Origin of the sequence: Methylobacterium phyllosphaerae (assembly GCF_001936175.1) — a bacterium.
Classification (GTDB): domain Bacteria; phylum Pseudomonadota; class Alphaproteobacteria; order Rhizobiales; family Beijerinckiaceae; genus Methylobacterium; species Methylobacterium fujisawaense.
In genome coordinates, this window is sequence record NZ_CP015368.1 from 1 (window position 1) to 57671 (window position 57671).

The following is a 57671-nucleotide window of genomic DNA, read 5'->3' on the forward strand; positions in this document are numbered from 1 at the left end:
ACCTGCAGGGCGCCTACGGCTCCGGTGCCCAGATGTACACCGGCTACTGCGCCTTCAGCGGCTGCTACTCGCAGAACCCGGCCACCATCCAGGGCCAGAAGTTCGCGCAGTACATGAACGACGCGACGATCAACCCATTCTCGGGCCGACTTGAGCAGTCGACGAGCTTCACCGCGACGGCCTCGTACCTCCACTACTGGTCGCCGGAGTGGCGCTCGGCCTTCTTCGGGTCGTACGGTGAGATGAGCTACGGCAGCGGCGCTCGTCTGGCCCAGGGCGCGGCCTTCGCGCTGGCGAACAACACCGGTGGCAACTCGTTCGGCGTGAACGGCGTCGGCGTGCCGGGCACCCGGTTCTTCCAGCTGAGCGAGGCGCTGCGCGACACCTACCAGTTCGTGGCGGGCGGCAGCATCATCTGGTCGCCGGTCAAGGACCTCGATATCGGTGTCGAGGGCTTCTACACCCAGATCGGCGTCAAGAACAGCCGCGTGATCGACCGCGACAAGAGCCCGACGGCCTACGCGAACGTCGCCGGCATCAACAACGGCACCTTCGTGCCGCGGACCACGACGGCGGACAGCGTCTCCACCTTCCGCTTCCGCGTCCAGCGCGACTTCTAAGCCACTCCACCGGCGCCGGGGCCTCGGCCTCGGCACCGGTCCCCGTGCTTCAGGAACCTCAAGGCTCGGCTTCGGCCGGGCCTTTTTCGTTGTGCGCGGGAATGTGTCGATGCTGGATGAATGATGGGCAGAGGCGCCGCTGAATAATTGCCGGTCCCGCGCGCCTCCGCTGAGGCGGACCCGCAGAACCGGGCAGCCGAGCGTTGGACTTGCTTCGCAAAAGATACTGCTGGCGAATTGGGTGAATCGGTTTGAGATGATGGGCGTTTCCGGATCATGGCGCAGAGCGCGCCTTGTCCGGGATATCGAGATGTCTCTCCATCCCACACCCGATTGCGGCGTCCCGCACGAGACCGCGGCCGTCGCCCGTGCCGCATTCCCACACGGTCATGCCTATCTCAGGCTGAGGGATGCTCTCGGTCCGATCTACACGGATATCCCGTTCGCTGGCTTGTTCGCACGCGTCGGACAGCCCGCGGCCTGCCCCTGGCGGCTGGCGCTGATCACGCTGCTGCAGTTCTCTGAGAACCTGTCTGACCGCTGTGCGGCCGATGCCGTACGGGCTCGCATCGACTGGAAGTACCTGCTCGGCCTCGACCTGACCGATCCCGGTTTCGACGCCTCGGTCCTGAGTGAGTTCCGCTCCCGCCTCGTGGCCGGCGAAGCCGAGGCCCTGCTGTTCGACACCCTGCTCACCCTCTGCCGCGAGCGCGGCCTCTTGGCCAAGCGTGGCCGCCAGCGCACCGACGCAACCCATGTCCTCGGTGCGGTCCGCAGCCTCAACCGCCTCGGCTGCGCCATCGAGACCTTGCGGGCCGCCCTGAACGCCCTGGCTGTTGTCGCGCCGGACTGGCTACGGGCTCATACGGATCCGAACTGGATCGAGCGCTACGGCCGTTCCATCGACGACTTCCATATCCCGCAGGGCGAGACGGCGCGCCGCGCCTGCGCGGAGGCGATCGGTGACGACGGGCACCGGCTGCTTGCAGCCGTCGACGCCAAGGCTGCACCGGGCTGGCTGCGCAACGTCCCCGCCATGGTGGTCCTTCGCCGCGTCTGGCTGCAGAACTTCCACGTCACCGAACCACCGACCGGAGGCTCGGAGGGAGACGGGCGGATCCGCTGGCGGACGGAGGCCGAGGGCATCCCAGCGGCCCTGGTGATGGTCGCATCGCCCTACGATCCGGACGTGCACTACGCCAAGAAGCGCGCGACCACATGGATCGGCTACAAGGTCCACCTGACCGAGACCTGCGACGACGCCCAGCCGCCGCTGATCGTCCACGTCGCGACGACACCGGCCCCGATCGTGGATCGGGCGGTGCTCGACCCGTTGCACGCGGCGCTGGCGACGAAGGACTTGCTGCCGGCCCGCCATCTCGTCGACGCCGCCTATATCGACGCCGACGGTCTCGTGGCCGCCGCGCGTGATCACGACGTCGTCCTGACCGGACCGGTGTCGAAGGACAACCAGTGGCAAGCGCGTACCGAGGGCGCCTTCACCATCGAAGCCTTCCACCTCGACTGGGATCGGAAGATCGCGACCTGCCCGGCGGGACATGACAGCCGGAGTTGGCATCCCAATTACAACCTCGGTCGCACGGTCATACGGATTCGGTTCGCTGCACAGCACTGCCGAGCCTGCAGCCTGAAGCCTCGCTGCACCCCGCTCGCAGCGCCGTCTACTGACCCCGCGCTCGCGTGAGGAACACAATGCGCTCGTCGCGGCGCGGGCACGAGAGACCTCGTCGGCCTTCGCAGTTGACCGGCGACGGCGCGCTGGCATCGAAGGCACGCTCTCACGCGGCGTACGGACGATGGGCCTGCGTCGCAGTCGCTATCTCGGTCTAGCCAGGACGCATCTGCAGCACCTGCTGACGGCGACGGCGATCAATCTCGGCCGCCTTGCCGCCTGGATCGGCGACACGCCCGCTGGCCGAACCCGACGCTCTGCATTCGCTCGCCTCATGGCTCAGCCCGCGGGCGCGTAGGAATTCGCCAGCAGTATCTAAACCGGAGCAAGTCCACTGCCCCTTAGCCCCGGTGTACTGGACGCTCAGCTTGCGTCCGCAGCGCCGGCAGCGCAGCAGACCGGAGAGCAGGGCCGAGCCGAGCTTGGGCGCACCACGGGAACTCGTCGGGACGTTCTCGCTCACCATCGCCCGGATCGCCTCCGCCCGCTCCCACGTGACGTAACCCTCATGCGCGCCGGGCTTCAACGCCAGCCACTCCGAGCGCGGCGTGCGCCGGGCCCGCGCCTTGGCGCCGGCCGCGTCGTAGCTGGCCGTGACGCGGCTGCGGCCGTAGGCGTAGGCGCCGCCATAGGCAGGATTGGCGATGAACTCGCGCAGCGTCGAGTAACGGGGGCGGCGCCAGACCACCGGGCCGGCGTTGACGCGGGTCGGCAGATCGAGCCCGTGCTCCAGGAACCAGAGCAGGGCCTGGCGCACGCTGCCCAACTCGGCCACCTTGTCGATGGCCAACCGGATCGCGGCCTGCACACGCCGATCGGGATCCATCTCGAGCCGGTCGCCGGCCTTGAGGAAGCCGACAGGTGCCGCGACCACGAGCTCGCCGCGGCGCGCCTTCTCGTAGCGCGCGGACAGCGAGCGCTGGCGCAGGAGGTCGAGCTCGTACTCGTTGAGGCTGCCCTTGAGCCCGAGGAGCAGGCGGTCGTTGCCCAGGCGCGGCGCGTAGATCGCCTCCTGGTCGACGAGCAGGGTATTGATGACGCGGCACATCTCCACGAGCTGCTGCCAGTCCCGGCTGTTGCGGGCGAAGCGGGAGACCTCGCGGGCGGCGACCGCGCCGACCTTGCCCAGGCAGACCTCGGCGACCATACGTTCGAAGCCGGCGCGCAGCGTGCCGCCGGCGGCCGAGCAGCCGAGATCCTCGTCGATGATCTCGACCTCGGCAAAGCCGAGCCCGACGAGGCGCTCGCGCATGGCGTATTGCAGGGCCTGGCTCTCGCGGTTGTGCTGGACCTGATGGGCCGAGGACTGGCGGACGTAGAGCACGGCTTTGCGGGCTCGGTGCTGCGGGCCGATCTTCTCAGCGCTCATCGGCGCCTCCGGCTCGGACGTCCTGCTGCGAGGATCTGTTGGTATGGGCGACGAGCAGTCGGGCCAGCAGGCGGGTGAGGGTCTGCTGCGTCGCCGTCGGCAGGCTGCTCCAGGCTGGCGGTGTCAGAGTCGACGGCCCTTGCGTCAGGCCGAGGTCGAGCTGCGGGTCCGACCGGCGCGGTCGGCGCGGAGGCTGTGGCATGGCAATCTCCCGAGGACTCGGGCGATGCTAGCGTTGCTCGGCGCGGGACAGGGCCTCTGCCCGCCGCGGCGAGCAGGACGCGCAAGCTCATCAGCGCGGACAAGGCCACGACCGGCTGCGCCGCCGCCCGCATTGCCCCGCACGCGACGGGATCGAGCATCCAGACCGGGATCTCCTGTAGGCGTGCGGCTGGCGCGTCCACGAGTGTGCAGCGCGCGGCCGTACCTGCTGCGCGCCCGATCACCTCGTGAAGGCGAACCGCACGCCCGGCCCATGGATGCCACCCGTAGACGACGACACCGTCGTCGCCAGCGTCGGTACTATGGGTCTTGTGCTGAGGGGTTGTACAACGAGAGCCGTCCTCACACCGCCCTGGGGTGGCGAACGCCCCAGGAATTCGCCCTGGCGGCGGCCCTGCAGGCCGCCGAATGAGACCCGGAGGCTCACCTTTCGGCCGGACCAAGATCCGGGGGACCCTCAAGGGTCAGGGGGACGTCAATTGTGTCCGTGTCGCAAATTGTTCGCCAAGTCAGGTGGGATGAAGCGATCGGTCCATAGGGCCCAACGCGGAGGCGATCCGTTTCAGATTGTCCACGGCCAAGCCCAGCCGCTCTGGCGCCGTATCACGCCCGGCGAGCCGGGACGCCAGGCGCGTGAGGTCGGCCGCGCGTTCGGCCGCGACGCGCAGGGCGATGGCCGGCGCGGGCGGCAGGGTGGTGTGGCGGGTCAGTCCGAAGGCGGCGCCTGCGCGAGTGTCGTCGCCGCGACCCGAGGGGAGGAGGGCGAGCGTCTCGCCGAGGGGCTTTAGCACGGTCGTCATCGCGTCGATCGCCACGCCGCAGAACAGGCCGGCCATTGGTCCCGACGGACCGCTGGTGAAGGCGTGCTGTAGCAGGCGCAGCATCAGGACATAGACGTCGTCGAACAGGTCGCCGACCTCCCGCGCCAACGGATCGATGAGCACGTTGACCGGCCCACCCCCCGCCCAATCGCCGCGGATGCGCGGCACGGGGTTGTCGAGGACCGGGCGAGTGGGGCGGAATGCCGGGTCGGCGGCGCGTTGGGCCTCGAAGGCGGCCCGGGTCCGCAGAAAGGTGGCGTAGTGCGAGTCGCCGCGATCGCAGGCCGTCCCCTCGCCCTGCTCGGTGATGAGCGCGATCGCGGCGAGCGCCGATCGCGCGTCCCGGACCGGCAGTAGATCGGGGAAATGGGCGATCTCCGGCGTCATCTCCCCCTGGCTGCCTGAGAAGAAGAGGCTCTCCTCCGGCAGCACCCGGATCTGTTCGGCGATCAGGCCGTAGAGCTCGCCCACGGAGCGAAACCGCGCCGGCTCGTCGTCGTTCGTCCGTGCCGGCGCGGCGGTCCGCTCGGCCAGCAGATCGAGCGGCGTCTCGTACGAGATGAAGCGGTCGAGGGCGCGAGAGCCGAATCCTTCGAGGGCCAGCGGCTGATCGAACCCATAATAGGTGCGCCGCTGCGGAAAGTTCGGACGCCCGTAATGCGGTGAACCGCCGACGGCTGCGAGAATGTTCCAGACCTGCGCGAGGTGGAGCATCTCTTCGGCGGCGACCATGTAGATCTCGGAGGCCCACAACCGCACAGCCTGAAGCTGCCGCCAATCCAGACCACCTTCGCTGAGGTCCTGCTTCAGCGAGAATGCGGCGTAGAGGTAGGAGCAGGCGAGTCCGTGCTCGAGTTCGCAGGCCTCGGTGAGCAGACTGAGCAGGCGGGAGCGGCTCGCAAGCGCGGCTGGATCAGCGGACATGTCAGGGCCCCGTGCGGAGAAGGGTCGACACGGTCCGAGCCGCGCGTAGCGCCAAGGCCGCGACCGTCAGCGTCGGGTTGGCGGTCCCCCCGGTCGGGAAGGCGCCCGCGCCCACGATGAAGAGGTTGTCGTGGTCATGGGCTCTGCAGTCGCGGTCGACCACGGAGTTGGATGGATCCTGTCCCATGCGCGTCGTGCCCATGATGTGGCCGGCGCCCGAATAGGTCTCCTCTTTCTGCATCTTGCGCTCGCCGTCCGGGGCCCCGAGCCGGTCGAACACCGCCGACACCACCGCCAGGGCCTTCGCGAAGGCCTGCCTGTTGTAGTCGTCGAGCGTCATGGCGAGCTCCGCGCGGGGCACGTCGAACTCATCGGCAGGACCGTCGGCGAGGGTGACGCGATTGCCCGGCCGGGGCAGCATCTCCGTCGAGTAACTGATCCGGAACTGTCGGGAGAGCCTGTCGCGCAGGGCAGTGCGCAGGTCGGTCCCGATCAGGCCGGCATCGACGAGCCTGCCGAGGGCGGCGTAGGGCGTCTCGCTCCGGCCCATGCCGTCGTTCCCGATCGACAGGCGGAACGCGGCATGGCGGGCCCGGAAGGCGCCGTCCCGGAAACAATCGATGCCGACCGTGGTGGGCGGCCCGCGGAACGGGTGGAGCGGTTCGGCGACGATGGTCGCGCCCTGGCCCTGGAGGTGGTCCATCAGGTTGCGACCGACCTGGTCGCTGCCGTTGGCGACGCCGGCCGGCGCGGCGTCCGGATCCCGCGAGGCGAGCAGCAGCCGCGGCGTCTCGACGGCATGCGCGGCGACGACGTAGAGGTCGGCGGCGACCGATCCCTTCCGCCTCGCGCCGGCCTCGTCCCATCGGGTATAGCGCAGGGCCCGCACGCGCCCCGTCGTCCGGTCGAGGTCGATGCGGGTGACCACGGCCCGGTCCCACAGGACGGCGCCCGCGGCGACCGCCTTCCGCACATGGACCGACCCGTCGTACTTCGCGCCGATGGGGCAGATCGGGACGCAGGAGGAATTGCCGGCGCAGGCCGGGCGCCCGTCGTAGGGCCGCGAGTTGCGCGCCTGCGGCGTCGAGATGAGTTCGACCGGGATGCCGTGCACCTGCAGCCCGACCACGGCGCGCTCGACCACGAGGTCGCCGTAGGAGGGCCAGATCCGGGTCATCGGAAAGGGCCGGCTGCGGCGGGCGCCGTGCAGGCCGTCGAGCGCGCGGTGGTCGCCGGCGACACCAAGCGCGTGCTCGGCCTCGCCGTACCACGGTTCGAGATCGTCGTAGCCGAGCGGCCAGTCGACACCGACCCCGTACCGGCTGTGCAGCCGGAGATCCGCCGGGACCAGCCGCGGCATGTTTCCCAGCATGTGCCAGGTCGATCCTCCGACCCGCCGCAGATAGGTGCTCTTGAACTTGGAAGGGCCGGTTTGCGCGTAATCGTCCTCGCTGTCCGGGCTCTTCACCGGGGACGGCGGCTGGTTGTCGCGATAGGACGAGCGTGGCGTCTTGACGGCCGCAAGGGCGTAGTCGCCGACGAGGTCGACGCGGGCGCGGCCCGCAGGACCAGCCTCCACGAGGAGCACCCGGTGTCCGGCGCGCGCGAGTTCATGGGCCAGCAGCGCCCCCGCCACCCCGGCGCCGACGATCGCCACCGAAAAGTGCACGTCGGCCTCAGGCATCCGGCGCATACCGCCAGTGGCCGGTATAGCCGCCCGACAGGCCCGGCGGGTGGGCGCCGACGACCCGCCACAGCAGGCCGCCGAAATATGCCGCTTCCGTCGGAAACGGGGCCTCGTCCTTTCCTTCCGGAGGGAGACGTCCCGCATACCAGAGATAGGCGAGCCGCCGTGCCGCCGCCGCGGCGGCGCAATCGCCCGCGAGCGCCGCCTTCAGCGCGACTTCGGGCTCTTCTGCGGTCACGGCCACGGCTGCCAGGGACTGCAGCGCTGCGAGCTCGCGGGCCGCCGCCGCCGTGCCCCTCATCAGCGCGCGGTAGGTCTCGGCCAATGCCGCATCCAGGTCGTCCACCCCCGTCACCAGGCGCGATATCGTCAGGAACTCGGACAAGGGTCTTGCTCCTAAGCTTCTTCGGAGAGTGGCACGACCGTTCATCGCTGGAAAGACTTCACAATCGCAGAGCGAGCGTGCGATACTCGGCAAGGCGGCAACCTGTCCCGACTCAGAGTGGCGGAGACACACATGCCCTTCACCCTGATCAAAGGCACGTTCTGCGTCGTTGGTCTGTCGCCGGATGGCGACTCCATCCGGTTCGTGCCCGACGACGATGCGCTGGTGCGCGCGCTGCCCGGCGGCAGCAGCAACGGCAAGCCCTCGCGCCAGCTGAGGCTCGAGGGGATCGACGCGCTGGAGACGCACTACAATGCCCGGCATCAGCCGGGTCGATGGGCGTTTGCCGCGACGGAGGCCATCCTCGCCTTCGCAGGAGTGGGGAACGTCCAGTGGGACTCGCGCCACGCCACCGTCGTGGCGGCCGACGACGGGACACGGGGATGGATTCTGGCCCGGCACAAGGAGAAGTACAATCGCCCGGTCGCCTTCCTGTTCGCCGGCGAGGCACCCGACGACGACGGGGCCTCGGTGATGCTCGGCGAGGAACTCCTGCGTCGGAGCTTCAACCTGCAGGCCCTCCACGAGGGGTTGGCCTATCCAACGTTCTACGCGAGCCTGTTCGCCGATCTCAGAACGGCGATGACGGCGGCCACGGTGGACGCGCGCACGGCAAAGCGCGGGCTCTGGCAGGACGATCGCACCACGGCGGGCTTCGAGGCCGCCTCCCTCGCGGTTCTCATGGACGAGGTGCCGATCCTGCCAAAGCTGTTCCGGCGCCTGAGCGACTACATGGCCGCAAGCGGAACCGCGATCGGGTTCAAGGAGGCGCTGGCCGAGGGGCAGGATATCGTCTGGGACCTGCGGACCCAGCAGCGGACCCATCTCGACACCTTCGTCGAGCAGGCATCCGGCAGCGTTGAGATCCGGCTGACGCGTGATCCGGAGGACCTGGTCTTCGACGAGATGCCGCTCCAGCCGCCGGGGTTCTTCGCCGCGCTCGTCGGAGCGCCGATGCCATCGGGTGCTTGAGGCGCGCCTCATCGATCGCCGCGCGGGCAAGGCACCAGGCATTGCTCAAGCTCGACGAAACGCGGCCGGCCGTCTCGGTGCGTCGTAGATAGGCGGTCAAGCCCATCGCCGGCTATTGCAGCCGCTCTTGAAGCACCGGACAAAACCGCCGTTCAGCGAGTTGAGAGCAGATGGACGCTCTCGTATCGCGCACGCTCATCCCGGCCGTCGGTCCCAGGCGGTGCTCGGCTGGTTCTGAGCCACTCTCAGTGACGGGGTCGGTCCGAGGTCGCTCACCGGGACGATCCGGCGAAACCGACGTGGCATCGACTGAGCCCTCGACCGGGCCCTCGTTTGCGGCAGAGCGCAGAAGAAGGCTTTAGCAAGAGGACAGATCGGCTCACGGGGTTGCGACCCTGTGCTGGCTTTGATTATCTCTGCCGAGTCTTCATGCGCCCCTCAGCGCTGGCTGCCAAATCGTCTTCTATGGTCTGAAATTCTTGCCTCAATTCGGTTAAAATTGAGAACGATACTTTGGAATATTTAGTCGTAGAACTGTTTTTGATGGCGAAGAGAATCCGCCGCTGCAGCCATCTAAGAAACAAAATCATGCCGGGAATAATGCCGATTGAGTAGACACTGAAACATATGAAAGCGGACGATGGGACCCGCGCTTGAGGATAGATTGCAGAGACAGTTAGGCAGACAAAGCTGATCAACGAAACAGCAAAAAGAGAGGCTAAGACAAAGACATTCAGGTAGCGCGTAAGAGGTGCCGCCATAGCCGTCTTCCAGAAATTCTCAGCTGTCGCTAGTTGATGCTGAGAGATGCTCTCGTTCTCAGAATGTAGCTCGGCGACCGCTCGGATGAATTCGGATTTCTTGACAACGTATTCATTCCAGATTGCAATTGATATTGCCCCAAATCCTAATGTGAACTGAAATGTTGATGCTCCATTAATGAGTTCCATAGATTGCCCGCCCACTGCATCGTGCCGCGTCCGAAGATCATATCTTAGGTCGTATGCGATTCTGATTTGTAAACGGATATAGCTAATGTAAACAATGCGACTGCCTCTTGCGGCGCCCAGGAGCGGCACAGTGCTCGAACTGCAAGGAGGGCAGTGCAACAGGCGCTTCAGCTTGAAAGAGCTCGGTGTTTCTCGATCATGAACTCGTTCGATCCAGGGACCAAGGTGCTTGAAGTGTTCCGCGGCGTCGTGCCGCCGCGGCATTTCGTGTCAAGAACCTAAATCTGTCGATCTATTCTGGCTTCGTCGCTGAAATTGCATGATGATCACTGTATAGGAAGGCTGGAAGCTGTTCTACTGTCAGTCCAGTGTAGCTGTATCCTTTTGAACGCATGCCTCCCTCGATATTTGGGTAGTTCTTGTATTGGATATCATTTTCAGCGGGTTTGAAGAGATTTATAAGCATTGCTTCGACTTCTCTGGTCATGGCTTCGTCGCCCAAGGCGACAAGTGGTTCATTCATAAACCTATAAAGGGCTTCTTCGTCGCGCATATCAATCTTATGTACGATGGGTTCGGCGCCGTCCGGAATCGTCAAGCCCAGGCTATTCAGTTCAGGCACATCGGTCAGCCCGACAACACTCAGCAGGATCAATGAAATCTCGAATGGCGCCATCGCTTCGGGTGATGCGCCAACAGGCCCCTGCAAGGTCAGAATGCGTTGCATCTTGTCATGGCCCGTCAATCGGTCCCACACCTTTTGTGAGAACGCTTTGCCAATATAATGTATTTTGAAATCAAGAAAAGCGTACGGGTCACCATCCTCGTCCACTTCGACAGGCAGATCGTTGACGATCATCTCATAAAGAATTTTTTGGGGACTCCACCAAACAACGAATGAGCCATCTAATTTATAAATCTTTATGGCTCCAACGTCGCGGAATGGTTGCTCGGTGCCCGGGGTCTTGGACAAGAAACTTACTTCGATATCGACTGTCTCATCAGCCGTGCAAATGCCAGCCGATACAAGATTGATCCGGCAAGCGAGCGGCTGATGCTCGGCATCTGAGATCTTGAAATAGATATAGCCGTCTTTCAATATGACTTCATCAAAATACGTCAATGGCCTCTGTGCAATCATGTATATCGTGCAATTATCTAGGCGCTCCAAGACCGCACGCTCTGATTTAAGGAACTCGAATTCAAACGCAGACACGATCGGATATTTGGTAGAAACTTGGATATTGGCAACTTTGGTGCCGTCTATAAAATGATCTTCTGGCATCAATCGATGTCCTCCTCTCGATCCATCCGGAGGTCCGCATGTTTGGCCACGCGGCATACCGGCAATGTGAACCTGGTTCCCCGAACAAGGAAACGGACGGGATCGCATCGCCACATATGTGTCGACAAGCCAGGCGTTGCAACCTTAGGTCTACGTAACGAGAGTCCGTGGCAACCACCCCGGACGTTCGAAATCCTCTTGCTTACGAACCGGCCAGCGGGCGTGCCCAGCGTCGAAGAATCGGCATTGCCAAGGCCGTGATCCAGGCCCTCGAACATGAACTGGAGCGCGAGCGCTCCTCAAAACCCCTTGCCCAGCGGCTCGCAGCCCTCGCGGATCGAGTGCTGGCAGGCCGGACCCAAATGCTGGCCCAGCTTCGAGGCGGATGGTGACGCTATGAGGACACGCTGATGTTCGTCGACACGGTCGCCTTCGTGGCGATCACCTGCAAGGAACCCGAGGCTGATATCCTCGTCCACGTGCATCGCGCGGGCGAAGCGCCGGTGCACCTCGCAGATCATTCGCCTGACGACTTACCTGATCCTGGGCCGCCGCCTGGATCGCGATCCGGGCGATGTTCGGGCGGATCTCGACGAGTTCCTGACCGAGACCAGGATCACCGTCGTGTCGATCAGCCGGCAGCACCGGCCGCGTGGCCGTGGAGGCGTTTCAGCGATACGGGAAGGGCTGCGGACACCCGGCACAACTCAACCTCGCGGACAGCCGTTCTGATGCCTGTGCCCGCGCCTACCGGGATCCCATGCTCTTCAAGGTTCGAGACGTCCCGACCTGATGACCGTGCTACAGCAATGTTCCATAATGGTTTGAAGTCCTTACGGACGTAGCTTAGAGCCGCGGTGCCCATGAACACTTGGCAACAGGCAAATCCAAGGTTTGACTTCCGGTGCATCGGCGCGCCGGCGCTGATCTTCGTGATCTTGGGAGCGCAGGCCGCTCTGGCCTGTGACACGCCGGCAGCAAGGCGGATCGTCGCGTCGGCCGCACGTGGTCCGATCGTCGACTCATGGCATGTCGAGCAAGCTTTGGATTGTGTTGGCCACCGCATGAGGCCCGTTGTGACCGCTGCGGCCGCCTACGAACTGTCGGTCTTGTACGCTCAGAGAGGCCGTGGGGATGCATCCTCGTTCCGGCGCGCCGCGACCTGGGCGCGGCGGTCAGCCGCCTATCTGCGGTCGAAGGCCGACCGCGCTCTGCGCACATCGATGACCCTCGAGGCGCTCCGCCTCGACTTCTACGCCGCGTCCTCGGCGACCGACCTGCGCACGACCGCCGCGGCGACCGAGGCCTTCGTCCGATCCTGTCCGCTCCCGCCCGGTCGACCACAACCCTGCGACGGCGGTCTGAAGCTTCTCGGTGAGATCGCTCGGGAGAGTTTGGCGCAGGGGCAGCCGGACAGCCGCACGCAGGCCATCGGCGCGTTCCGTCGCTTCCTCGCTAGTGCCAGCGGGCGCCAGTCGGGAGATGATCGTGCGAGCGCCCTGCTCGACCTCGGCACTCTGCTGGCGCAGCAGGGCGAGAGCCTCGACGCGGCTGGGGTGGACGAGGCCATCGTAGCCCTGCGCGAAGCGGGCGCTCTGCTGGCCAAAGGGACGCAGCGCCACCGATCCGCCCTGGCCCAGGTCAATCTGGGAGCCCTGCTCGCCGACCACAGGCCGACGGCCGCCGGTCTCGACGAGGCCGAGAGGCTCCTCAGACCTTGGGCCGATCCTGCGAACGCTGTGCTCGACCCGTCCGTGGTCCTGGCCGCGCAACGCAACCTTGGCGGCGTTCTGTTTCGCAAGCAATCCGGCAATCGGGAGGCCGATCTGACGGAGGCGATCGATCTCCAGCAGCGTGCCCTGGCGTCAGCGCAATCCGATGATCCCGTCACTCGGATCCGCAGCGCCACAGGCCTCGCGATCGTGCTTGAAGCCTCAAGCCTCCATGAAGCGGAACGCTTGGGTGAAGCGACCCGTCTGATCGAGGACGCGCTTCAGATCAAGGCGCCGGGCCTGCGACGTGAGCAGTCCAAAGCTCTGTCCGTGCTCGTCCAGGTCAAACTGCATCAGCGCCGGATCGGCGGCGATGTGGATCCGGCCGAGATCGAGCGGTTGCTGGCGAAAGCCCGAGCTTCCGCCAGTCCCGATATCCGAGAGACGGCCCGCATGGCCGCCCTTGCAGCCGACGTCGCACGGGCACTTGGAACGGAGGGGACGCTGGGGGGGCGTGACGCTGCCATCCGCGACTTGAGCACGGCTCTCGCGCGACTCGGCGCCGACCGCGATCCGACGCTCTGGGCGACCTTGCAGAACAATCTCGGCAACCTCTGCAACGATCGGCGCCGACCCGACCTCATGCCCTGCGCCGAAGAGGCCTACCAGCGCGCGCTCTCCTTCCGCACCCTCGCAGACGTGCCGCGAGAGCATGCCGAGACACTGGTCAACCTTGCGAACCTGCGCTTCGCTCAGCGGGATTGGCGTCGCGCTGGGGAACTCTACGGCCAACTGGCCCAGATCAGCAGCGCCGGCTTCCTCCCGGCTCTCGATCGCGACATCCTTCTCAACGATGCCGCCCGCTCCGACCGGTGGTTCGAGCGGGCTTCCTTCGCCTTGGCGCAACTCGGGCGCACCGGCGAGGCTATCGCTGTAGCCGATGCCGGCCGCGTGCGCTGGCTGCGGCAGCGCCTCGGGCTCGATCATCCGCGGTTGGGCCTCGGCGCTGCCGGCCTCGATGCGCTGCCGGAGGGCGCGCTCCTCCTGATGCCGATCGTGACCAGCGCCGGGACGGTTGTTCTCGCGGCGATGCGTCGCGACCGGGTCGTCGAGACGCGGCACTTGATGCTGCCGCGTTTGGATGGCGACGCCGTGGCCGCGTTTCTCAAGACCGAGTGGCTCGCGCCATATGCGGCGGCATTCCCGAACGGGAGCGCCTCCGACGGCGGATCGCTTGCCTGGAACCAGCGGATCCTGCAGGCCCAGGCGTGGATCGGCGTCAGCTTGATCGGCCCGGTGCTGCGATGGCTCGACGAAGAGTGGAAGAGAGCGCCAGGAGAAGTCATCTTGAGCGTTCAAGGCGAACTCGCCCTGCTCCCATTGCACGCTGCCGCTCTTCCGACCGGCGGCAGCCTGATCGAGCGGGTGCGCGTATCCTACGTTCCGGCCATCAGCCTGCTCGAGGCCCGACAGCCCTCCACCGCGTCGCCCGCCCTCATCACCCTGCACGATCCGGCCCAGGAGCAGGGCCTTCCCTACAGTTCTGCGGAAACAGCCTTCGCCGTTCGCGCAGGCGGTGTGGCACCGCCCGGCCCGCTCGATGAAGAGGCATTCTTCCGAGCCTTTGCCCGGGCCGACACTCTGCATTTCGTCGGGCATGCCCGGTTCGATCCGGACGAGCCGCAGGACTCGACGCTCAAGCTTGCCGAGAACCGGCGGATCCGGGTCCGGGATATCGTGACCCGCCAGCTCGGCCGTGCCCCTCGCCTCGTTGTCCTGTCCGCGTGCGAGACGGGGCGTCTCGAGACCGCGACCATGGCCAATGAATATGTCGGCCTGCCCGCGGCGATGATGAGCGTCGGCGCCAAGGGGGTTGTCAGCTCGTTGTGGCCGGTCAGCGATGGGCCGACACTGTTCCTGATGGCGCGCATGCTGTTCGAAATTCAAGCCGAGGGGCAGCATCCGGCTGAGGCTCTGCGCCGAGCACAAATCTGGTTGGTCGATCGCACTGGAGCGGAACTCGGCCGGTTCCTGCGGGAACTGAAGCCCGAGCCTGGGTCCCCGGTCGCCCTTCTCGCCTACCGGCTCAGTGTGTATTTCCGGACCGCGCATCCCTACGCTGACCCCGCTTTCTGGGCGGGATTTGTCTATGTTGGACGCTGGTGATGGAGATATCCGTGGGCATAGTCGAGCTTCCGCTCCGCGCGGGCATCCTGGCGGCCCTTTTGGGAAGTGGCATGTTGGGAGGCGTTCTGCCTCAGTCCGCCCGCGCCCAAACACCCAGCGGCCTCAGCCTTCCAAAAGCTCAAGTGCAGTGCATCGTGAACCAACTCGACGCCTTTCTCGACGAGCCGGACGATCCCGTGATCGTCTATCTCGATCTGTGCCTGTCTACCCCTGATCAGAACGCCAGCGCCGTAGCTGGGCCGACCCGTGTAGACATCCCGTCGGTCCCCGCGCCCAAAAAGGAGGATCATGCCAGACCGCTGCCGAGCGTCGCCGTTTCCAAGGCGGTCTTACGTTGCCTCAAGGCGACATCTGCTACACCAGGTTTTCCGGCTACCGACCCAGTGCTGCTGACGGACACTTGCCCATGATCGGAGATCGATCCGTGACCGCGCTGCTCGACACACTCGAGGCCGTCTCTAAGATCCTTCTGATCATCGGGACATTGGTGGGTGGAGGATGGGCAGTCTACGAATACCTGGAAAAGAAGCAGGATGTCCGGATCGCGGAATCGATCGGCTACGTCAAACGCTTCTCCTCCGAGCCACTGATCGGGGCGCAAAACCGGATCGGGCAAGCGTGGTATGCGGCGCGCTCGCAGCTTCAGATTCTAGCCGCAACGCCTGTGGCCTCATCCGAGGAATTCGCGAAGCGCAAGCGTCAACTCGTCATGAGCGTTGTCGAGGCCTCTCCCGTTTCGCTCGGAAGCGGGAAACAACGGGGCATTGTCTCTGATGCAGATTTGATTGTTGGGTTCTTCGACGAGTTGCATATCTGCATGACATCAAATCTGTGCGATAAGAAAATTGCTCAGGGTTTCTTTCGACCATACGTAGAAAGATTTTATTGCTTGCATGAACCCTTCCTTGTGTGGAAATCAAAGAACTACTCTGCCGGATACGCTGACTCAATGCGTAAGGATTTTGCCCCTCCATCTGGCTGCTCATCATAGCTCTTTGCTGTAGTGCCGTCGCGCATGAGCATCGACACGTTCGATGTATGGGTCGTTCGTCAAGGAGCGGATGCACTCTGGCTCAGCCGCGCATGCATGACCGACGGTGCAGCCGACCTTCCCGTGAGAACGACCAAGCCCGTATCGAACAGATGAGCGGCGTGGCCGCCGCCGGTCGGATCGGCTGCTTGCGGTCATCGCTGGAGCGGGCTCGCGTGAAGGCTGGCCACACCAGCCATCGCCTTACCGCAGCAGCTCGATCGTGACGCCGACGGCGGCGCCGTCTAGCTGTGCCCAGGCTCGATCGGTCGTGAACGCTGTGGCCTCGAGCTGACCCGCCACGGCCAGGCAGGCGCGATCACCGAGCGACAGACCGGCTCCACGTGTGAACGACCGTAGCCGCGCAGTCTCGCGCGCATGACGCATCTCGAAGGGCAGGACCGTGAGTTGCAGCCCCTCGAAGATCGCATCGACAATATCTTCCGGCATCCCGAGGTCGATCAGCTTGGTCATCACCTCCGTGGCGTTGACCGCCGAGATCCGCGCGCCCGGCAAGTGACCCGCCACGCGATCGGCCCCCGGCTCGCCGAAGATGACGGCGAGCACCGCCGAGGCATCGAGAACGGGATCAGTCATGTCCGCCGTCCAAGTCCTCCTCGTCCTCGCGAGACGCTGCAGCCCGACGCTCCGCGAGGAACTCATCGACAATCGATGCCCGCCCTTTGGCAAATGGGGCGGCTAGGGCTCGTATCCGCTTGAGGGCATGATCGACCGTCGTGATCCGGATGCCATCCTCATCCTGTGTGAGGATCACACGTCCTGCGCCTATCAAGCCCAGTCCGCGGCGCATATCGGCGGGCAGGTTCATCCTCCCATTCTCGGCAACCTGTACCGTTCGGCGTATGGGTTCGGCCATGGCAATCAGTACTAAATTCAATATGGGGAGAGAACGGCATTCTCCCCGCGAGCCACACATTCGCAGCATCGCGCGTTCCTGTCACGACCGTTTCAGCCATTCAGATTGCCTTCGATAATACCAACTATCGCGGGAAATTTGTGGATCGTTAGGATTTGAACGGCTAGGCTCCCGCCATGGAGCTTGACGCCGCCGATCCCGCCCATGGGCCGACTCGCGACACGTTCGCCGCCCCGGTCCCGTTCGCCGACGTGCTGCCGCCCGGCCTCGACCTCCTCATCGAGCGGCTCGAGCAGCACGCGCGCGCCGCACGGGGCGCGTTCGCCGACAACACGATCCGGGCGCTCGCCGCCGACAGCCGCATCTTCGCCGCCTGGTGCCGCGAGGCGGGGAGGGCGATGCTGCCGGCGTCGCCGGAGACAGTCGCGGCCTTCATCGACGTGCAGGGAGACGTGAAGGCGCGCGCCACCGTCGAGCGCTACCGTTCCTCGATCGCGGCGCTGCACCGCGCGGCCGGTCTGCCAAACCCCTGCGCCGACGAGATCGTCCGGCTGGCGGTGAAGCGGATGAACCGGGCCAAGGGCCGGCGCCAGAAGCAGGCCGAGCCGCTCAACCGCACCAGCATCGAGCGCATGTTGGAGGTGAAGACGCCCGGGCGGCTGCACCGGCGTGTCACGGAGGCGAAACACGAGGTGCCGCTGATCGCGCTGCGCAACGCAGCGCTGGTCGCGGTCGCCTACGACACCCTGCTGCGTCGCTCCGAACTCGTCTCTTTATATATAGGGGATCTGCACAGGGGCGCGGACGGCTCCGGCACCGTGCTGGTGCGGCGCTCAAAAGCCGACCAGGAAGGGGAGGGGGCGATCAAGTACCTCGCCCCCGACACCATGGCGCACATCGAGGCCTGGCTCTCGGCCGCGCACCTCGAGAGTGGGCCGCTGTTCCGGCCGCTGACGAAGGGCGGGCAGGTCGGGCCGGCCGCGCTCGGGGGAGGGGAGGTGGCGCGGGTGTTTCGCGATCTGGCCACGGCGGCTGGGCTCAAGCTGGTGCGTCTGCCCTCTGGGCACTCGACCCGAGTCGGGGCGACGCAGGACATGTTCGCGGCCGGGTTCGAACTGCTCGAGGTGATGCAGGCCGGCTCGTGGAAGACACCGGCGATGCCGGCTCGCTATGGCGAGCGCCTTCGCGCACAGCGAGGTGCCGCCCGGAAGCTGGCGACGCTGCAGAATAGAGCTTAGTATTATGTTCAAAATTGGAACTATCGATCAATCTTAAAATCTACTCGTCTTCGTCAAACTTTGCCGGTAGATTCAAATAATGAGGTGTTATTGACTTTGTTATCAATAATATATTCTATCAATAGAATTTATATTTGAGAGGGTGGTTCTCGCATGTTGCCACAATGTGGCACTTGCGGCTACGTTGCCGATTGTACGCCGCACGCTCCTAGTATATAGGCTTGGTTGATCTTGCTGAGGTGAGAAGAAGGCACGCATATCACGTTGAAGTTTCGCGGCGAGCTCGTGATCTGGGAAGCGGTCGATGGCCGTCGTCCAAATTGCCAAGGCTTCAATCTTCTCCCCCCTGTTCCAGTAAGTGCCGCCGAGATTAAACATCGCCAAGTCGTAATCGGGATCCAGCGCGAGCGCCTTCTCATAGGCGTCAATGGCCTGCGCGGAATGGCCAAGGTCGCCGTATGCCACGCCGAGCTGAAACCAGCTCATGGCGTCAGGCTGGACGCGTACGGCCTGTTCGCGCAGGATTGGCAAGCTCTCTTCAAACCGACCAAGAGAGTTGAGGGCGGTCCCAAGACAGTAGCCGTAGTTGTCAAACAGCGTTGAACTTTGGTTCTTCCGCAGGTTCGGTGCTGAGGACTGGTTGGATGTTCTGGCTGGAGGGGAGCAGGCGCCTCAGGCGGCGTGCAGGACGCGCTGCCGAAGCAGATCGAAGCCGGCGCGGCCGTACATGGAGCGCTTGATCAGCTTGAGGCGGTTGACCTGTCCCTCGACCGGCCCGTTGCTCCACGGCTCTGCGATGGCCGCCTGCACGGCGGCTTCGTCCTGCCGCAGCCCGGCGACCAAGCCGCCGAGCCCGCTCGCGTCGGCCGCATCCAGCCACGGCTTCAACGCGGCGGGATCACCCGCGCGCAGGATCATGCCGAAGCCGCGCACCTGCTCGGCCGTGGCCTGCAACCTGGGTGCGAGACCGCAGAGCACTTCGACGAAACGGCGGTCATCGAGCGAGAGCTTGGCCGGATCGCACGTCAGCCACCGCGCGATGCGGCGGGTCGAGGGGATTTGGGCCGAGGGCGGTCGCACCGGCCGGTCGTGTCCCGCGTCTGACCGTCGCCGCTTCGCCCAGCACTGGACGATCTCGTAGCCGCCCTCGAAGCCGACGGCGCGAAGCTCGCGATGCAGGGCTGCCGCATTGTGCTGACCGTCCCGCCAGCGCGCCTCGACGAGGGGCAGATGAGGATCGAGCTGGGTCGGGGCAGGAGGCCGGCGGTAGGGCACGAAGGCGCCGGCGCGCACCCAGCGCCGCACACCGTTGCGAGAGGCACCGAGCGTGCGCGCGATCGCCTTCATCGAGAGGCCTTCGCCGTGCAGGCGCAAGGCTGCCTCGCAGCGCTGTCGCCGCCGACCGCTGCCCTGCCCGGCGTTCTCTTCTGAAGGTGGGTCTGCGGGATCAGCCGCAGCGACGATGGGGGCCGGGATTTGGGACACGACTCGGCGGGCGGCCTCCCTGATCTCGGGCTGATGCCGCTCCACGACCCCGCGTAGCGCGTCGGAGGCGTTGACGAGAAGATGCCAACGATCTGCAACCTGGATTGCCTGTGGCGCGCCGAGCCGCGCAGCCTCGGCGTAAGGCCCGGCTCGGTCCCGGCTGACGACGGCGATGTCCGGATGTGCGGCGAGCCAATCCCGCACCGGCGCACAGGAGCGGCCGGGCAGGAGATCGAGGACGCGGCCGCGCTCCAGATCGCAGACGATCGTGCCGTAACGCCGGCCGCGCCGCCACGCCCAGTCGTCGATCCCGACCACACGCGGCGGCGGGGATGACCCGATCCCGCGGCGGCGGACCAGCCGCAGGACAGTGTCGCCGCTGACCGGCATGGCCAGCCGCCGCGACAGGCGGGCGCCGGCTTCGCCGCCCAGTGCAACGCCAATGTCGGTCTGCGCCGCGGCCAAGCGATCACTGCGTTGGGCCTTCGCGCGGGCCAGGCCCGGGACCGGCTCGGCGAAGATGCGGCGCGGACACCGGCCGCAGCGGAAGCGGCGCACCTTCACCCTCCACGTGACGGAGCGGTCCTGCCAGGGCAGGTCCTTCAGGGTTCGCCAGTACGCGCTGTGCCCCCGCGCCGACCACTGCCCGCACTGCGGGCAGACCGCGCGCGGTGCCGTCGTCCTGGCCGTGATCGTCAGCGTGCCGACGCCCAGCGCCAGCTCGTCGACATGCACGCCTTCCGGAACCGAGGGCAGCGACGGATTCGAGATCACCATCGTGCTGGCCCTCGGACACTCCGAGGATCAACGCCTCAAAAAGCCCTCAGCACCGAACCTGCGGAAGAACCAAAGTTGCACGCCGAAACACACGTTGGGCGCGTTCCGCCGTTCGCCTGCCACGCCCATGCCTGAGCTTCGAGCTTATCAGAAAATGCAGCCGGTATAAGATCAGGCTCAGGTTGCCTTTCCCTCTTTTGCAAGCGACGCGCAAACTGGGCCCCGCCCCAAGCGGAGGCGGACCTCCCCAAACCGAGATGGGCGCTTGGCGCGCTGCTCGGCCTCGGCCTCGGCCTGCGCTTTCTCGGGACCGAACATCTGAGGGCCGGCGCCAGAAGCAGGCCGAGCCGCTCAATCGGGGCAGCAGCGAGCGCATGCTGGAGGTGAAGACGCCCGGGCGGCTGCACCGGCGTGTCACGGAGGCGAAACGCGAGGTGCCGCTGATCGCGCTGCGCACCGCAGCCCTGGTCGCGGTCGCATACGATACCCTGCTGCGCCGCTCCGAACTCGTCCCTTTATATAGGGGATCTGCACAGGGGCGCGGACGGCTCCGGCACCGTGCTGGAGCGGCGCTCAAAAGCCGACCAGGAAGGGGAGGGGGCAATCAAGTACCTCGCACCCGACACCATGGCGCACATCGAGGCTTGGCTCGCCACTGCACGACTGGAGAGTGGGCCGCTGTTCCGGCCGCTGACGAAGGGCGGGCAGGTCGGGCCGGCCGCGCTCGGGGGAGGGGAGGTGGCGCGGGTGTATCGCGATCTGGCCACGGCGGCTGGGCTCAAGCTGGTGCGTCTGCCCTCTGGGCACTCGACCCGAGTCGGGGCGACGCAGGACATGTTCGCGGCCGGGTTCGAACTCCTGGAAGTGATGCAGGCGGGCTCCTGGAGAACGCCAGCCATGCCCGCCCGCTACGGCGAACGCTTGCGCGCCCAGAGGGGTGCCGCACGGAAACTAGCGACGATGCAAAATCGCGCCTGTACCACGCGTTTCCGTCGTAGGCATCGCGCGGATCATTCAGCGTCCCATTCGGCCGATCCCGGCCCTGCACGTTCAATGTGAGCCCGGCCGTCTCCGTCCACGAGGCGTGCTCGATAGAGCGCGGGGTGCGGATCACGAACGCGACGTCGGACGCGCGCAACGCGTCGGAAGTCAACCGAAAGGAGCCAAGCACTCCTCTCCCGGTGATCAATTTCGACGCGATAGTCGCCGGCCGGGGGGCTTGCTTGACCCGGGGCGAGTTGGAGCTGCCGAAGTTTGGTTCGTACCCTCCAAGCCGGTGCCGAAGTCCCAACCACGTCGCTGCGGAAGCGCTGCCAGAGCGCGGCTGTCTCGGCCGTTGGCCACTCGGGCCGGGAAGACAAGTCTACGATCTCGGGGCTGAGCAACCATGCCCGCATGCCGGTGCTGTCCACGAAGTCGGCGCCACCCGTGTGCACCGCGGCCATCGCCGCGCGTCGCGACGGCAATCCTGCGCGGACGAGCATGGCCATCATGAGGTTCGGCAGGCCGGTCTCGACCGCGGCCGCACCACCGCCGACCACGACATCGGGAGTCCAGCCGGCGGCCACTCGCCGGGTCCGAACCGCTTCGAGCCCCCACACGAGTCGATAAGCGAAGGCATCCTCGACTACTTTCATCCGATCGGCGCCGATCCGCTCGACATCGCCGCCTGACACCCACGCTCGTAGAATGCCCTCCCAACCTACGACGAGCCCGGTTTCCGGCGCGAAGGGTCGGATGACGAGGAGGCGTTGCGCGAGCGCGACGAGCGCTTCGGTCAACACCGCCACGTCTCCTCTGATTGCTGCGGCATCGGCCGCGTCGGCGAGAGGCCCGATCTCGGCGGCGATGGCATCGAGTGCCAACCCTGACTCCAGGCCGACGCCCATCGCGAAGTGCCCCTTTCGAGCCTCCGGCGTGGTGAGCGTCCAGATGAGGTTGGCGCGCGCGCGGAGCAGTGCTCGGTGACGTTCGTTCTCTTGCGCGGACGCACGTGCGAGTTTGCGGGCCCAGAGCGAGCCGGCAAGAGCCTCGTCCAAGAGGCGCGACAGGTCTCCGCGATCCGCGTCGAGGGCCTCGATCAGGCCGAGCACCATCGCGTCGAGTTTCTCCACGTTCGTGGAGAGGGCGTCCTCCTCGACGTCGCCGTCCGCAGCCGGGTCATCGACGATCTGCCACCCAGCACGCGCGTTGGCGAGATACTCGAAGGCATCAGGCCGACTCAGGATTCCTGCCTGGGATAGCCGATCGAGAGTCGCAGCGATGACCTGAAACAGCCCGCTTTGCAGGTCGCGGTGGCGAGCGGACTGGATCAGACGTCGCCAGTCGTTCAGACGAGACCTTTCTCTGTCGAATACTACGTGCAAGACGAGGCCCTCGACGTCGACGAAAGCCCGTCCCGCGCGACCCGCCACGTTGGCGAATTCCTCGCCCGAGATTTCTTGGCCTGCACGGACGAGATAGGGGACGAGCAGCACGGCGGCGTTGAGATTGAGACCCTGAGCGAGGGTCGGCGAGGCAACGATCACCTTGAGCACGCCGGCGCCGAGCAGCAGTTCCATCTCACGCAGGAACGGCTGAGGTAGTTTGCCGTGGTGAATTGCAACGCCCACGCCCATCGCCTTCACGGCCGGGTGATCCGCGCCCAACCATTCCCGACCGACTTCGAGCGCCCTTGCGAGGGGGCCCGGATCATCGATGAGACTAACGAGGTAGCCGCGGCGGACGAACTCAACGGCCGCTGTGCCGAAGCCCTCCACCCAGTTCGCCTGCGTCGAGAAGATGAGGGTGCGTTTTCCCTGCGCGGCGAAGCGCCAAGCGGCGAACAGCGTCAGATCACGGGTGTCTCGTGGATAGGGCTTCCGCTCGCGGCCTCGCGGGGGTACGCTCTCGACAAATCGCGCGACGTAGGGACCGCCGTCGCGATGATCGAAGTTCAGACGCGCGGAACGACCCTGCCACACGATCGAGCCGAAACGCTGCCGCGTCGGACGCCAAGTAGACTTGACCGGATCACCAGGCGCGTCGCTGCGCATCCACGCCGTGAGGTCGTTGAGTGCCTCGCCCTCGGGCAAGATGGCCGAGAGGCAGACGATGCGCCGCCCGTGCGCGTCCGGCCGGCGCAGCAGTCGTTGGACGAGGATCTCGTAACGGATTTCGCGCTCGGACGGGCCGATGAGATGACCCTCGTCGAACACGATCAAACCAACGTCGTTGATGAGGTCGGCATCGCTCCGCAGCGCGAAGTCGAGTTTCTCCGGGGTCGCGATGACGATGGGACGCGAGCGGAGGGCGTCCTCATCTCCCTCCGACACCCCGCTCGCGCCGTAGAGTGAGGAGACCTTGAAGCCAAGGGGTCCGAAGGTACGTCGGAACGAATGCTCTGTCTGTGCCGAGAGCGCCCGCAGCGGTGTGACGATCAAGACCCGTTTGCCCGTTGACAGTGTCATCAAAGCCGCGATCTCGGCGACACGGGTCTTGCCGGCGCTCGTCGGCAAGGCGACGACGAGATCGTCGGTCAGATCCGTCGACCTGACGGCGGCCTCACGCTGCGAAGGCCAAAGCTCCACCTCGGCATTGCGTCGCCCCGTAGAGGCTGTCGATGAACATCCGACGATAGGCCGAGTACTTCTCCTCCGCTCCGCTCGGAGGAATCAGTGGAAGGTTCCTGTGCAACGAGTGCTGCCAGAGATCGGCGATCAGGTTTCGAACAAGTCGGATGATCCACCATAGGGGAACAGCCGCTGCTTCATCGGCAAGCCGCAAGGCCACATCGAGCGTGGCTAGAGCGTAGTCGAGGAAGTCCTGATCGCCAGTCTGGAGTGCGAAGTCGAAGAACGCCAGTGATTTGCAGACCGCGGTGTTGAGCACGACTTGGATCGCGTCGTCTGCGTCGAGCTCCGTACCGGCTAGACCCCGGGCAAGTGCAGCATCACCGATGGCTTCGTCACCCAGCCGAGCTCGCACAAGCACGCGAAGGTTTCCGAAATCGCGCAGGATGAGAAGGGCGAGCGCCTTCTCCATGACGGTCGTGTTGAGGTCGGCGTCTTGGTCCGAGAACAATGAGTAGGCGATCGCCGAATAGCTGGCGAGATGGTAGGCCGCCGCCGCGATCGTGCGGAGGAACCCGCGCTCGGCGGCCGTGAGATCGCCGTTCCTAACCAGTGCCTCGAAGGTATTGGCCGCGCGTTCGAATGCACTTCGGGCGAGTTCCGATGCTTCGCCCGTCTCGCGCAACGCGAGGGCGCCTCGCAAGACCGAGAAACCATGCTCGACAAGGTCGGTCTCGATCGTTGCTCCGAAGGCGGGGGCACCCTGGGGGAGCACGCCTTCCTCGCGCATCAACGACCATGCCGCACCGCGCGCGATCAGCTGACCCCACACGTCGGGCTGCAGCATGTCGGCCAGGAAGGCCTGTAGCTCGTCAACCGTCTCCAAGGTCGGCCGCCTGCATGAAGATCGATTCTATGAAGTCGGCATAATCTTCGACGTGAAGATTGATGACGGCGTGCCCTCGACCCCTCTCAGCCGCCTCGAAATCCTCTGCCAACGCTTGCACAGGTCCGTTCCCAGACAACGTGAACAACGCGTGATCGATGCGGTTCTTCGCCAGAGCCTTGCGGCCTACCTCGTTGCGGATCAATCGTCCGAGCGCCACCTCGTCCGGATTGTCGCTCTCCAACAAGCGGTTCGCGACGAAGAGCAGAGACATGGGAGTGCATCGGCCTTCATGGCGCTGCAGCGCTTCACGGGCCTCCGTTATGGTTGTCCTGTTGAGAGTACCCCGACTCTTCGCCTCGCCTTTGAGCAGCCACAGACCGTCATCGTCGGCACAGAAGTTGACGCCAATGAAATCGTCGCCCCGCATAGGGACTTCTCGGCCATCCTTGAAGCGCATGCGCCTGACCGGGACCTCGAATTCGAGGAGTTCTTCGGTCAATTCTGACGCAAGGATCTCTCCTAGATCACCGGACTGAGCCCTCGGCGTCGTCGGCAGAACCTCCTTCAAGATCGCGGCAGCACCCTGAAAACCCAGCTGACTCACGTCGTCAGCGATCCGGTCGAGGCGCTCGTAATGACTGCGAACGGTTTCACCAAGATGGTCAAGGACGGCGGCCCGGCCGCCCTTCTTCTCCGTCAGCTTCAAGTAGCGCTTCAGACCACGCTCGCTATTGTCGTGAACGCACCATGTCTCGAAGAGTTTCGTCATTGGTTCGATGTATCTAGCAAGCGCTGCGCTACAGCTGCGCCAAATGACGGATTTATCTCATCAACGTGGCAATAGCAGCTGAGTATACATGATGGGCATAGGATCGGTGAAAGACATGAAGGTTAAAGGCGTAGCCATCAAACTTAGCCACAGAACTGATCCTTCCACTCAAACTCTGTGAAACGAACGCCTCGTCAACCGACGATCACCCGCGCGGCTGGCTGCGATCAACAACCCAAAAAAGCGCTGGTGATCGCACCGAAGCCCATCCTTGGGTTGTATCCTTAGTAGCTCGAATTGATTGGGCGATCAAACTGCCAAGGCTAATCCTGGTCAGTCCCGTCATGACTGAGACTATGGATCCAGTGGGGATTATCCACGCTCGGAGGCTTAGCGCGAAGGGCTGCTCCAGGGTCAGCCTACCTCGACGGCTTTGGACAGCTTCCGCGGTCGCCCGCCCAGTTGTCCATTGCGAACGGCTGCCGCCGCCTTGGAGGCCGATCTAGTTCGGCCGGCCATGCCGGCCCCAACGCGCTGGAGAGTAGCAGGTGAACCCTCTAATAGCCTCCCGACGAGGCCGTCGACGTTCACGTGCAAATCAAGCTCGGCCACGAACAAGAATGCGCCGTCCTCGGTCGCTTGCAGGCTGCCGAGCTGGTTCTGCGAAGCCGCTCGAAGTGACGGGATCTGCGCGCGCTCAGCGCCGAAGACGCGCCCGTCCGCCAGATGGATGAGCACGAGGTCCCGCCGCCGATCGAACCAAGCCGTCTTGGCCTGATGCTCCCCTGGCGCGAGGCGCTCCTCGGTCGCGATGGCCCGATCCAGAACCTCTTGTGTCAACGGCTTGCGCCGGGGAAGAGCCCAGTTGTCCTCCGCGCGCTTCATCGGCTGTGCCATTCCTCTGCCTCCTCGATGTGAAGCCCTGATGTCAGTGCCAGTTGATGCCCATCGGAAAGGGCCAAGGTAACCCGTCCGGTATCGGGGTCGTAGGTCGCCGCAGCGATGGTGACTGCACCGCGATCGGGCTCGAGCGGTACCTTCGCCAGCAGCCCGTCGGCGTTGGCTTCCGGGCGGGTCACGATGCGCCGGTTGACGAGACCAATTCCATGCCGGCCCCCGTGAGTGGCCCACCACTCTGCCCGACAGGCCGGAAGAGCCCGCACGATCGCTTCCTCCAAGTCGTCCAGTGCCCGCAGGGTCGGGTTTCGACCTCGCCGCTTGAATCTGTAGAGCGCTGCCACGTCCGAGAGGAACGAGAAACGGAACCGGGCGATCCAACCCTGCGCCGTGTGACGGGCGTGGACGTGCGGCGGAGGATGGTCCTCCGCGGCGATGAAGACCTGAACCTCTCCGAGCCGGAAGATCGTGCCCGCCATCCAGCTACATAAACCCATCTGTTGGGTTTTTCAAGACGGCTCTGACGTGAAGCGTCGATGCACCCTCCACCTCGGGCACGACGCCCGCAGGGTCTATTGATCGCCCGGCACGTCTCCAGGGCGAGCATCACCTAGCCAGCTCGGCGGTTTGCTGTGTCCGAACAGCGTCTTGCCGCGTTTGTCATCGCGATGACGGGTCGCTGCCTCGTACAGGCCGTGTAAGGTCGGTCGCAGGCACTCGAAGAGGTAGCCGCCTTCTCCCTCCTCCGACCACAGGACACAGCGAGCGTCGACGCAGGCCGAGGCAAGTTCCACGTAGCGCCAGACGTCGACGTGGTCTGCAGCGCTGGCCGCCGCGCGATGCCAGTGCACGGCCCAAAGCGCCGAGTCGAAGTTGTGTTTGGCCGCGGTCGCGGCGCGCTCCAGGAACCCGTAGCGGAAGCGGTCGTCCGCGAAGACGTGCTCGAGGCCATACCCCGAACCCGCGAACCCGGCCACCGTGACTGCTCGCGCGAGTTCCGCGGGATGATCGCCGGACAGCCGTTCAGCGACGTAATCGGCGATGAAGTCGTGGCGGCCCACCATCTCGGCCGCGAGAACCTCGCGCGCGATCAGCAGATCGTTTGGCGCCGCATCCAGCCGCTGGCGGCGCAGCGCAACGATCTCATCCAGGTCGGCGCCTCGCCACAGTAGAAGCGTCGATCGTGCAAGCCCGCTGGTCGGCATGATCTCGGGCAGGATCGGTCGCACGGCTTCGTAGAGCGCGAACAGCGCCACCGCTCGCTCCGACTGCGTGTGGGACAATACGCGCCCGAGATCATGCGCCAAGACTGCCGCGAGCGTGCCCTTCTCCGTTCGCGCGAGCCCCTCGACTGTTTCGATCAACCGATTGAACGCTTCGGGCGCATGCGAGGCGGCACGGTCGAGGGCGGCGCTCGTGAGGGGATACATCAGGACTTCGTGCCCGGCAGCCTCAAGCCTGCGCCTCAAGGCGGAGAAGTCACGCATATCGCGGACGCGTCGACGCGAACCGTTGACGGCTTCGAACTCGTCGTCCTGGACCGGAAACCCGACCCGATGCCAGCTCCCCCACGGATCGCCCACCGAGGGCAGGTCGTCGGATCGGACTATGTCGATCTCGAGCCCGCTCGGTAGAAGCTCCCGTGGATCCACGTCGCCCAGCACCGCAATCACGTTATCGATCGCGGCCTCGAGCATGCGGGGGCCGCCGCGCTCAAGAGCACTGCTTCGGAGCGCAGGATTCAGCCTGCGAAGGATCGTTGGGTCGTCGCTGCTCCCGTGGGCGCGGCTGAACCACAGCGAACCCCAGAAGTCCTCGCGCACCTGTGCTTCATCGACGAGATCGTCGCGCCTGCACCATGTCCCGGTGAACCGCGCGTCGTCGTCCCCGCCGCCGACGCGTGTCATGGCGCGAAAGGCGGCCGCTCTCAGGATGGCGTCATTGCTCTCGAGAGCATCTCGCGCGGCCTGCCTCACCGATTCCCTACCACTGCCGGCATCGGCCGTCGCAATCAGCGCCAGTCTAGCCCGCAGGGTATCCCTCGCCTGGATCGCGGCATGCAGCTTCTCCGCGACGACATCGTCGGTCATCGGCTTGAACATCCGTCCCAGCCAGAAGGCGTCCTCGGCGTCAGCCCGCTGCCCGGCGTGGAGGTCGAACTGCGGTTCAGCCTCGAGGTGCGGAAGTACCGATGCGAGAAGCAAGGTCGGAGCGTCGATCTCCTTGCGCTCGAGGTCTCCGCGCGCCTGCAGGTCCGTCATCCAGTCGACGAGGGCGCCGGCGACAGGTGCCAGGATAGCGGTGTCGCGCCTCAGGAAGTTCGCCAGCACCGTTGGCGAGACACCGGGAATCGCCCTGCAGCGCACGGCGATATCCCGGTGCATCTCGGCGATGGCGGTGGGTCTGAAGCGGCACAGGACGAGTCGGGCGCGAGCGAAGGGAGACTCGAAGCTCCGCATCAGCACTGCCGGTGGCTCGCCGCCACGATCCTCCGTCCAGACGCGATAACGGGGAATCAGTTCATCGAGTCCGTCAGTCGGCTCCGACGCTCCAGGATCGAGAGGATTCACGTCCTGGAGCTCGATGGCAGGTCTCGTCCGCTGGCGTCGCGGATCGTCTTGTTCGGAGAGCCAGACTTCCTCCGCCTCGCGCGCCTGCGCGGGATCCCCGCTTCCGCTCAGGGCGTACTCAATCGTCCACTGGAAGATGCGAGACCGGTCCGGCACGAGGAATGCCGCGGCTTGCACGCCAATCGCACGTGTGGTCGCCGCCCACCCGACCGGATCGAGCCTGCGAAGCCAGTACATCATCTCCAATGAGCCGCCGGCTTCCCAACCCGCGGAGACGGCCACGCACCACGCGAAAAGGTCATCTGCGTAGTCGAGCAGCGATCGTCCGGCCAGAAGTGGGAGCGCGAGTTCGTCGACGCGTTGGGCATAGTCGTTCGGCAGTGGGATGAGTTCGCGGTCGACGAATGCTCGCTCGGCCGCGGTGAGGTCCGCGATATCCTGCCGATGCCGACGCTCCGCCTCGTCGTGATGCGCCCGGGCGCGACGCAATTGCTCCTCTGGGTAACCGTCCAAGTTCGATGCCTTGGGCTCGGACTGCCAGGAGCGGAGCCAACGACGAACGGCGCGATCGATCTGGCTGGCCGTCGCCGGCCGATCGCGAGCGGCGAGGAGCGCGTCCTTCATCCACTCGCGACGCCCGAGACGCGCGCGCTCGCCATAGAGGCGGCCGGCGACGGCCAGGAAGGCGTCGGTGCGTGTATCCAGGCCCGAGAAGATGCGCGCCCGTGGGCCACCCGGGATATTCTGCAGCGTGAGAACCTGATGGAGCAGCTCTTCCACGACCTGGTCGCCGATGCTGCGGTCAGCTGCCGCGACATCGAGCGCGGCGAGCAGCACGAGCGCGGTCTCGTCGATCGCACGGATCGGGTCGACGATCGTCTCCAGGATCTGATCGAGCCTCGCCCCCTCCTCGTGAGCGGCATCCTCAAGCTCATCGACCACGAGGAGGCCGAGACCGAGCGTTCGGCCGTGTTCGCGCAAGGCGTAGCGACCTCGCGCGTGATCGGTGATCCGGATGAAGCCGCTGTCGATGATCTCCCCGAGATCCGCGACGACGCTGGGTGATCCGGCGGGCAACCCGAGCCGCTGGTGGAGCGTACGATCGTCGAACTCGACCGCGCGCCTTGCCGGAGTTTGGCTCAGAAGCCGTTCCCTGATCTCGCGTGCGTGATGCACGAGCATCCGGGCGAACTGCTCGGGCGTGTGGGCGCCGCCGCGACTGCGTACCTCTTGCCGCCTGCGCAGGTACTCGAACAGCAGCCGCTCGACGCTGACTTCGTCAGGGTCCAGGCGGTCGAGGAGATCGAGCCCGACCGAGAGTACGCGCGGGTTGCGCAGGAAGCCGCGCAGCGGCTCGCGAACAGACGTCGGCGCCCGTCCTGCCTGCTCGATGAGGTGATCGAGCTCCTCGTCGGAGAACGCCTCGACCGTGATGACCTGCTGCTCGCGCCCGAGGCGGGGAGCGAGGTCGCGTTCGTAGATGCCGCGTCGGGTCGTGACGACGATCTTGAGCGCTTTTGAGCAAGCTTCGCGCACGAGTGCGGAAATCAATGCGGGCCAGGGATGGTGCGTGCGCTCGTTCACGCCGTCGAGCACGAGCAGGATCGCGGGCACTTGTTCGATGGCATCATCGGAACGCGTGAGCCAGCGCTCGAGCTTGGCCTGCCAGCGTTCCGACGCCCCGGCCGTGGCGGCACCCGTCTGCTCGGCCGCGAGCCGCGCAAGGAGCGCCATGGGCGTCTTCTCGTCGCCGTCCCGCCACATGTGCGAAGCCATGAAGAGCAGGAGCGGTCGCGGGCGGTCTGCGCTGTCCGGGAAGGTCAGCCAGGAGCGCACGGCCGCCCAGGTCTTGCCGACGCCCTCGTCGCCGCGTCCACCCGCGCCGCCCTCGGGTGCTCCGGTAAGGATGACCACGCTCGGATCAGGGCTCCAGGTTCCGATCGCGTCGCGAACGCGCGCCTCGAGGCGCGCGCGGGTCAGGGGAGCTGGTCGCATTGACGGGTCGAGAGGAGCCAGGACTTGGTTGAAGGTGTGAACTGCGAGGCAGGCGTCCGAGAAGTGCTGCTGCATCCAGCCCGCGTTGAGCCGTCGTGCCGAGGCAAGGCCGAGCGAGCGCCCGCGAAACTCGGCCCTCAGGGCACCGGCTTGGTCGGCGTAGAGCAGGTGCGCTCGCACCGAGACGAGGTCGCGCTCGACCTCGGACGCGGACTCCGGCGCGCATCGTGAGAACCAGTCGACGACGGCGCCAGCGGCAGTGGCCAGGAGCACGGCGAGCGGCGGCACGGGCTGCGTCCAGTCCAGGACGAGCACCGTCGTGCCGCGCGCCTCTCCCATGGAGCGCAGATCACCGGCGTCGGCCGCGTCTAGGGCAACCGTGGCGGCAGCGCACCATACCTCGACATGACGGCGCGAGCGCTCGAGCGCCTCGATGAGCTTCGTCGAGAGATCGGCGTAGGACAGGCGGGTCGTATAGCGCTTCGCTTCGACGAGGATGGCGCCGCCGCTGACAGCACCTTCGGCGTCGCGACCGAATTGCCGCCCGGACCCGACGAGACGGAACGGGACACCGGCCAGTTGGCTACAGGCTGCGGCGATCAGCCCCTCGAAGCCGTGATCTCCGGTTTCTGGGAGAGCGGCCAGGACGTTTCTCAACTGAGAGAACGGCGGCTCTGGCTTCCGTGACTTCGGACGCATGCTTCCACTTCGAGGTGGCGGACCCGGCATTGCCTGACCCACTATTTCCATACCTTGGGAGGGGATGCGCCCCGGCGGTCATTCTGCCAAGGTCGCGGGCGGAGGACGCCTCGCGCCTGCAAAGGATGTTCTTCGCAGGGATGAGGCGCGATGTAGGGGGCAGTGAGCGATCGGACGGGGCACCTCAGGGAATGTACATCGGACAAAATCAGGCTCAACGCCTGTCGAAGCATGCCCTGGGACGTGAGGCCGTCGAACGATGACCGAGCTGCCGAACGGCCCTGACGGCCTCCCGATCCATATCGACGCCCTCGAGCGACTGATCGTCGGAGATCCCGCGTTCGTCGACCTGGAGAAGGCGCTCGGGCGCTTCTGCCTGTTCGAGGCCCTCAATGTCGTTCGTGGAGAGGTCCCTCTCGGCAATCTCCTCGCGGCGTTCCTCGACCCTCGTCAGGCGCACGGTTTCGGCGCGAGGCTCCTCCGCACTTTCCTCATGGAGGCGGTTCGCGCCGGTCGCGCAGCAGGGATCGGGACCGAGGGACTCGCCCCGCTGAGCGTCCACCTGCTCGATCTCGACGAGGCGGAGGTACGTCGGGAATGGCATCGGATCGACATCCTGGTCCGGGTCAGGCACGCCAAGCTCGTCGTCGCCGTCGAGCTCAAGATCGGCTCGCGACAGGGACCGAGCCAGCTCGAGGGCTACCGGCGAACGGTCGAGAAGGAGTTCGGCGGACCGGGCTGGCGGCGTCTCTACGTGTTCCTGACCGTCGACCCGGAGGATCCGCTCGACAAGGTCTGGATCCCGCTCCGGTACCAGGCGCTCGTGCCCGCCCTCGAGCAGGTGAAGGTCCCGGCAGGCGATGCGGCCGCTTCGGCGGCGCTCGCGGGCTTTCTCGGCATGTTGCGGAGACACCATGTGACCGATGATGCCCTCGAAGAGATCGCGCGCAAGCTCTGGGCGAGCCATCGCGCCGCCCTCACGTTCCTCGCGGACCGCCGCCCCGACGGCATGCGCGGAGTGTTCGCCAGCCTTCGCGATCAGGTCGACGAGATGGCCGGCCGGTTCGCGGGCCTGGGCTTCACCTTCGTCGCCGACCAGTGCAGCACGACCTCCCTACGCTTCGCCTGCGCCGAATGGGACGGGCTCCCGGGCATGATGGAGGCCGTCAAGTGGACCGCGAGCAATCGCCTCCTGCTGTTCGAGTTGAAGCGCTACGGGGACCGGGCGGTCGCCGAACTCTACCTCGGCCCAGGCACGCAGCAGGCCAGGGGGCTCTTCCTCGCCGCGCTGGCACCGTACCGGCACAGGCAGGATCTGCAACCCGGCAACGAGTGGATGTGCGTCGCGAAGAAGGTCATCCTGACCCCGCAGCCGAGCGAGGATCTCGACCTCGGGGGGACGAGGGAATCGATCATTGAACGCTTCGGAACCTTCTGCCGTGAGACGGCAGTGAAGCTCGATCCTGCCCTGCGCTCGTCTGTGGTGTCCGGCGGAAAGGCCGCGTTCCCCGATCCGGCTGGCGTCTCGTGAATGGGGTTGCCAGTCGTCGGATTGAAACGCTCATGGTGCAGCGTTCGCGGCTCTCGACGAACGACGGCAAGCTGATTGCCGGCCTGCCGGGGCGCCGTCGCCGTCCGTCGCGCACGCTGGCTCTTGCGACATCATCAGCGGTGCCCCGACCTTCGGGATGCCGTGACGCATCGTCAGCTACCAGCGGAAGGCCTAAAAGGTGTCTCCCTGCCCGGCCTCAGCAATCGCGACGCGTACCAGTCTGTCCACGTAGGCCTGTTCCATGGCCGATGCGGACAACGGCCTGTCGGTGAGTTCCACGTGATCGCGGCGGCTGCCGCAGTTGCAGCAGGGCCCGCCGAGTACCGAGGCGATAATCAAGCGGTCGACGGCACCGCGGCCACCTCGCAGCGGCGCCTGAGGGCGCGGTTACGCAGATGCACCGGGGGAGGGGAGGGCGATGCCGTGTTCGGAAAGCACCCTCCCCTGCTGTCCCGATGAACACAGGAAGAACTTAGCTGCGGATTGGCGATGTATTTATTAGGTTTATTACGGTAAATTATCTTCATAGTTTGACGACTGCGCTTTAGTTCCATAACGTATATTATGCGAACAAGGTCTGTAGGCGCCGGATTAAGATCTCCCACCTAGTCAGGGTGGAATGGCCCCCTCCGTAAAATAGCAATCTGAGATTTTTATCTAAGTTGGGGATCTCCATCCGAGGATAGCGATCGGCTCGTTCGCCGAGCGAGCTGAATCGCCGCTTGGCGCCGCGCCCAACAGACCTGCATCTCAGGTGGCTGGTTTCACGATGAAGACCCTTGGTCAAAAAAATGAACTATATGGCCGAAAAGTTGGTTTGCCAGCGCAAGGTTGCCTAGATCTCTCCGCCGACGTGGACGCCGAAGCCGGCCCATAACCGGGGATGGCGCCGGGGTCGGGACCAGGCCGACTGGACAGCGCGTAGGGCTGTCCGGTGCCGTCGCGCCGTCCAGAAGGGCGGCGTAGAACTCCCGCATGAACCGTGTGGTCTCGCGGTCGTCCAGCGGCCAGGCCGAGGCGACCACCGTGCGCGCGCTGGCGGCCAGGAAGGCATCGGCCAGGGCCAGGATGCCCTCCCCCCTACGGGCTCGCCGGCCTCACGGACCACGAGTTCCGTGCCGGCGAGCCGCAGCACCGCGATGTCCCGTACGAGCAGAAGCCCGTCGTCGTCGCCCTGCAGCGGCCGAGTGCGCGTGAGCCACGCCTCCGCTCCAACACAGACCAGCCCAACCCTGCTCTCCAGTCCGGAGCCTGGTGATCGACGAAGGTATCCTCCCGCGGCGTGCTCCCCCGCGCGCCGCGCGGGACCGCGTCTCCGTGCATTGCCAGGTCGACGAACCGTGCCGGGAGGGCATTGATGATGGCTTTGTGGGCTGCGCGGGTGCCGACGAGGAGCGTGCCAACCGTCCTTCCGCGGTCGCGCAGGAGCCGGGCGACAGCGGCGGCTTCGCGCCGGCTGCCGCGCAACCGGACGATCGGCAGGACGCAGGACTCGTCCTCCCTGGCCATCGCGGCGATCCGGTGTCGCCACGAGAGGGCCCGTGCGGGATCGCCCGACGACGAGGAAGTCGTGCGGGGGCTGGCCGGGCGCCGCCTCCGGCATGTCCAGCCCGACCAGGACGATCTTGTACCACTCGCAGATCCGGGTCTTGCCGCGGTCCGATAACGCCGGGGACTGCAGGTGGGCGAGGTTGTCGTCGGCGCGCAGGCAGAGCCGGCGCGTGCCGGCGGGCAGGGTGCGCCGCGAGGAGCCACCACAGCGCCCGCGACAGATTGTCGAGGCGACGCGCGAGCGCCAGTTCCGGCTCGGCCTCCGCCATCGCCTCCCGGAGTTCATCGAGGTCGCGGAGCCGCCGCGCCACGTCGGGCCACGCGACGAGGACGGGATCCGGCACCTCCGCCGCGGTGACGAAGGCGTAAAGCCGGACGTTGCGCCCCGAGCGACCCCGTTCGATCACCCCCTGTTAGATAACGACGACGAAGTCTACGGCCGCCTCGCCAGCCTCAAGGGGACGGGACGGAGAACGAGGGCCATGCGTGAGTGTGGCCTTCTCGCCGAGACGTGGCGAGGACTGCTTGACCCTCGAGAGCGGCCAGGGCGAGGGCGAGATCCGCCAGAACGGCAGGCGGGTGGCCGGCCCCCTGCAGCCGCCCGCCCCACTCGACCACTCGTAACAGTCCGGATCGAACCTCGTCGATCGTGCGGGCGTCCTTGGAGTGGAATACCCGGCGCGTCCCGACGGCGCTCGTCGCACGGCCCCGCGACGCGAGGACCGCCTTGTGGGCGTGCCGCACACGTTCCGGCGTTGGGGTTGCCGCGACCAGTCGCAGCGGGGCCGAGACCGCGTCGATCGCGTCGCGATCGCCGATGGCATAGGCCATAGAGGAAGCGGGACCGGATCCCTCGGTCACAAGCCGCGCCTCATTCGCAACGGCCCGAAGATACCACGCGACGGCGTCGTCCGAGTCGCTCTGGCGCTCGGCGAGCACGCCCTGTTCGAGGGCCAGCACGTGTCGGTAGATCGCCCTCCCCTCCCCGCTGGCCTCGACGAGCGCCGCGGCTTCCGAGATGCGGAGAGAGGCCCGATCGAACCGGTCGCGCCCGATCAGTGCCTGCGCGTGATGCCGGCGCGCCTCGATCCGCGCGACGACCGCGCCGGTTGCGGCCGCGTCGAGCCAGGCGACCAATCAATTGCCCGGACTTCTGCAGAGTCCGTCCGAGAAGTCAGGCTGAGCGGGCCAGCCGCCTGACGGGGATCATGACGGCTGCGGCGTAGAGGAAGGCTCTGGCCGAGGCGAGGGTCGCCTCTGGGTCCTTCCAAAGGCGGCGATTGCGGCTGATCCAGGCGAAGAACCATTCAACGACCCACCGGCCTAGATGCACGGCAAAGCCGACTTGATCGGGCGGCTTACGCACGATTTCGACCGTGATGATCGTGGCGGTCGCCGGACTGTTGCCAGCATAGCCTGCATCGGCGAACGCCTTGGTGATGAACGGGAAGGTCCGACGCGACAGGCGCACCACCGGCACGGCTCCGTCGCGGTCCTGTACGTCGGCAGGCTGAGGATCGAGGACGAGCGCGCGCCCGTCCATGTCGGCCAGCGCTTGGCGCTTGCGCCCGTTGACCCTCTTGCCGGCGTCGTAGTCACGCGGGCCGCCGCTCTCCGTCGTCTTGATGCTTTGGCTGTCGAGGACCGCGGCAGACGGTGAGGCTTCCCGTCCGATCCGCTCGCGATCAGCCAGACGAGGTGTTGGTTGATCCGGCCAAACAGCCCTGTGTTGCGCAGCGGCTGACGTAACCGAAGGTGGTCGAGCGCGGCGGCAGATCCTTGGGGATCGTCCGCCAGGAGATCCCACCTCTCAGAACGTAGAAGATGGCGTTCAGGATCTCCCGTGTCGTCCAGAGCGGAGGCCGGCCACAGGACGCCGGCCTCGGCATCAGTGGCGCGATCACTGCCCACTCGGCGTCGGTGAGGTCCGCTTCATAGCGAAGGCCCACGCGGCTATGCTGCCGCCGGGTGGTCGGGGTCCAAATGGCGCTTCCAGGTCAGGCTTCAGCACCCTCGTGGAATCATCGCCATCCCGACCGCTCAACCCCGCTTGGCACCATTACCGGACGGGTCTCAGGTAGGTGATCCTGTCCGTGGCGTCGGAGAAGGCAGCATCGAGCCAGTCCTGTACAATCGGGGCGCATATTCCCTGAACCGCGCCGGCTTCCCCGGAGGCCGTTTGGCTTGGGTCAGGCGGCCAAGGCTTGGATGCTGTGCGAGCGGGTGTAAGCTGATATTGCGCCGACCAACGTAAGCTACAAATCTAGTCTCAGTCCAAGTCTCACCAAATGCGTTCTCCGCCTTATTGCAGGCGTCTTGCAGATCCCACATCCAGATTGTTGGGGCGCACCGCCGGCGAGCGATCAACGACCTCCGTAGATGGGTTTCCGAGGCGAGGAACTGCCGTATTGAAGCGCCAAAGACCTTAGTATTTGGCTAGACAAACGACGGAGTGACTATGGCGGATCTGACGATCCCATTGAGCAAGGCGCACGCAGAGACGCAGATCAGTTGGATAGAAATTTGAAAAGAGAGGTATATGGCAAGGCGAGCGTCGCCTGTAAAGCAAACGAATAGGAGATTGACAGCCGCGATAGAGGCGCCTAAATTCCCACGTCTAGTTCATGTATTATCCGTATCACTTTGGTCAATTCAGCCCAATAAGCCTGATATAGACTAATTAGGTGTGGTCACATGAAAGAATATGCCGATCTCAATATGTCTTTGCTTGGCGGCGGGCTGCCGCCAAACAAGCCCCGCGAACTGGATGACGATGGCCATGTTGTCTATGGGTGGCGACCGCAGCCAAAATTCACTCCTCTGACGTTTACTAGAGGAGAGAATTCTAGGCTCTGGGATAGGGACGGGCGCTGCTTTATAGATATTGGCGCCGGCCAGATGAGCGTAAATATTGGTTATGGTCATCCAAAAATTCAAAATGTCATGAGGCGGGGTGCGTCTGAACTTACTTATGTCGCCCCATATTTTGCCACCGAGGCCCGCTCTTTACTGGCACGCCGTGTTGCGGCGCGCCTTCCAGGCGATCTTAACTATGTGTTCTTTTGCAACGGCGGGTCTGATGCTATAGAAACAGCGCTCAAGGTTGCGAGAGCATATACAGGTCGCACTAAGATCATTGCGGCATGGCAAAGTTATCACGGTGCCACGGCTGGTGCATCAGCTATCTCGGGTGATGCGCGTCGATTAATGGCGGAGCCCTTAATACCGGGGGTTGGCCGGTTTCATGTGCCAGGACAATATCGCTCACCGTTTGGGGCGACGTCCATGGATGAAGAAGTGGCAATGGCTTTAGAAGCGGTAGATAATCTATTCAAGCTCGAAGGCCCAAACTCAGTTGCTGCTATTGTTATTGAACCCATAATAGGTGGTAGCGGGCTATACGTATTGCCAAGTAAATTCTTGCACGGTCTACGTTCGATATGCAACAAATACGGATGTTTGCTAATCGCTGACGAAACGATTTGTGCATGGGGCCGATGTGGGGAATGGTTTTCATCTCATCGTTACGGACTAGTGCCGGATATAATTACGACTGCGAAAGGTGTTACATCTGGTTATATGCCTTTCGGTCTTGTCGGAATGAACGAAAATATCAGAGATTTCTTTAACGACCGCGCTTTCGTCGGCGGGTTGACGACCGAAGGACATGCGTTGGCATGCTCTGTAGCTTTGGCAAATATGGAAGTTTACGAGGAGGAAGCATTAATCGAGCGCTCTTCTAAGCTTGGCGAATACCTCTTAAACAGACTAAACGAAATATTTTCGCGACATTCGTGCATTGGGGAGGTGCGAGGTTCAGGGCTGTATGCCGTAATTGAATTTACTGCAGATCGGGGTCGTAAAAGTTCATTGGCCGCAAAATTGCAGAAAAACTCAAATTCTCTTGGCGACTTGGTTTATTCATTGCTCCTCGAACGCGGTATAATTACAATGGCTAAAAATGATTTCCTATTCGTTGCTCCGCCCCTGACGATCCCGGAGGTGGACCTCGATTATGCGATCAAATCGATTGATGAAGTAGTAACTGACATTGATCAATATGTCGACTAAGGGCTAGGCGCAGAGCTATTTGATCCGAGCTCGGAACAGGAGGGGACAGACGAGCGTAGTGAAGGCGACGAGAGCATGGCCCACTAAATTGTCGCCTTCATCCCGGGTGTCCGTCGTCAGATGATTTGAGACGACTTGAGGCGCTCAGGAACGGAGGCTCTGGTCCTTCTGGGTTGAGAAGTTAGGCAGCCTGCGCGTGGTGGCGCAAGCGGCGATCGATGAGGGTCTGGCGCTTGATCCGCGCCCGCTCCTGCAGGATGGCCTCGCCGCGGCCGAAGTAGACGTCGGCGGGAGTAAGGTTGCCCAGGCTCTCGTGAGCCCGAGCGTGGTTGTAATGCTCGACGAAGGCGGCAACCCGCGCCTCCAGTTCGCCGGGCAGGTAGGCGTGTTCGAGCAGGATGCGGTTCTTGAGCGTCTGGTGCCAGCGCTCGATCTTGCCCTGCGTTTGAGGATGGCGGGGCGCGCCGCGGATATGGGTCATGCCCCGGCTGCCGAGCCAGTCGGCCAGATCACCCGCGACGTAGCTTGATCCATTGTCGGAGAGCAGCCGCAGCCGATGCGCCACCTGCACATGATCGAGCCCGGCCGCCGCCAGCGCGAGGTCGAGCGTGGCGGTGACGTCGCCGACCTGCATCGTCGCGCACAGCTTCCACGCCACGATGAAGCGCGAGAAGTCATCCAGCACGGTCGAGAGGTAGTACCAACCCCAGCCGATCACCTTCAGATAGGTGAAGTCCGTCTGCCAGAGTTGGTTGGGTGCGGTGGTCTTGTCCCGGAACTCGTTGGCGGCTTTGATCACGATGTAGGCCGGGCTGGTGATCAGGTCCTGGGCCTTGAGCAGGCGGTAGACGGTCGCCTCCGAGACGAAGTAGCGCCGCTCGTCGGTGAAGCGCACCGCCAACTCACGTGGGCTGAGCTCTGGCTCCTCCAGTGCGAGAGCGACGATCTGATCGCGAACCTCGGCGGGCAACCGGTTCCAGACCCGGCTGGGTCGGGACGGGCGATCCGCCAATGCCTCGAGGCCGCCACGCTGGAAAGCGTCGTACCACCGGTAGAACGTCGCCCGGGTGACGCCGAGCTTGTCCAGGGTGGCGCGCACCGGCAGATGGGATTGCTCGACCAGCCGGATGATCTCCAGCTTTTCAGAGGCCGGGTACCTCATGCCTCGTCGCCCCCAGCCCCGGTCATACTTTTTTCAGCAGGCGGTTATCCAGGACGAGGTCGGCCACGACCTCCTTCAGCGCACCCGCCTCGCGACGCAGGTCCTGGACCTCGTCGGCGGTCGCGGCACGGGCCGTGTCGCCGGCCAGCCGCTTCTTGCCGGCCTCCAAGAACTCCTTGGACCAGCCATAGTACATCGAGCTGGCGATGCCTTCGCGCCGGCACAGTTCGGCGATGCTGTCCTCACCGCGCAGCCCTTCCAGCACGATGCGGATCTTCTCCTCGGCCGAGAACTGCCGGCGTGTGGCTCGACGGATATCCTTGATCACGGCTTCTGCCGGCCTTCGTGCCGGCCCGGACGTCTGTTTCATCTTCGCTCCTGGGGGCTACGATGAACCAGCCATCCTCCGTTCGTGAAGGCCCTCAATCTGTCTCAGGAGTGCTGACGGCGGACACTCATGCCTCGTCGCCCCCAACCCCGGCCATACTTTTTTTCAGCAGGCGGTTTTCCAGGACGAGATCGGCCACGACCTCCTTCAGCGCACCCGCCTCGCGACGCAGGTCCTGGACCTCGTCGGCGGTCGCGGCACGGGCCGTGTCGCCGGCCAGCCGCTTCTTGCCGGCCTCCAAGAAGCCCTTGGACCAGCCGTAGTACATCGAGCTGGCGATGCACTCGCGCCGACACAGCTCGGCGATGCTGTCCTCACCGCGCAGGCCATCCAGCACGATGCGGATCTTCTCTTCGGCCGAGAACTGCCGGCGCGTGGCGCGGCGGATGTCCTTGATCACGGCTTCTGCAGGCTTCCGCGCCGACCCGGACGTCTGTTTCATCTTCGCTCCTGGGGGCTACGATGAACCAGCCATCCTCCGTTCGTGAAGACCCTCAATCTGTCTCAGGAGTGCTGACGGCGGACATATAAGCGGCAATCATGATTTTATAGTTTTGCAATTATCCTGCGCGATGCTTCCGCAGTAGTATGTACATGCCCACAATAACCGCTCCAAAACCAGACGCGGCGGCGACGCCGAGCGCCCAGCGGGGTCCTAAATGGTCGGCGACCCTGCCGACGATAGGTGCCCCGATTGGTGTTCCGCCATACGCAGCACCAATGGAAGCCATTACACGCCCGCGCATTGCCGGCTCTGTTGACAACTGCATTAGACTATTACTAGTATTAGTTAAAATCAGGATGGCTATGCCAATGATGAACAATGCAGCGGCAAAGGTGTATGTGGAGGGAGCTAGGGCGGCCAATGTGCACCCCAGGCCAAATATACTGCTACCGCCCACCAGAGTTCTAAAGCTTGGATTTGAACGCCCGGCGCTTAGGAGTGCGCCCGTGACCGTCCCCACGGCCATGCTCGCCGTTAGCAAGCCATATTCACGTGCCCCGGCATGAAAAATTCCTACGGCCATGGTAGGGATGTAGATTGAGAAATTTAATCCGAAGGTGCCAACCAGGAACAGCATGACTAACACCGCTTTCAAGTCCGGCCGGGACAAGATGTAGCGAAAGCCCTCGGTTACGCTGGCGCGCTTTCGACTCGCCAAGGCATGCATGCGAAGATCACCAAGACGCAGGAAGAATATCGATGTCACCACTGCGCCAAAAGACGCGCCGTTTATCAGGAAGGCCCAACCCGTTCCAAACTCAGCGATGATCAGGCCCGCTACGGCTGGACCGATCAGCCGAGCTGCATAAAAAGATGCCGAGTTCAGGGCGACGGCGTTGGCAAGATGTGTATCGCCCACTAATTCACCAGCAAAGATCTGCCGTACAGGCGCGTCGAATGCGGATACGCTGCCCAACAGTGCAGCAAATACTAAAACGTGCCAGAATTGTACAAAGCCGCTCACTATCAGCGCACCAATTGTGAGGGCGAGCAATCCCATGGTCGCTTGGGTACATATCAGGATTTTGCGGTGGTCGAAATGATCTGCGACATACCCAGTCCAGGCGACCAAGAAAAGTTGCGGTCCAAACTGTAGAGATGTCACAGTCCCGATTGCAGTCGCACTATGGTCGGTCAAAATAGTCAAAACCAACCAACTTTGAGCGGTTCGCTGCACCCAAGTTCCTATGTCAGAAACGAATGCGCCAGCTAGCCATATCCGATAGTTGAATTTTTCCAGAGATGGAAAAAAGCCATTATACAGATTGCTCACGGTTACTCCGATAGGTTGACAAGCAAGTTATTTATTATAGGTATATTTTAAATCCAGTACCTTGATTTGGGCTTCAACAATGGAATCGAGACGCTTAAGATTCGGATCATGTCGGCTCGAGTCCGAATCGCGTTGCTCTATGGTTATACGAATATAGTTTTCAAAACCCGACGTAAAATATACTACAATGACAGGCCGGTACAAGGACGCGTTCGGAAGACTTATGCTGGGGGTGAACTATGTTAGATTGAGGCATGGCTCAGACCGTCTGCTTGATCATCATTGAGGCCGAGAAGGCGTGGTCGCGGGCGATCATCGAGGATATTGCTCGCCCCCTCGAGTATATCTAGCACCCTCGCATCATCCTCTATCGGACGACCGCCTATCCAGCCTGGACGTCGCCTACCTCATTGGGCTCGGCCGACTCGCTGTCGAGAGGCGGCAACAGGGATGCGCCTTCGAAAGTACCTGCAGCGGATCGTACGACAAGACCCGCTCGACCGGCAAGCCGCCCCGCTTTACGAGCATCGTCGGTTAAAAGCCTGGCCATCTCCGGCTCCAGACCGCTTGGAAGGGTCTAGCACTACCTGGGCACTTTGAGGTCAGATGGCAGCCGGAAGTGGCGCCGGCAGTGCGGGCATCGTACGGGCGGGATGAGCACCGCGAACAGTCGGCCGATGAGGGCCTGACGCACGGCCGGCAAGCTCGGAGACGGCGGCGGTCCTCGGAGGCCGGCCACCTTTTTCCCCCCCAACCCGCTCGTTCGGGCCGAGCAAGGCGCAGATGCTGCAGGTAGGCGCAGGCGATGCACGTCATCAGCGCGTGCCGGTGCAGGCCGGTCCAGGAGCGGCCCTCGAAGTGATCGAGGCCAAGTTCCTCCTTGAGCTGCTGGTGGGCCTGCTCGCAGACCCAGCGCGCCTTGATCGTGCCGGCCAGGGCCCGCCGGGTCGTGCGGGGCGGCAGGTTGGATAGGTAGAACTTGCGCTCGCCCGAGGCGCGCCACTCGCCCACCAGCCAGACCTCGTCGCCTGGCAGATGGCGGTTGTTGGCCCAAACCGGGCCGTCGCCCACCCGCACGCGGGTCATGGCGAACCGGGCCGAGAGCGCGCCCTTAGTGCCCCGCCGCCACGTCACGCGCCGCCAGGGCGGCGCGGCCAGAACCGCCTCGGCCTCTCGCGGCTCCTGATCCGGCACGGGTTTGCGCGCCCGCCCGCCTGGCTCCACCAGCCGCACGTCGGGATCGTAGACCTTCTGGTTCCTGGCGATGCCGACCGCCCAAGCCAGCCCGCGCGCGTCGAGGCCATGCCGGAACACGGCGCTACAGCCGTAGCCTGCGTCGGCCAGCACCACACCGAAGCGCACGCCCTCGGCTCGCAGCCGGTCGAGTTCCCGGAGCGCGATCTCGCCCTTGCTCTGCGGCACCACCGCCGCCTCGGGCACGCCCGCCCGCTCGCACCGCTCTGGGTCGGCGACCCAATCCTCCGGCAGGAACAGACGTAGGGCCACCGGCACGGGCACCTCGCTCCGCGCCACGGTGAGCGAGACGAGCGACTGGCAATTGGCCTTCTTGCCGAGCGCCCCACAGTACTGGCGCGCCACACCCACCGAGTGCGTGCCCTTCTTCGGCAGGGCCGTGTCGTAGATCACCAGGCAGGCATCGGATCCACCGACCAGCCCGTCCGCGGAGCGGGCCAGTTCTGTCCAGAGCGGGCTGTCGTCCCAGGCCGGGCTGGCGATGAAGTGTTGCAGTCGGTCGTGGCCCGGCAATCCGAGGCGGGCCGCCATCGGCTGCAGGCTCTTGCGATCACCGGGACCGAGCAGGTTGCGCAGGTACAGCGGCGCCCAGGTCCGCCGCGTCTTGCGCCCCATCGCAGCCAGAAACGGGGCCAGCCATACATCGAGGTCCGGCCCCGACGAGCTCTCGCCCATGTCCATCTCCCGCAGTGCCACCGCAGGATCAAAACGCCCACCGCCCCTCAAAGTGCCCAGGTAGTGCTAGAGCCTGTCATCACCTCAGGTGAACGATTGCGGCGGCTAAGCAGACGACAGGGCCGGATCTGGCGGTAATCGTCCCGTAGCGCGTGGCAATGGCTCACCATTCCTCGAGTTGTGCAGACAGCCGCCGTTCGATGTTGCGTTTGGTGTAGATCCAGTCCGGGCAGCGCGCGGGAGCCTTGGGGCGCTTGGACGAAAAGACGGTTTTGCTCCTGCATCTCGCACGTGTGTCGGCAGCGATGGTTGGCGTAGGCCCGATCAGTTACGATCCATTCCGGAACGCCCGGCAGGTGATCGAGCAGAGGCAGTATGAACCACTCCGGGTCTCCCGGAGCTCCTAGCATCGTCCCTCCTCGGTAGGGACGGACAAGACGCGAGTTCTGTCAAATGTTTCAGGCGACGACTGGCCATAGTAGCCGTGGAACTAGGGCGTCTCTGCAAAGTCATCTGAGCCAGAGCATGGTCATGCCGAGCGTGACCATAGCGAGGTAGTTTGCGGCTCGCTTCTCGTAGCAGGTGACAATTCGGCGATACTGCTTGAGCCGGCCGATCAACCGCTCGACCTTGTTGCGCTGGCGGTAGGCGGGTTTGTCGAAATCGAGCTGGCGGGGCTGATCCTTGCGGGTGGGGATCACCGGCTCGACCCGGCGTTGTCGGAGGCGACGACGGGCCGGCGGACTGGAGTAGCCCCGGTCGCCTGCCGTCCGGCGGGGACGTCGGCGCGGGCGGCCTCGCCCTGGACGTGGCACCGCGCCCTTGTCCATGAGAGCATCCAACGCAAACTGCTCGTGGCGCTCACCCGCCGTCAGCACCGCCGTGATCGGCTTACCCCCGCCTTCGGCACGCAGATGCAGCTTGGTCGAGAAGCCACCCTGGCTGCGCCCGAGCGCTTCGCCCACGCCCTCGACGGTCGCCTCACCCCCCAATGGCGCCGGACCGGCGTGCCCCGGCGGCGTGCTGGTGGGCGCGCACCACCGTGGCGTCCACGAAGTGCAGGTCCCAGTCGAGGTCGCCGCGCGCGTCCGCCTGCGCCTGCAGCCGCCGCAGCACCCGGTCGAACACGCCGGCCTTGCGCCGCTGGTAGAACCGGCTCGACACCGTTCCCGCAGCCCCGTAGCGCGTCGGTAGATCCTCCCAGGGTGCGCCCGTGCGCTTCGATCCAGAGCATGCCGTTGAGGACTTGCCGGTGATCCTCCGCAGGCCGGCCCGTGCGCGGCTTCTGCGGAGGCAGCAGCGGGGCGATCTGCTCCCACTGCGCGTCAGTCAGTTCAAAGCGTCGCATCAAGCCCACATGGGCCTGACCTCCCAGACTGTGAACCCCTCTGCAGAGACGCCCTAGGCCCGTGCGGGCTAGCGGCAAGCCTAGATGTAGGAATAATATACCTCGCATTTTTTTTCCCATGCGCTTGCGGCAGCCGAGATCGCGGCGTAAGGTGCGTCATGAATTTATAGCAACGTAATAGTAGAAGTATTGCCAGCTATGAATGCAATTGACGGTAATGTTTGGCCGTTGACGGGCGCTCAGCTCGGGATATGGTACGCCCAGAAATTTAATTCCAATAGTCCGGCCTTCAATATCGGCCTTACTATCGACATTAAAGGGCCAATAAACGTTGAGATACTGAAATATGCGCTTAAAGTTGTCGTTGAAGAATGTGATACTTTGCATTTAAGATTTGTTGAGACCGAAGACGGACCTAGACAATTCAAAGACAAGAATCCGAAAACGGATCCAGTTTTAATCGATTTATCGGGTGAGACCGATCCCAGATCTTCCGCAGGCGCATGGATTGCCGACGACCGCGAAAAGATCATTCCCATTGTCGGCGGATTGCTTTGTCGCTTCGTATTATTCAAACTTAGCGAAGAAAACTATTGGTGGTATCAACGTTTTCATCATATTCAAGTCGATAGATATGGATTTAATCTTATATCGACGCGGGTCAGTGAGATATACAACGCTTTAGTCGACTCCAAGAAGCTTGATAATCACTGCTTCGAGCCAGTTGAGGCGGCGATACATAGAGATGCGGTATATCACTCGTCAGGCGGTTATTTGAGAGATAAATCTTTTTGGAAGAGATATATTAGGAGTAATTCCTGCGCAGTAAATATTGCGCAGAAGGAGGCGCCCGCGAGTGCGACAACGATAAGGCATGTCTTCTACATCGACAGAAAAATCGTAGGAAGATTGGCGGATTTCGGAGCTTCTATTGAAGTTTCCATTTCAAGAATATTTCTTGCTCTGACTTTAGTGTATCTTCATAAAGTTTCAGGCGCAAACGATATTACGATTGGATTGCCGACATCCGGACGAGATAAGGACAATCGACATGCTGCTATAATAGTGGCAAACGCGATCCCGTTGAGCTTGGAAGTGACCGGGGACTTGACATTAAAGCAGGTGGGCGAGCTCATCAGATTCGAGTTAAAAAAGGTCCTTCCTCATTGTCGATACGACCTTGCAAACATATTGAGAGACTCCAATAAGCTAAATTCCAATGTGTTTCATACAATTGTAAATATCCAACCATTCGATGATGAGTTCATTTTTGCAAATACAGTTACCAACACCTCGAATACATCCCTGCGGCTTATATCTAATCTATCTATAGCGATACATACGGGAAATAAGAGGACGGGATTAGAGATTGAGTTCGACGCCAATCCTGCTTTGTATAATGCCGAAGATCTTGTATATCACCAGCAATGTTTGACAAGACTCATTGAGTCTTTCGCTTTGGATCCGACGCGGCGGATCGGTGATATCGGGCTGCTCTCGGATCGGGAGCGTCACCAGATCTTGGAGGAGTGGAACGCGACGGCGCAAGCACTGCCGGAGGGGATGACGCTGCCGGGGCTGTTCGAGGCGCAGGTGGCGCGTACGCCGGAGGCGGTGGCGCTGGTGTTCGAGGACCAGGCGCTGACCTGCGGCGAACTCGACGCGCGGGCCAACCGGCTGGCGCATCACCTGATCGCTCGCGGGGTCGGGCCCGAGAGCATCGTGGCGGTGGCGCTGCCGCGCTCGCTCGAGTTGGTGGTGGGCCTGCTCGGCATCCTGAAGGCGGGAGCCGCCTACCTGCCGCTGGACACGGACTACCCCGCCGAGCGGCTGGCGTTCATGGTGGAGGACGCTCGGCCGGTGTGCGTGGTGAGCACGGGCGCGGTGGCCGGGCGGCTTCCCGAGGCGCCGGTGCTGCTGCTCGACGAGCCGGGCACGCAGGAGGCCTTGGCCCGGGAGCCCGCGTACGCGCCGAGCGACCGAGACCGCACGCGGCCGCTGGCCCCCGAGCATCCCGCCTACGTGATCTACACCTCCGGTTCCACCGGACGGCCCAAGGGCGTCGTGGTGGCGCACAGCGCCATCGTCAACCGGCTCGACTGGATGCAGGCCGCTTACGGCCTCGATGCAAGCGACCGGGTCCTGCAGAAGACGCCGGTCAGCTTCGACGTCTCGGTCTGGGAGTTCTTCTGGCCCTTGATCGAGGGGGCGAGGCTGGTGATAGCCCGGCCGGAAGGCCACAAGGATCCGGACTATCTGGCGGCCCTCATCGAGGCCCGGCAGATCACGACGATCCACTTCGTGCCCTCGATGCTGCAGGTCTTCGTTCAAGGAGCCGCCGCGGCGCGATGCCGGTCGTTGCGACGGGTCATCTGTAGCGGCGAGGCGCTGCCGCAGGAGCTGGCCACCGAACTGCGTGCCATCCTCGATGTGCCGCTGCACAATCTGTACGGCCCGACGGAAGCCGCGGTCGACGTCACGTTCTGGCAATGCCGACCCGACGAGACCTCGGCCACCGTGCCGATCGGTCGCCCGATCTGGAACACGCGGCTGTACGTTCTGGACGAGGGTCTGTCGCCGCGTCCGATCGGGGCGCCGGGGGAGTTGTACATCGCGGGCTCGGGTCTGGCGCGGGGATACCTGAACCGACCTGGACTGAGCGCGGAGCGGTTCGTGGCCGACCCGCACGGGGCACCGGGCAGCCGGATGTACCGGACCGGGGATCTGGCGCGGTGGCGCGCGGACGGGGTTCTGGAGTTCCTGGGCCGGGCGGATCACCAAGTTAAGATCCGCGGGTTCCGGATCGAGCCGGGCGAGATCGAGGCGGTGCTGGCGCGCCATCCCGACGTGGCGCAGGTGGCGGTGGTTGCGCGGGAGGACGGCCCCGGCGACCGGCGGCTCGTGGCCTACGTGGTCGGACGGACCGGTGGCGCGGTGGACGGATCGGCGCTGCGCCGTCACGCGGGCGAGCATCTGCCGGACTACATGGTGCCCTCGGCGGTGGTGGTGCTGGAGGCGCTGCCGCTGACCCCGAACGGCAAGCTCGACCGACGCGCCCTGCCCGCCCCTGACGGTGAGGCCTACACGTCGGGGACGTACGAGGCGCCGCGCGGGCATGTGGAAGAAGTGCTGGCGCGGATCTGGTCGGAGGTGCTGCGCGTCGAGCGGGTTGGCCGCCACGACAACTTCTTCGAGCTGGGCGGGCACTCGCTGCTTGCGGTGCGCGTGCTGGAACGGATGCGCAGGGAAGGTCTGCACGGCGACGTCGGGATGCTGTTCACGACGCCGAGCCTGTCGGCTCTGGCCCGTGAGGCAGGCACTGCCGAGGCCGAGCTGGAGATATCACCGAACCTTATTCCTGCGGATTGCGCGGCGATCACGCCGGACCTTCTGCCGCTGGTGAGCCTGAGCCAGGCGGAGATCGACCGGATCGTCGCCACGGTCCCGGGAGGGGCAGCCAACGTTCAGGACATCTACCCGCTCTCGCCGCTGCAGAACGGGCTCCTGTTCCATCAGCTGATGGCGGAAGACGGCGGCTATCTTGGGTACCGACTAATGAGCTTCTCGGACCGTGGGCGATTGGACGCCTTCGTGTCCGCGCTGGAAGCGGCAATCGCGCGTCACGACATTCTGCGTACGTCGATTATGTGGGAGGGATTGTCGGAGCCGGTGCAAGTGGTGTGGCGCCAAGCTCCGCTGATCGTGGAGGAGGTGGATCTCGAACTCGGCGACGGCGACACAACAGGCCAATTGTTCGCTCGCCTCAAGCCACTTCAGCAGCGAATAGATTTGTGCCGCGCTCCTCTAATGCGCTTGATCGTTGGTCAAGCACAAAATCAATGGCTCGGCGCGTGGTTGATTCATAACATTGCAGAAGATTATACATCTCTAAATATTTTCTCTACGGAAATTGGTGTTCATTTGGCCGGCGAAGCAGGAGCCCTGCTTCCTTCCGTGCCGTTTCGAGGCTTTGTCGCGCGTGCCCGCCACGACATGGATGCGCGAGAGAAGGAGCACAAAGACTTCTTCCACCGCATGTTGGGCGATGTGGATCAACCGACGGCGCCATTCGGCGTGTTTGAGGCGCACGGCGGCAGCTCGGCTCGCCTAGAGGTGGACGCAGGTCTTAGTGCTCGTATGCGACGGCAGGCACGAGCCTTGAGTGTGGGCGCAGCGAGCCTGATCCACGTTGCCTGGGGGCAGGTCGTGGCTCAGACATCTGGGCAGCGGGATCCGGTGTTCGGGACTATCCTGTTTGGTCGCATGGGAGCCGGTTCGGGTGCGGATCGCGCTGTCGGCGTGTTTATCAACACGCTGCCGGTGCGGCTGCGGCTCGGCGAGGTTGGAGTCGAGCAGAGCGTGCGCGAGACGCACCGGCTGCTGGCCGAACTCCTCCAGCATGAGCACGCCTCGCTACCACTCGCCCAGCGGGCTAGCTTGCTGCCGGTCCAGACGCCGCTGTTTGGAGCGTTGCTCAACTGCCGCCAGAGCGGTCGGAATGCGTTGCCTGCCGATCTGAAGGCGATTGATCTTGAAGATGCTTGGAAGGGTATTGTCAATCTTAAGTCTGACGAGCGAATTTATTACCCAATTCTCATGGATGTGGATGATCTAGGTTCTGAATTCCGGCTGACGGTCCGGGCTGGAGAAGGAATAGATCCGGCGCGGATCTGTGCCATGACCCATCGGGCGTTGGAGAGCCTGGTGGAGGCGCTGGAGCGGACGCCCAACGCCCCGGTCGGGCGACTGGACGTGCTGACCGATGGGGAGCGTCACCAGATCCTGGAGGAGTGGAACGCGACGGCGCAAGCACTGCCGGAGGGGATGACGCTGCCGGGGCTGTTCGAGGCGCAGGTGGCGCGTACGCCGGAGGCGGTGGCGCTGGTGTTCGAGGACCAGGCGCTGACCTACGGCGAACTCGACGCGCGGGCCAACCGGCTGGCGCATCACCTGATCGCTCGCGGGGTCGGGCCCGAGAGCATCGTGGCGGTGGCGCTGCCGCGCTCGCTCGAGTTGGTGGTGGGCCTGCTCGGCATCCTGAAGGCGGGAGCCGCCTACCTGCCGCTGGACACGGACTACCCCGCCGAGCGGCTGGCGTTCATGGTGGAGGACGCTCGGCCGGTGTGCGTGGTGAGCACGGGCGCGGTGGCCGGGCGGCTTCCCGAGGCGCCGGTGCTGCTGCTCGACGAGCCGGGCACGCAGGAGGCCTTGGCCCGGGAGCCCGCGTACGCGCCGAGCGACCGAGACCGCACGCGGCCGCTGGCCCCCGAGCATCCCGCCTACGTGATCTACACCTCCGGTTCCACCGGACGGCCCAAGGGCGTCGTGGTGGCCCATGCGAGCGTGAGCAACTTCCTCGAGGCGATGCGCGCCGAGCTGGCGCTCGGAGCGAGCGACCGGATGCTCGCGGTCACGACGATCGCCTTCGATATCGCCGTGCTCGAGTTGTTCGTGCCGCTGCTGAGCGGAAGCCGGGTTGTCCTCGTCTCGAAGGAGACGGTCCAGGATGCGCCGGCTCTGGCACGGGTGGCGAAGGCCGCCGGTGCCACGATCATGCAGGCGACGCCGACGCTCTGGCAGAGCCTTCTCAGCGAGGCCGCTCACGATCTGCCTCGGCTGAGGCCTCTGGTCGGCGGAGAGGCTCTGTCCCAGGAGACTGCCCGCCTTCTGCAGCGGTTCGGTGGACAGGTCACCAATCTCTATGGCCCGACCGAGACGACGATCTGGTCGGCGTCGGCGTGCTTGCGGGATGAGATTACGAGCCCGCCGCCGATCGGTCGCCCGATCTGGAACACGCGGCTGTACGTTCTGGACGAGGGTCTGTCGCCGCGTCCGATCGGGGCCCCGGGGGAGTTGTACATCGCGGGCTCGGGTCTGGCGCGGGGATACCTGAACCGACCTGGACTGAGCGCGGAGCGGTTCGTGGCCGACCCGCACGGGGCACCGGGCAGCCGGATGTACCGGACCGGGGATCTGGCGCGGTGGCGCGCGGACGGGGTTCTGGAGTTCCTGGGCCGGGCGGATCACCAAGTTAAGATCCGCGGGTTCCGGATCGAGCCGGGCGAGATCGAGGCGGTGCTGGCGCGCCATCCCGACGTGGCGCAGGCGGCGGTGGTTGCGCGGGAGGACGGCCCCGGCGACCGGCGGCTCGTGGCCTACGTGGTCGGACGGACCGGTGGCGCGGTGGACGGATCGGCGCTGCGCCGTCACGCGGGCGAGCATCTGCCGGACTACATGGTGCCCTCGGCGGTGGTGGTGCTGGAGGCGCTGCCGCTGACCCCGAACGGCAAGCTCGACCGACGCGCCCTGCCCGCTCCGCAGTTCACCGCAGTGAGCGCGCGCGCGCCGCGCACGCCACAGGAGGAGGTGCTGGCGCAGCTGTTTGCCGAGGTGCTGGGCCTGGAGGTGGTCGGGATCGACGACAACTTCTTCGATCTGGGCGGCCATTCGCTGCTGGCGACGCGGCTGATCAGCCGGATCCGCTCGACCCTGGGCGTCGAGCTGGCGATCCGCACCCTGTTCGAGGCGCCCACCATCGCCGGACTCGTCAGTCGCCTGAAACTGGCTGGGCCAACTCGACGCACACCCCTGCGTCCGCTTCCGCGGCCGGAGCGGCTGCCGCTGTCTTACGCCCAGCAGCGGTTGTGGTTCCTTGACCGTTTCGAAGGCCCGAGCCCAATTTACAACATTCCACTAGCCTTGCGCCTTACAGGAATGGTGGATGTGGACGCCTTAAAGTCCGCCTTAGCTGACGTGGTGAACCGTCACGAGAGCCTACGCACTATTTTTCCCGACGCTGGAGATACCCCAGAGCAACTGATCCTCCCTCCTGAAGCGGCTCGTCCGAGCCTAGAAATTTTTGACCTGAACGAAACGGACCTATCCGCCGCTCTATCAGCGGCGGCCAGTTATACCTTTGACTTGGCTCGAGAGATGCCGATCAGGGCGTGTATGTTCCGGGTCGACGCCGCAAGTCACGTTCTGCTGATTTTGTGCCATCATATCGCGAGCGACGGCTGGTCGATGGCGCCATTGGCGCGGGATCTATCCCAAGCTTACCAAGCGCGGATCCGGGGTGAAACCGGTGGCCTTGCGATGCCGCCAATCCAGTATGCTGACTACGCACTGTGGCAGCGTTCGCTATTGGGCGAGGAGGGTCAGCCCGGTAGCCTGATGGCCTGTCAGGGCACCTATTGGTTGAATCGTTTGGCAGCCCTGCCGGAGCTACTCGAATTGCCCGCCGATCGGCCCCGTCCTGCGGTGATGAGCCATCGTGGCGGCGCACTGCCAATCGCGCTGAGCGCAGAGCTGCACAGAGCCTTGGCGGCGATGGCGGGCCGTCATCAAGCGAGCCTATTTATGGTGATGCAGGCAGGCTTGGCCGCGCTGCTCACTCGGTTGGGCGCAGGTACAGACATTCCGCTGGGCAGCCCCATCGCCGGCCGGACCGACGACGCACTTGACGAACTGGTCGGGTTGTTTGTGAACACCCTAGTTCTGCGCACTGACACCTCAGGGGATCCTGATTTCGGGACCTTGCTGGAGCGCGTAAGAGCTGACGATCTAGAGGCGTATGCGCACCAAGATTTGCCATTTGAGCGGCTGGTAGAATTGATTAATCCATCCCGCTCCACGGCTCATCACCCTCTATTCCAGGTGATGCTGACGTTTCAGAACAACGTTCGTAGGAGTTTTGAATTTCCGGGATTGACCGTCTCGCCCCAGCCGATCTCCACAACCACGGCGAAGTTCGACCTCAGTTTTACATTATGGGAGAGGCGGGAAGCTGACGGTAGCCCGATAGGAATTTTGGGAAGGATAGAGTACGCGAGCGACCTTTTCGACGCGGTTAGTGTAGAGCAGTTGAGCACTCGGTATGTTCGCCTTCTCGAAGCGGTGACGACCGACGTGAATCGGCCGATAGGGCAGATTGAGTTGCTCTCGGATCGGGAGCGTCACCAGATCCTGGAGGAGTGGAACGCGACGGCGCATGCGCTGCCGGCGGAGGAGACGCTGCCGGGGCTGTTCGAGGCGCAGGTGGCGCGTACGCCGGAGGCGGTGGCGCTGGTGTTCGAGGACCAGGCGCTGACCTACGGCGAACTCGACGCGCGGGCCAACCGGCTGGCGCATCACCTGATCGCTCGCGGGGTCGGGCCCGAGAGCATCGTGGCGGTGGCGCTGCCGCGCTCGCTCGAGTTGGTGGTGGGCCTGCTCGGCATCCTGAAGGCGGGAGCCGCCTACCTGCCGCTGGACACGGACTACCCCGCCGAGCGGCTGGCGTTCATGGTGGAGGACGCTCGGCCGGTGTGCGTGGTGAGCACGGGCGCGGTGGCCGGGCGGCTTCCCGAGGCGCCGGTGCTGCTGCTCGACGAGCCGGGCACGCAGGAGGCCTTGGCCCGGGAGCCCGCGTACGCGCCGAGCGACCGAGACCGCACGCGGCCGCTGGCCCCCGAGCATCCCGCCTACGTGATCTACACCTCCGGTTCCACCGGACGGCCCAAGGGCGTCGTGGTGGCCCATGCGAGCGTGAGCAACTTCCTCGAGGCGATGCGCGCCGAGCTGGCGCTCGGAGCGAGCGACCGGATGCTCGCGGTCACGACGATCGCCTTCGATATCGCCGTGCTCGAGTTGTTCGTGCCGCTGCTGAGCGGAAGCCGGGTTGTCCTCGTCTCGAAGGAGACGGTCCAGGATGCGCCGGCTCTGGCACGGGTGGCGAAGGCCGCCGGTGCCACGATCATGCAGGCGACGCCGACGCTCTGGCAGAGCCTTCTCAGCGAGGCCGCTCACGATCTGCCTCGGCTGAGGCCTCTGGTCGGCGGAGAGGCTCTGTCCCAGGAGACTGCCCGCCTTCTGCAGCGGTTCGGTGGACAGGTCACCAATCTCTATGGCCCGACCGAGACGACGATCTGGTCGGCGTCGGCGTGCTTGCGGGATGAGATTACGAGCCCGCCGCCGATCGGTCGCCCGATCTGGAACACGCGGCTGTACGTTCTGGACGAGGGTCTGTCGCCGCGTCCGATCGGGGCCCCGGGGGAGTTGTACATCGCGGGCTCGGGTCTGGCGCGGGGATACCTGAACCGACCTGGACTGAGCGCGGAGCGGTTCGTGGCCGACCCGCACGGGGCACCGGGCAGCCGGATGTACCGGACCGGGGATCTGGCGCGGTGGCGCGCGGACGGGGTTCTGGAGTTCCTGGGCCGGGCGGATCACCAAGTTAAGATCCGCGGGTTCCGGATCGAGCCGGGCGAGATCGAGGCGGTGCTGGCGCGCCATCCCGACGTGGCGCAGGCGGCGGTGGTTGCGCGGGAGGACGGCCCCGGCGACCGGCGGCTCGTGGCCTACGTGGTCGGACGGACCGGTGGCGCGGTGGACGGATCGGCGCTGCGCCGTCACGCGGGCGAGCATCTGCCGGACTACATGGTGCCCTCGGCGGTGGTGGTGCTGGAGGCGCTGCCGCTGACCCCGAACGGCAAGCTCGACCGACGCGCCCTGCCCGCTCCGCAGTTCACCGCAGTGAGCGCGCGCGCGCCGCGCACGCCACAGGAGGAGGTGCTGGCGCAGCTGTTTGCCGAGGTGCTGGGCCTGGAGGTGGTCGGGATCGACGACAACTTCTTCGATCTGGGCGGCCATTCGCTGCTGGCGACGCGGCTGATCAGCCGGATCCGCTCGACCCTGGGCGTCGAGCTGGCGATCCGCACCCTGTTCGAGGCGCCCACCATCGCACAGCTTTCAGCGCGCTGGAGTGAGACCCGAGCTCCCAGACCTGCACTTAGAGCCATGCGCGGTTAAACCATGATTCCTTTGTCGTATGCGCAGCGTCGGTTGTGGTTTCTGTACCGCTTGGAGGGGCCGAGCCCGACCTACAACATCCCGCTGGCCCTTCGCTTCAAGGGAAGGTTGGAGGCGGACGCTCTGGAGGCTGCCCTGGCAGACGTGGCTGGGCGCCACGAGAGCCTGCGCACAGTCTTCCCCAGCGTTGAGGACACGCCCCGCCAGGAGATCCTGGCGGCAGAGACCGCACGTCCGGTGCTCGCGTGCATTGAGACGAGCGAGGCGGAGCTGCCCCGGCGCCTGTCGGAGGCGGCGGGTTACTGCTTCGATCTGGACCGGGAGATGCCGTTCCGGGCTTGGCTGTTCCGGCTGGACGACGAGCAGCAAGTGCTGCTGTTGTTGTGCCATCACATCGCCAGCGACGGCTGGTCGATGGCACCGCTGGTGCGCGACCTTGGCACGGCCTACGCGGCGCGCTGCCGGGGTGAGGTGCCGGGCTGGCGGCCGCTCGCAGTGCAGTATGCGGATTACACGCTCTGGCAGCGCGAGCTCCTGGGGGACGAGGCGGACGAGCACAGCCTGATCGCACGCCAGCTCGCCTACTGGGGTGAGGTGCTCTCAGGGCTCCCCGAGCAACTCGATCTTCCCGCAGACCGCCCGCGTCCCGCGGTCGCGAGCTACCGGGGCGGTCGCGTGCCGCTGCGGCTGGAGGGCGAATTGCACGGCCGGCTGCTGCGGCTGGCGCGCGATGGCCAGGCGAGCCTGTTCATGGTGATGCAGGCGGGGCTGGCAGCGCTGCTGACGCGGCTCGGGGCGGGCGAGGACATCCCGTTCGGAAGCCCGATCGCGGGCCGCACGGATGACGCGCTCGACGATCTCGTGGGGTTCTTTGTCAACACGCTGGTGCTGCGCACGGACACGTCGGGCAATCCGAGCTTTGATGAGCTTTTGGGCCGCGTGCGGACGCGGGACCTCGAGGCCTACGGGCATCAGGATCTGCCCTTCGAGCGGTTGGTGGAAATGCTCAACCCGCCCCGCCAGTTCGGTCGGCATCCGCTGTTCCAGGTCATGCTGGTGCTGCAGAACAACGCGCGCGCCTCGCTGCAGCTTGCGGGTCTGGAAGCGACACCCCAGGGGGTGGGCAGCGAGCGGGCGCTGTTCGACCTGCACGTGAGCTTGAGCGAGCGGCGCGGGTCGGACGGGTCTGCGCAGGGGATCGTGGGTTGGATCGAGTACGCGAGCGACCTGTTCGAGCGCGAGACGGCGGAGCGCCTGGCGGCGAGCTACGTGCGGTTCCTGGAAGGGATCGCTTTGGATCCGACGCGGCGGATCGGTGATATCGGGCTGCTCTCGGATCGGGAGCGTCACCAGATCTTGGAGGAGTGGAACGCGACGGCGCAAGCACTGCCGGAGGGGATGACGCTGCCGGGGCTGTTCGAGGCGCAGGTGGCGCGTACGCCGGAGGCGGTGGCGCTGGTGTTCGAGGACCAGGCGCTGACCTGCGGCGAACTCGACGCGCGGGCCAACCGGCTGGCGCATCACCTGATCGCTCGCGGGGTCGGGCCCGAGAGCATCGTGGCGGTGGCGCTGCCGCGCTCGCTCGAGTTGGTGGTGGGCCTGCTCGGCATCCTGAAGGCGGGAGCCGCCTACCTGCCGCTGGACACGGACTACCCCGCCGAGCGGCTGGCGTTCATGGTGGAGGACGCTCGGCCGGTGTGCGTGGTGAGCACGGGCGCGGTGGCCGGGCGGCTTCCCGAGGCGCCGGTGCTGCTGCTCGACGAGCCGGGCACGCAGGAGGCCTTGGCCCGGGAGCCCGCGTACGCGCCGAGCGACCGAGACCGCACGCGGCCGCTGGCCCCCGAGCATCCCGCCTACGTGATCTACACCTCCGGTTCCACCGGACGGCCCAAGGGCGTCGTGGTGGCGCACAGCGCCATCGTCAACCGGCTCGACTGGATGCAGGCCGCTTACGGCCTCGATGCAAGCGACCGGGTCCTGCAGAAGACGCCGGTCAGCTTCGACGTCTCGGTCTGGGAGTTCTTCTGGCCCTTGATCGAGGGGGCGAGGCTGGTGATAGCCCGGCCGGAAGGCCACAAGGATCCGGACTATCTGGCGGCCCTCATCGAGGCCCGGCAGATCACGACGATCCACTTCGTGCCCTCGATGCTGCAGGTCTTCGTTCAAGGAGCCGCCGCGGCGCGATGCCGGTCGTTGCGACGGGTCATCTGTAGCGGCGAGGCGCTGCCGCAGGAGCTGGCCACCGAACTGCGTGCCATCCTCGATGTGCCGCTGCACAATCTGTACGGCCCGACGGAAGCCGCGGTCGACGTCACGTTCTGGCAATGCCGACCCGACGAGACCTCGGCCACCGTGCCGATCGGTCGCCCGATCTGGAACACGCGGCTGTACGTTCTGGACGAGGGTCTGTCGCCGCGTCCGATCGGGGCGCCGGGGGAG

General features: G+C 64.8%; 28 protein-coding genes and 8 pseudogenes (1 of these 36 running past the window's edge). 12 read left to right on the forward strand and 24 right to left on the reverse strand.

What is annotated here, in order from left to right; all coding sequences use genetic code 11:
• Nucleotides 1–2: 2 nt before the first annotated feature.
• Nucleotides 3–620, forward strand: a pseudogene (locus tag MCBMB27_RS30070) (porin); the annotation flags it as partial.
• Nucleotides 621–930: 310 nt separating this feature from the next.
• Nucleotides 931–2611, forward strand: a pseudogene (locus MCBMB27_RS27785) (IS1182 family transposase).
• 45 nt (nt 2612–2656) lie between these two features.
• Here MCBMB27_RS27785 and MCBMB27_RS27790 read toward each other — a convergent pair.
• The 5 genes and pseudogenes from MCBMB27_RS27790 to MCBMB27_RS29910 form a co-directional block, all read right to left on the reverse strand.
• Nucleotides 2657–3682 (reverse strand): annotated as a pseudogene (locus MCBMB27_RS27790) (recombinase family protein); the annotation flags it as partial.
• Entirely contained in the window at nt 3672–3884 is a 213-nt protein-coding gene (locus MCBMB27_RS29905) for a hypothetical protein (protein ID WP_139231676.1), read from the reverse strand. The pseudogene MCBMB27_RS27790 and the gene MCBMB27_RS29905, both read right to left, overlap by 11 nt.
• Nucleotides 3885–4413: 529 nt before the next feature.
• Complete coding sequence (locus MCBMB27_RS27800) at nt 4414–5649, reverse strand: ferritin-like domain-containing protein (RefSeq protein ID WP_075382146.1); 1236 nt, start codon at nt 5647–5649, stop codon at nt 4414–4416.
• A 1-nt stretch (nt 5650) separates the two neighbouring features.
• Nucleotides 5651–7333, reverse strand: a complete 1683-nt coding sequence (locus MCBMB27_RS27805; protein ID WP_083683940.1) for a GMC family oxidoreductase — start codon at nt 7331–7333, stop codon at nt 5651–5653.
• Nucleotides 7326–7721: a sugar dehydrogenase complex small subunit gene (locus MCBMB27_RS29910; RefSeq protein ID WP_075382148.1), complete on the reverse strand. Its 396-nt coding sequence runs from the start codon at nt 7719–7721 to the stop codon at nt 7326–7328. The genes MCBMB27_RS27805 and MCBMB27_RS29910 overlap by 8 nt, the downstream gene beginning before the upstream one ends.
• Before the next feature lie 132 nt (nt 7722–7853).
• Between MCBMB27_RS29910 and MCBMB27_RS29320 the strand changes: the two genes are divergently transcribed.
• Nucleotides 7854–8753, forward strand: coding sequence for a thermonuclease family protein (locus MCBMB27_RS29320; protein WP_075382149.1), 900 nt, complete (start codon nt 7854–7856; stop codon nt 8751–8753).
• Nucleotides 8754–9995: 1242 nt separating this feature from the next.
• Here MCBMB27_RS29320 and MCBMB27_RS27820 read toward each other — a convergent pair.
• A complete protein-coding gene (locus tag MCBMB27_RS27820) occupies nt 9996–10988 on the reverse strand; it encodes a hypothetical protein (protein ID WP_075382150.1) in 993 nt (330 codons plus the stop codon).
• A gap of 167 nt (nt 10989–11155) precedes the next feature.
• Between MCBMB27_RS27820 and MCBMB27_RS27825 the strand changes: the two genes are divergently transcribed.
• Nucleotides 11156–11380 (forward strand): type II toxin-antitoxin system VapB family antitoxin, encoded by a 225-nt coding sequence (locus MCBMB27_RS27825; RefSeq protein ID WP_075382151.1) that lies wholly within the window; start codon nt 11156–11158, stop codon nt 11378–11380.
• Here MCBMB27_RS27825 and MCBMB27_RS30080 read toward each other — a convergent pair.
• Complete coding sequence (locus MCBMB27_RS30080; protein ID WP_162494521.1) at nt 11288–11497, reverse strand: hypothetical protein; 210 nt, start codon at nt 11495–11497, stop codon at nt 11288–11290. The two genes, MCBMB27_RS27825 and MCBMB27_RS30080, sit on opposite strands and share 93 nt — an antisense overlap.
• A gap of 354 nt (nt 11498–11851) precedes the next feature.
• Here MCBMB27_RS30080 and MCBMB27_RS27835 point away from each other — a divergent pair, with 354 nt between their 5' ends.
• The 3 genes from MCBMB27_RS27835 to MCBMB27_RS29920 are packed head-to-tail and all read left to right on the forward strand — an operon-like array spanning nt 11852 to nt 15878.
• Nucleotides 11852–14866, forward strand: coding sequence for a CHAT domain-containing protein (locus tag MCBMB27_RS27835; RefSeq protein ID WP_083683943.1), 3015 nt, complete (start codon nt 11852–11854; stop codon nt 14864–14866).
• A gap of 11 nt (nt 14867–14877) precedes the next feature.
• Complete coding sequence (locus MCBMB27_RS29915; RefSeq protein WP_139231675.1) at nt 14878–15297, forward strand: hypothetical protein; 420 nt, start codon at nt 14878–14880, stop codon at nt 15295–15297.
• Nucleotides 15298–15311: 14 nt separating this feature from the next.
• On the forward strand, nt 15312–15878 hold the full coding sequence (locus MCBMB27_RS29920) for a hypothetical protein (protein WP_139231674.1): 567 nt from the start codon (nt 15312–15314) through the stop codon (nt 15876–15878).
• Nucleotides 15879–16121: 243 nt separating this feature from the next.
• On the opposite strand, the gene MCBMB27_RS27840 is transcribed toward MCBMB27_RS29920, so the two are convergent.
• Nucleotides 16122–16514, reverse strand: a complete 393-nt coding sequence (locus MCBMB27_RS27840; RefSeq protein ID WP_075382153.1) for a type II toxin-antitoxin system VapC family toxin — start codon at nt 16512–16514, stop codon at nt 16122–16124.
• Nucleotides 16507–16746 (reverse strand): AbrB/MazE/SpoVT family DNA-binding domain-containing protein, encoded by a 240-nt coding sequence (locus tag MCBMB27_RS27845; RefSeq protein ID WP_236953033.1) that lies wholly within the window; start codon nt 16744–16746, stop codon nt 16507–16509. The genes MCBMB27_RS27840 and MCBMB27_RS27845 overlap by 8 nt, the downstream gene beginning before the upstream one ends.
• A gap of 224 nt (nt 16747–16970) precedes the next feature.
• Here MCBMB27_RS27845 and MCBMB27_RS27850 point away from each other — a divergent pair, with 224 nt between their 5' ends.
• A complete protein-coding gene (locus tag MCBMB27_RS27850; RefSeq protein WP_075382155.1) occupies nt 16971–18032 on the forward strand; it encodes a site-specific integrase in 1062 nt (353 codons plus the stop codon).
• Nucleotides 18033–18134: 102 nt separating this feature from the next.
• Here MCBMB27_RS27850 and MCBMB27_RS27855 read toward each other — a convergent pair whose 3' ends face one another.
• From MCBMB27_RS27855 to MCBMB27_RS27895, 7 genes and pseudogenes are all read right to left on the reverse strand, one after another.
• Nucleotides 18135–18563, reverse strand: coding sequence for a tetratricopeptide repeat protein (locus MCBMB27_RS27855; RefSeq protein WP_236953034.1), 429 nt, complete (start codon nt 18561–18563; stop codon nt 18135–18137).
• Between the two features lie 141 nt (nt 18564–18704).
• Nucleotides 18705–20273 carry an ISL3 family transposase gene (locus MCBMB27_RS27860; RefSeq protein WP_083683988.1) on the reverse strand — a complete coding sequence of 523 codons (1569 nt, stop codon included), beginning with the start codon at nt 20271–20273 and terminating at the stop codon, nt 18705–18707.
• Nucleotides 20274–21304: 1031 nt separating this feature from the next.
• Nucleotides 21305–24731, reverse strand: a pseudogene (locus MCBMB27_RS27870) (DEAD/DEAH box helicase).
• The gene (locus MCBMB27_RS27880; protein WP_075382159.1) at nt 24718–25503 is read right to left on the reverse strand and encodes a Hachiman antiphage defense system protein HamA; all 786 of its coding nucleotides are present in this window, start codon (nt 25501–25503) and stop codon (nt 24718–24720) included. The pseudogene MCBMB27_RS27870 and the gene MCBMB27_RS27880 overlap by 14 nt, the downstream one beginning before the upstream one ends.
• Nucleotides 25504–25917: 414 nt before the next feature.
• Nucleotides 25918–26400 (reverse strand): DUF2442 domain-containing protein, encoded by a 483-nt coding sequence (locus MCBMB27_RS27885; RefSeq protein WP_075382160.1) that lies wholly within the window; start codon nt 26398–26400, stop codon nt 25918–25920.
• Nucleotides 26385–26879 carry a hypothetical protein gene (locus MCBMB27_RS27890; RefSeq protein ID WP_075382161.1) on the reverse strand — a complete coding sequence of 165 codons (495 nt, stop codon included), beginning with the start codon at nt 26877–26879 and terminating at the stop codon, nt 26385–26387. The genes MCBMB27_RS27885 and MCBMB27_RS27890 overlap by 16 nt, the downstream gene beginning before the upstream one ends.
• Nucleotides 26880–26972: 93 nt before the next feature.
• Nucleotides 26973–31622 (reverse strand): hypothetical protein, encoded by a 4650-nt coding sequence (locus tag MCBMB27_RS27895; protein ID WP_075382162.1) that lies wholly within the window; start codon nt 31620–31622, stop codon nt 26973–26975.
• Nucleotides 31623–31923: 301 nt separating this feature from the next.
• On the opposite strand from MCBMB27_RS27895, the gene MCBMB27_RS27900 reads away from it, so the two are divergent.
• Nucleotides 31924–33195, forward strand: coding sequence for a PDDEXK-like family protein (locus MCBMB27_RS27900; RefSeq protein ID WP_075382163.1), 1272 nt, complete (start codon nt 31924–31926; stop codon nt 33193–33195).
• Nucleotides 33196–33980: 785 nt separating this feature from the next.
• Here the strand turns inward: MCBMB27_RS27900 and MCBMB27_RS31065 are convergent.
• The 3 genes and pseudogenes from MCBMB27_RS31065 to MCBMB27_RS27920 form a co-directional block, all read right to left on the reverse strand.
• A complete protein-coding gene (locus MCBMB27_RS31065) occupies nt 33981–34286 on the reverse strand; it encodes a CHAT domain-containing protein (RefSeq protein ID WP_083683946.1) in 306 nt (101 codons plus the stop codon).
• Between the two features lie 934 nt (nt 34287–35220).
• On the reverse strand, nt 35221–35904 hold the full coding sequence (locus MCBMB27_RS27915; protein WP_075382166.1) for a hypothetical protein: 684 nt from the start codon (nt 35902–35904) through the stop codon (nt 35221–35223).
• A gap of 37 nt (nt 35905–35941) precedes the next feature.
• Nucleotides 35942–36752 (reverse strand): annotated as a pseudogene (locus MCBMB27_RS27920) (IS5 family transposase).
• A 709-nt stretch (nt 36753–37461) separates the two neighbouring features.
• Here MCBMB27_RS27920 and MCBMB27_RS27925 point away from each other — a divergent pair.
• Complete coding sequence (locus MCBMB27_RS27925; RefSeq protein WP_083683990.1) at nt 37462–38838, forward strand: aminotransferase class III-fold pyridoxal phosphate-dependent enzyme; 1377 nt, start codon at nt 37462–37464, stop codon at nt 38836–38838.
• Between the two features lie 181 nt (nt 38839–39019).
• Here the strand turns inward: MCBMB27_RS27925 and MCBMB27_RS27930 are convergent.
• The 5 genes and pseudogenes from MCBMB27_RS27930 to MCBMB27_RS28970 form a co-directional block, all read right to left on the reverse strand.
• A protein-coding gene (locus MCBMB27_RS27930; protein ID WP_107646921.1) for an IS3 family transposase occupies nt 39020–40370 on the reverse strand; the annotation gives its coding sequence in 2 pieces (ribosomal slippage) (nt 39020–40033 and nt 40035–40370; 1350 coding nt in all).
• An 86-nt stretch (nt 40371–40456) separates the two neighbouring features.
• Nucleotides 40457–40830: pseudogene (locus MCBMB27_RS27940) on the reverse strand (transposase); the annotation flags it as partial.
• Between the two features lie 118 nt (nt 40831–40948).
• A complete protein-coding gene (locus tag MCBMB27_RS27945; protein ID WP_075382169.1) occupies nt 40949–42166 on the reverse strand; it encodes an MFS transporter in 1218 nt (405 codons plus the stop codon).
• Between the two features lie 602 nt (nt 42167–42768).
• Nucleotides 42769–44095, reverse strand: a pseudogene (locus MCBMB27_RS27950) (IS701 family transposase).
• A 509-nt stretch (nt 44096–44604) separates the two neighbouring features.
• Nucleotides 44605–45443, reverse strand: a pseudogene (locus MCBMB27_RS28970) (IS5 family transposase).
• 198 nt (nt 45444–45641) lie between these two features.
• Between MCBMB27_RS28970 and MCBMB27_RS27965 the strand changes: the two are divergent.
• On the forward strand, nt 45642–55232 hold the full coding sequence (locus MCBMB27_RS27965; RefSeq protein ID WP_083683951.1) for a non-ribosomal peptide synthetase: 9591 nt from the start codon (nt 45642–45644) through the stop codon (nt 55230–55232).
• Nucleotides 55233–55235: 3 nt separating this feature from the next.
• Nucleotides 55236–57671, forward strand: the 5' end (the start) of a protein-coding gene (locus tag MCBMB27_RS27970) for a non-ribosomal peptide synthetase (protein WP_075382172.1). 7902 nt of this gene lie beyond the right edge of the window; the window shows 2436 of its 10338 coding nt (coding positions 1–2436); the start codon lies at nt 55236–55238; its stop codon lies off the right edge, out of view.

Excerpts from the sequence above, each read along its gene's own strand:
- MCBMB27_RS29905 (WP_139231676.1), bottom strand. The coding sequence starts at position 3,884 with ATGCCACAGCCTCCGCGCCGACCGCGCCGGTCGGACCCGCAGCTCGAC.
- MCBMB27_RS27800 (WP_075382146.1), bottom strand. The coding sequence starts at position 5,649 with ATGTCCGCTGATCCAGCCGCGCTTGCGAGCCGCTCCCGCCTGCTCAGT.
- MCBMB27_RS27805 (WP_083683940.1), bottom strand. The coding sequence starts at position 7,333 with ATGCCTGAGGCCGACGTGCACTTTTCGGTGGCGATCGTCGGCGCCGGG.
- MCBMB27_RS29320 (WP_075382149.1), top strand. The coding sequence starts at position 7,854 with ATGCCCTTCACCCTGATCAAAGGCACGTTCTGCGTCGTTGGTCTGTCG.
- MCBMB27_RS27820 (WP_075382150.1), bottom strand. The coding sequence starts at position 10,988 with ATGCCAGAAGATCATTTTATAGACGGCACCAAAGTTGCCAATATCCAA.
- MCBMB27_RS27835 (WP_083683943.1), top strand. The coding sequence starts at position 11,852 with ATGAACACTTGGCAACAGGCAAATCCAAGGTTTGACTTCCGGTGCATC.
- MCBMB27_RS27840 (WP_075382153.1), bottom strand. The coding sequence starts at position 16,514 with ATGACTGATCCCGTTCTCGATGCCTCGGCGGTGCTCGCCGTCATCTTC.
- MCBMB27_RS27845 (WP_236953033.1), bottom strand. The coding sequence starts at position 16,746 with ATGAACCTGCCCGCCGATATGCGCCGCGGACTGGGCTTGATAGGCGCA.
- MCBMB27_RS27850 (WP_075382155.1), top strand. The coding sequence starts at position 16,971 with ATGGAGCTTGACGCCGCCGATCCCGCCCATGGGCCGACTCGCGACACG.
- MCBMB27_RS27880 (WP_075382159.1), bottom strand. The coding sequence starts at position 25,503 with ATGACGAAACTCTTCGAGACATGGTGCGTTCACGACAATAGCGAGCGT.
- MCBMB27_RS27885 (WP_075382160.1), bottom strand. The coding sequence starts at position 26,400 with ATGGCACAGCCGATGAAGCGCGCGGAGGACAACTGGGCTCTTCCCCGG.
- MCBMB27_RS27890 (WP_075382161.1), bottom strand. The coding sequence starts at position 26,879 with ATGGCGGGCACGATCTTCCGGCTCGGAGAGGTTCAGGTCTTCATCGCC.
- MCBMB27_RS27900 (WP_075382163.1), top strand. The coding sequence starts at position 31,924 with ATGACCGAGCTGCCGAACGGCCCTGACGGCCTCCCGATCCATATCGAC.
- MCBMB27_RS27925 (WP_083683990.1), top strand. The coding sequence starts at position 37,462 with ATGAAAGAATATGCCGATCTCAATATGTCTTTGCTTGGCGGCGGGCTG.
- MCBMB27_RS27965 (WP_083683951.1), top strand. The coding sequence starts at position 45,642 with ATGAATGCAATTGACGGTAATGTTTGGCCGTTGACGGGCGCTCAGCTC.